The organism is Microbacterium sp. NPDC055599 (genome assembly GCF_053618975.1).
Genome location: NZ_JBSHIM010000010.1, coordinates 114,052 through 166,017 on the forward strand (window position 1 = coordinate 114,052; position 51,966 = coordinate 166,017).

Annotated in this window: 56 protein-coding genes and 1 pseudogene (1 of these 57 only partly in view); 39 read left to right on the forward strand and 18 right to left on the reverse strand. The window is 71.3% G+C overall.

What is annotated here, in order from left to right; translation table 11 throughout:
* Positions 1–910, forward strand: partial view of a nucleotide disphospho-sugar-binding domain-containing protein gene (locus ACWGQ1_RS11645; protein ID WP_452313016.1) — the 3' portion only. Its footprint begins 404 nt before the window's first position; the window shows 910 of its 1,314 coding nt (coding positions 405–1,314); the start codon falls outside the window, past its left edge; its stop codon occupies positions 908–910.
* A gap of 216 nt (positions 911–1,126) precedes the next feature.
* Here the strand turns inward: ACWGQ1_RS11645 and ACWGQ1_RS11650 are convergent, their stop codons facing one another.
* Both ACWGQ1_RS11650 and ACWGQ1_RS11655 read right to left on the reverse strand, forming a co-directional pair.
* Positions 1,127–2,236 (reverse strand): hypothetical protein, encoded by a 1,110-nt coding sequence (locus ACWGQ1_RS11650; RefSeq protein ID WP_136044608.1) that lies wholly within the window; start codon positions 2,234–2,236, stop codon positions 1,127–1,129.
* Positions 2,233–3,204 carry a hypothetical protein gene (locus ACWGQ1_RS11655; protein ID WP_136044607.1) on the reverse strand — a complete coding sequence of 324 codons (972 nt, stop codon included), beginning with the start codon at positions 3,202–3,204 and terminating at the stop codon, positions 2,233–2,235. Before ACWGQ1_RS11655 ends, ACWGQ1_RS11650 begins: the two co-directional genes overlap by 4 nt.
* 78 nt (positions 3,205–3,282) lie before the next feature.
* Between ACWGQ1_RS11655 and ACWGQ1_RS11660 the strand changes: the two genes are divergently transcribed.
* The 3 genes from ACWGQ1_RS11660 (at position 3,283) to ACWGQ1_RS11670 (ending at position 4,326) form a co-directional block, all read left to right on the forward strand.
* On the forward strand, positions 3,283–3,642 hold the full coding sequence (locus ACWGQ1_RS11660) for a hypothetical protein (RefSeq protein WP_452313017.1): 360 nt from the start codon (positions 3,283–3,285) through the stop codon (positions 3,640–3,642).
* 54 nt (positions 3,643–3,696) lie between these two features.
* The gene (locus ACWGQ1_RS11665; RefSeq protein ID WP_452313018.1) at positions 3,697–4,068 is read left to right on the forward strand and encodes a hypothetical protein; all 372 of its coding nucleotides are present in this window, start codon (positions 3,697–3,699) and stop codon (positions 4,066–4,068) included.
* Positions 4,069–4,167: 99 nt separating this feature from the next.
* On the forward strand, positions 4,168–4,326 hold the full coding sequence (locus tag ACWGQ1_RS11670; protein WP_168387164.1) for a hypothetical protein: 159 nt from the start codon (positions 4,168–4,170) through the stop codon (positions 4,324–4,326).
* A gap of 7 nt (positions 4,327–4,333) precedes the next feature.
* Here ACWGQ1_RS11670 and ACWGQ1_RS11675 read toward each other — a convergent pair whose 3' ends face one another.
* A complete protein-coding gene (locus ACWGQ1_RS11675) occupies positions 4,334–4,921 on the reverse strand; it encodes an Lrp/AsnC family transcriptional regulator (protein WP_206252186.1) in 588 nt (195 codons plus the stop codon).
* Between the two features lie 152 nt (positions 4,922–5,073).
* Here ACWGQ1_RS11675 and ACWGQ1_RS11680 point away from each other — a divergent pair, with 152 nt between their 5' ends.
* Genes ACWGQ1_RS11680 through ACWGQ1_RS11700 form a run of 5 tightly spaced genes read left to right on the forward strand, consistent with a single transcriptional unit; the run spans position 5,074 to position 10,312 of the window.
* A complete protein-coding gene (locus ACWGQ1_RS11680; protein WP_136033859.1) occupies positions 5,074–6,660 on the forward strand; it encodes an ABC transporter substrate-binding protein in 1,587 nt (528 codons plus the stop codon).
* A gap of 11 nt (positions 6,661–6,671) precedes the next feature.
* The gene (locus tag ACWGQ1_RS11685; RefSeq protein WP_452313019.1) at positions 6,672–7,733 is read left to right on the forward strand and encodes an ABC transporter permease subunit; all 1,062 of its coding nucleotides are present in this window, start codon (positions 6,672–6,674) and stop codon (positions 7,731–7,733) included.
* Positions 7,730–8,641 carry an ABC transporter permease gene (locus ACWGQ1_RS11690; protein ID WP_136033863.1) on the forward strand — a complete coding sequence of 304 codons (912 nt, stop codon included), beginning with the start codon at positions 7,730–7,732 and terminating at the stop codon, positions 8,639–8,641. The genes ACWGQ1_RS11685 and ACWGQ1_RS11690 overlap by 4 nt, the downstream gene beginning before the upstream one ends.
* Positions 8,638–9,480 carry an ABC transporter ATP-binding protein gene (locus tag ACWGQ1_RS11695; protein WP_206252188.1) on the forward strand — a complete coding sequence of 281 codons (843 nt, stop codon included), beginning with the start codon at positions 8,638–8,640 and terminating at the stop codon, positions 9,478–9,480. The genes ACWGQ1_RS11690 and ACWGQ1_RS11695 overlap by 4 nt, the downstream gene beginning before the upstream one ends.
* Positions 9,473–10,312, forward strand: coding sequence for an ABC transporter ATP-binding protein (locus ACWGQ1_RS11700; protein WP_136044605.1), 840 nt, complete (start codon positions 9,473–9,475; stop codon positions 10,310–10,312). Before ACWGQ1_RS11695 ends, ACWGQ1_RS11700 begins: the two co-directional genes overlap by 8 nt.
* 60 nt (positions 10,313–10,372) lie before the next feature.
* Here ACWGQ1_RS11700 and ACWGQ1_RS11705 read toward each other — a convergent pair whose 3' ends face one another.
* Positions 10,373–11,077, reverse strand: coding sequence for a hypothetical protein (locus tag ACWGQ1_RS11705; protein WP_452313020.1), 705 nt, complete (start codon positions 11,075–11,077; stop codon positions 10,373–10,375).
* Positions 11,078–11,302: 225 nt separating this feature from the next.
* On the opposite strand from ACWGQ1_RS11705, the gene rpsF reads away from it, so the two are divergent.
* The 5 genes from rpsF (at position 11,303) to ACWGQ1_RS11730 (ending at position 13,816) form a co-directional block, all read left to right on the forward strand.
* Positions 11,303–11,671 (forward strand): 30S ribosomal protein S6, encoded by a 369-nt coding sequence (gene rpsF / locus ACWGQ1_RS11710; RefSeq protein ID WP_021201450.1) that lies wholly within the window; start codon positions 11,303–11,305, stop codon positions 11,669–11,671.
* Positions 11,672–11,676: 5 nt separating this feature from the next.
* Positions 11,677–12,177, forward strand: a complete 501-nt coding sequence (locus ACWGQ1_RS11715) for a single-stranded DNA-binding protein (RefSeq protein WP_136033869.1) — start codon at positions 11,677–11,679, stop codon at positions 12,175–12,177.
* Between the two features lie 59 nt (positions 12,178–12,236).
* On the forward strand, positions 12,237–12,491 hold the full coding sequence (rpsR, locus tag ACWGQ1_RS11720; protein ID WP_017203799.1) for a 30S ribosomal protein S18: 255 nt from the start codon (positions 12,237–12,239) through the stop codon (positions 12,489–12,491).
* A gap of 11 nt (positions 12,492–12,502) precedes the next feature.
* The gene (gene rplI, locus ACWGQ1_RS11725; protein WP_136033871.1) at positions 12,503–12,955 is read left to right on the forward strand and encodes a 50S ribosomal protein L9; all 453 of its coding nucleotides are present in this window, start codon (positions 12,503–12,505) and stop codon (positions 12,953–12,955) included.
* Positions 12,956–13,084: 129 nt separating this feature from the next.
* Complete coding sequence (locus tag ACWGQ1_RS11730; protein WP_452313021.1) at positions 13,085–13,816, forward strand: FCD domain-containing protein; 732 nt, start codon at positions 13,085–13,087, stop codon at positions 13,814–13,816.
* 69 nt (positions 13,817–13,885) lie between these two features.
* Here ACWGQ1_RS11730 and kynU read toward each other — a convergent pair whose 3' ends face one another.
* The 9 genes from kynU to ACWGQ1_RS11775 are packed head-to-tail and all read right to left on the reverse strand — an operon-like array spanning position 13,886 to position 22,279.
* A complete protein-coding gene (gene kynU, locus ACWGQ1_RS11735) occupies positions 13,886–15,175 on the reverse strand; it encodes a kynureninase (RefSeq protein WP_452313022.1) in 1,290 nt (429 codons plus the stop codon).
* A gap of 26 nt (positions 15,176–15,201) precedes the next feature.
* Complete coding sequence (locus tag ACWGQ1_RS11740) at positions 15,202–16,194, reverse strand: amidohydrolase family protein (RefSeq protein ID WP_247638011.1); 993 nt, start codon at positions 16,192–16,194, stop codon at positions 15,202–15,204.
* A 7-nt stretch (positions 16,195–16,201) separates the two neighbouring features.
* Positions 16,202–16,726, reverse strand: coding sequence for a 3-hydroxyanthranilate 3,4-dioxygenase (locus tag ACWGQ1_RS11745; protein ID WP_136033880.1), 525 nt, complete (start codon positions 16,724–16,726; stop codon positions 16,202–16,204).
* Positions 16,723–17,175: a RidA family protein gene (locus ACWGQ1_RS11750; RefSeq protein WP_136033882.1), complete on the reverse strand. Its 453-nt coding sequence runs from the start codon at positions 17,173–17,175 to the stop codon at positions 16,723–16,725. The genes ACWGQ1_RS11745 and ACWGQ1_RS11750 overlap by 4 nt, the downstream gene beginning before the upstream one ends.
* A complete protein-coding gene (locus tag ACWGQ1_RS11755) occupies positions 17,172–17,978 on the reverse strand; it encodes a 2-keto-4-pentenoate hydratase (RefSeq protein WP_136035832.1) in 807 nt (268 codons plus the stop codon). Before ACWGQ1_RS11755 ends, ACWGQ1_RS11750 begins: the two co-directional genes overlap by 4 nt.
* Complete coding sequence (gene dmpG / locus ACWGQ1_RS11760; RefSeq protein ID WP_136035833.1) at positions 17,975–19,012, reverse strand: 4-hydroxy-2-oxovalerate aldolase; 1,038 nt, start codon at positions 19,010–19,012, stop codon at positions 17,975–17,977. Before dmpG ends, ACWGQ1_RS11755 begins: the two co-directional genes overlap by 4 nt.
* Positions 19,009–19,947, reverse strand: coding sequence for an acetaldehyde dehydrogenase (acetylating) (locus ACWGQ1_RS11765; RefSeq protein WP_136035834.1), 939 nt, complete (start codon positions 19,945–19,947; stop codon positions 19,009–19,011). Before ACWGQ1_RS11765 ends, dmpG begins: the two co-directional genes overlap by 4 nt.
* Positions 19,944–20,774, reverse strand: coding sequence for a 2-keto-4-pentenoate hydratase (locus ACWGQ1_RS11770; RefSeq protein WP_205814323.1), 831 nt, complete (start codon positions 20,772–20,774; stop codon positions 19,944–19,946). The genes ACWGQ1_RS11765 and ACWGQ1_RS11770 overlap by 4 nt, the downstream gene beginning before the upstream one ends.
* Complete coding sequence (locus tag ACWGQ1_RS11775; protein ID WP_240744646.1) at positions 20,771–22,279, reverse strand: 2-hydroxymuconic semialdehyde dehydrogenase; 1,509 nt, start codon at positions 22,277–22,279, stop codon at positions 20,771–20,773. The genes ACWGQ1_RS11770 and ACWGQ1_RS11775 overlap by 4 nt, the downstream gene beginning before the upstream one ends.
* An 83-nt stretch (positions 22,280–22,362) precedes the next feature.
* On the opposite strand from ACWGQ1_RS11775, the gene ACWGQ1_RS11780 reads away from it, so the two are divergent.
* From ACWGQ1_RS11780 to ACWGQ1_RS11835, 12 genes are all read left to right on the forward strand, one after another.
* The gene (locus tag ACWGQ1_RS11780; protein ID WP_136033891.1) at positions 22,363–23,331 is read left to right on the forward strand and encodes a LysR substrate-binding domain-containing protein; all 969 of its coding nucleotides are present in this window, start codon (positions 22,363–22,365) and stop codon (positions 23,329–23,331) included.
* Positions 23,332–23,454: 123 nt separating this feature from the next.
* Positions 23,455–25,068 carry an LVIVD repeat-containing protein gene (locus ACWGQ1_RS11785; protein WP_136035836.1) on the forward strand — a complete coding sequence of 538 codons (1,614 nt, stop codon included), beginning with the start codon at positions 23,455–23,457 and terminating at the stop codon, positions 25,066–25,068.
* 100 nt (positions 25,069–25,168) lie between these two features.
* On the forward strand, positions 25,169–26,659 hold the full coding sequence (locus ACWGQ1_RS11790) for a DHA2 family efflux MFS transporter permease subunit (RefSeq protein WP_136035837.1): 1,491 nt from the start codon (positions 25,169–25,171) through the stop codon (positions 26,657–26,659).
* 56 nt (positions 26,660–26,715) lie between these two features.
* Complete coding sequence (locus ACWGQ1_RS11795) at positions 26,716–27,840, forward strand: ABC transporter ATP-binding protein (RefSeq protein WP_168442878.1); 1,125 nt, start codon at positions 26,716–26,718, stop codon at positions 27,838–27,840.
* A gap of 57 nt (positions 27,841–27,897) precedes the next feature.
* On the forward strand, positions 27,898–29,058 hold the full coding sequence (locus tag ACWGQ1_RS11800) for an ABC transporter substrate-binding protein (RefSeq protein ID WP_136035839.1): 1,161 nt from the start codon (positions 27,898–27,900) through the stop codon (positions 29,056–29,058).
* A 2-nt stretch (positions 29,059–29,060) separates the two neighbouring features.
* On the forward strand, positions 29,061–30,929 hold the full coding sequence (locus ACWGQ1_RS11805) for an ABC transporter permease (protein WP_136044413.1): 1,869 nt from the start codon (positions 29,061–29,063) through the stop codon (positions 30,927–30,929).
* A gap of 111 nt (positions 30,930–31,040) precedes the next feature.
* On the forward strand, positions 31,041–32,033 hold the full coding sequence (locus tag ACWGQ1_RS11810) for a TIGR03557 family F420-dependent LLM class oxidoreductase (protein ID WP_452313023.1): 993 nt from the start codon (positions 31,041–31,043) through the stop codon (positions 32,031–32,033).
* On the forward strand, positions 32,030–32,830 hold the full coding sequence (gene cofE, locus ACWGQ1_RS11815) for a coenzyme F420-0:L-glutamate ligase (RefSeq protein WP_452313024.1): 801 nt from the start codon (positions 32,030–32,032) through the stop codon (positions 32,828–32,830). The genes ACWGQ1_RS11810 and cofE overlap by 4 nt, the downstream gene beginning before the upstream one ends.
* Positions 32,827–33,840, forward strand: a complete 1,014-nt coding sequence (fgd, locus tag ACWGQ1_RS11820) for a glucose-6-phosphate dehydrogenase (coenzyme-F420) (protein ID WP_136035288.1) — start codon at positions 32,827–32,829, stop codon at positions 33,838–33,840. Before cofE ends, fgd begins: the two co-directional genes overlap by 4 nt.
* 10 nt (positions 33,841–33,850) lie before the next feature.
* Positions 33,851–34,519 (forward strand): 2-phospho-L-lactate guanylyltransferase, encoded by a 669-nt coding sequence (gene cofC / locus ACWGQ1_RS11825; RefSeq protein WP_206252205.1) that lies wholly within the window; start codon positions 33,851–33,853, stop codon positions 34,517–34,519.
* Positions 34,516–35,691 carry a 2-phospho-L-lactate transferase gene (gene cofD, locus ACWGQ1_RS11830; protein WP_452313025.1) on the forward strand — a complete coding sequence of 392 codons (1,176 nt, stop codon included), beginning with the start codon at positions 34,516–34,518 and terminating at the stop codon, positions 35,689–35,691. Before cofC ends, cofD begins: the two co-directional genes overlap by 4 nt.
* A gap of 36 nt (positions 35,692–35,727) precedes the next feature.
* A complete protein-coding gene (locus ACWGQ1_RS11835) occupies positions 35,728–36,198 on the forward strand; it encodes an aromatic ring-opening dioxygenase LigA (protein ID WP_136033914.1) in 471 nt (156 codons plus the stop codon).
* Between the two features lie 18 nt (positions 36,199–36,216).
* On the opposite strand, the gene ACWGQ1_RS11840 is transcribed toward ACWGQ1_RS11835, so the two are convergent.
* The 3 genes from ACWGQ1_RS11840 to ACWGQ1_RS11850 form a co-directional block, all read right to left on the reverse strand.
* Positions 36,217–37,023 (reverse strand): ATP-binding cassette domain-containing protein, encoded by an 807-nt coding sequence (locus tag ACWGQ1_RS11840; RefSeq protein WP_452313026.1) that lies wholly within the window; start codon positions 37,021–37,023, stop codon positions 36,217–36,219.
* A 79-nt stretch (positions 37,024–37,102) separates the two neighbouring features.
* A complete protein-coding gene (locus ACWGQ1_RS11845) occupies positions 37,103–38,173 on the reverse strand; it encodes a putative F420-0 ABC transporter permease subunit (protein ID WP_452313027.1) in 1,071 nt (356 codons plus the stop codon).
* Positions 38,170–39,153, reverse strand: a complete 984-nt coding sequence (locus ACWGQ1_RS11850; protein ID WP_136036803.1) for a putative F420-0 ABC transporter substrate-binding protein — start codon at positions 39,151–39,153, stop codon at positions 38,170–38,172. Before ACWGQ1_RS11850 ends, ACWGQ1_RS11845 begins: the two co-directional genes overlap by 4 nt.
* A gap of 228 nt (positions 39,154–39,381) precedes the next feature.
* Between ACWGQ1_RS11850 and ACWGQ1_RS11855 the strand changes: the two genes are divergently transcribed.
* From ACWGQ1_RS11855 to ACWGQ1_RS11890, 8 genes are all read left to right on the forward strand, one after another.
* A complete protein-coding gene (locus ACWGQ1_RS11855; RefSeq protein ID WP_136035178.1) occupies positions 39,382–40,347 on the forward strand; it encodes an alpha/beta hydrolase in 966 nt (321 codons plus the stop codon).
* The gene (locus tag ACWGQ1_RS11860) at positions 40,344–41,750 is read left to right on the forward strand and encodes a dihydroorotase (RefSeq protein ID WP_136036801.1); all 1,407 of its coding nucleotides are present in this window, start codon (positions 40,344–40,346) and stop codon (positions 41,748–41,750) included. Before ACWGQ1_RS11855 ends, ACWGQ1_RS11860 begins: the two co-directional genes overlap by 4 nt.
* A gap of 1 nt (position 41,751) precedes the next feature.
* Entirely contained in the window at positions 41,752–42,726 is a 975-nt protein-coding gene (locus ACWGQ1_RS11865; RefSeq protein ID WP_136035176.1) for an LLM class flavin-dependent oxidoreductase, read from the forward strand.
* Between the two features lie 40 nt (positions 42,727–42,766).
* Positions 42,767–43,594, forward strand: a complete 828-nt coding sequence (locus tag ACWGQ1_RS11870; protein WP_452313028.1) for an ATP-binding cassette domain-containing protein — start codon at positions 42,767–42,769, stop codon at positions 43,592–43,594.
* Positions 43,591–44,424 (forward strand): ABC transporter permease, encoded by an 834-nt coding sequence (locus ACWGQ1_RS11875; protein ID WP_136044370.1) that lies wholly within the window; start codon positions 43,591–43,593, stop codon positions 44,422–44,424. Before ACWGQ1_RS11870 ends, ACWGQ1_RS11875 begins: the two co-directional genes overlap by 4 nt.
* Positions 44,421–45,254: an ABC transporter permease gene (locus tag ACWGQ1_RS11880; protein WP_136044371.1), complete on the forward strand. Its 834-nt coding sequence runs from the start codon at positions 44,421–44,423 to the stop codon at positions 45,252–45,254. Before ACWGQ1_RS11875 ends, ACWGQ1_RS11880 begins: the two co-directional genes overlap by 4 nt.
* Positions 45,255–45,360: 106 nt before the next feature.
* Complete coding sequence (locus ACWGQ1_RS11885) at positions 45,361–45,612, forward strand: type II toxin-antitoxin system Phd/YefM family antitoxin (RefSeq protein WP_136035172.1); 252 nt, start codon at positions 45,361–45,363, stop codon at positions 45,610–45,612.
* Positions 45,609–45,869, forward strand: a complete 261-nt coding sequence (locus ACWGQ1_RS11890; RefSeq protein ID WP_247637995.1) for a Txe/YoeB family addiction module toxin — start codon at positions 45,609–45,611, stop codon at positions 45,867–45,869. Before ACWGQ1_RS11885 ends, ACWGQ1_RS11890 begins: the two co-directional genes overlap by 4 nt.
* A 65-nt stretch (positions 45,870–45,934) precedes the next feature.
* On the opposite strand, the gene ACWGQ1_RS11895 is transcribed toward ACWGQ1_RS11890, so the two are convergent.
* Positions 45,935–47,011, reverse strand: a complete 1,077-nt coding sequence (locus tag ACWGQ1_RS11895) for an ABC transporter substrate-binding protein (protein ID WP_136035170.1) — start codon at positions 47,009–47,011, stop codon at positions 45,935–45,937.
* A 189-nt stretch (positions 47,012–47,200) separates the two neighbouring features.
* Here ACWGQ1_RS11895 and ACWGQ1_RS11900 point away from each other — a divergent pair, with 189 nt between their 5' ends.
* The 5 genes from ACWGQ1_RS11900 to ACWGQ1_RS11920 are packed head-to-tail and all read left to right on the forward strand — an operon-like array spanning position 47,201 to position 51,482.
* Positions 47,201–48,205 (forward strand): alcohol dehydrogenase catalytic domain-containing protein, encoded by a 1,005-nt coding sequence (locus tag ACWGQ1_RS11900; protein ID WP_378803842.1) that lies wholly within the window; start codon positions 47,201–47,203, stop codon positions 48,203–48,205.
* Positions 48,206–48,232: 27 nt separating this feature from the next.
* Complete coding sequence (locus ACWGQ1_RS11905; RefSeq protein WP_452313029.1) at positions 48,233–49,411, forward strand: CoA transferase; 1,179 nt, start codon at positions 48,233–48,235, stop codon at positions 49,409–49,411.
* Positions 49,411–50,274, forward strand: a complete 864-nt coding sequence (locus ACWGQ1_RS11910) for an amidohydrolase family protein (protein WP_247982437.1) — start codon at positions 49,411–49,413, stop codon at positions 50,272–50,274. The genes ACWGQ1_RS11905 and ACWGQ1_RS11910 overlap by 1 nt, the downstream gene beginning before the upstream one ends.
* 21 nt (positions 50,275–50,295) lie before the next feature.
* Complete coding sequence (locus ACWGQ1_RS11915; protein WP_136044496.1) at positions 50,296–51,138, forward strand: DODA-type extradiol aromatic ring-opening family dioxygenase; 843 nt, start codon at positions 50,296–50,298, stop codon at positions 51,136–51,138.
* A complete protein-coding gene (locus ACWGQ1_RS11920; RefSeq protein ID WP_136035165.1) occupies positions 51,135–51,482 on the forward strand; it encodes a hypothetical protein in 348 nt (115 codons plus the stop codon). The genes ACWGQ1_RS11915 and ACWGQ1_RS11920 overlap by 4 nt, the downstream gene beginning before the upstream one ends.
* A 204-nt stretch (positions 51,483–51,686) precedes the next feature.
* On the opposite strand, the pseudogene ACWGQ1_RS11925 reads toward ACWGQ1_RS11920, so the two are convergent.
* Positions 51,687–51,966, reverse strand: a pseudogene (locus ACWGQ1_RS11925) (hypothetical protein); the annotation flags it as partial.

Below are 51,966 nucleotides of genomic sequence, written 5' to 3' on the forward strand. Positions count from 1 at the left end.
GATCGCGCTCGGGATCTTCCCCCTCGGAGCCCGCAGCGTCGACACCGCGCCGTTCGGGCTGGGCGTCACCCCGATGCGCGGGCCGCTGGGGCGCCTGCGCAACGCGGCCCTGCGGCTCGTCGCCGAGCGCGCGATCTTCGGCGGGGTGCAGCGGGAGGCCGACGACATGGCGCGGCAGACCGTCGGCCGCGACCTCGGCGGCTTCGTGCTGGACTGGGCGGGACGCACCGACGCCTACGTGCAGTTCACGGTGCCCGAGTTCGAGTATCCCCGCGGCGACCTGCCCGACACGGTGCACTTCGCCGGACCGCTGCCCACGACCGCGTCCGACGCCCCGCTGCCGGACTGGTGGGACGACCTCGACGGCGACCGCCCGGTCGTGCACGTCACCCAGGGCACCATCGCCAACTCCGACTTCACCCAGCTCGTGCTGCCCGCGGTGCGCGGGCTCGCGCCGTCCGACCTGCTCGTGGTGGTGACGACGGGCGGGCGCCCGAGGAACAGCCTTCCCGGCGACCTGCCGGAGAACGTGCGGGTGGCGGAGTACCTGCCGTACGACCGGCTGCTGCCGAAGATCGACGTGCTGGTCACCAACGGCGGGTACGGCGGTGTGCAGCAGGCCCTCGCCCACGGGGTGCCGATCGTCGTCGCCGGCCAGACGGAGGACAAGGTGGAGGTCTCGGCGCGCGTGGGCTGGTCGGGCGCCGGCGTGAACCTCCGCACCAACACCCCGGCGTCCGCCCAGATCGCCGCGGCCGTGCACCGCGTGCTGGCGCAGCCCTCGTTCCGCGTGGCGGCGGAGCGCATCGGCACGTCGATGCGGTCGGCCGATGCGTGGTCGACCCTGGATGGGGTGCTCGACCGGGTGACGCGGTCGTGGCCGGCGCGGGAGCCCGTCGCGGAGAGCTGAGCGAGCGGTCCATTCCGGCGCATGGACGCAACAGGACGCAACGTCGACCGGTATACCATCCTGGGCAGGCGCCTCCCGGTGTCAGTCCCCAGCTGACCTGGCGGGCGCGACGGCATCGCCGTCATGCGGAGGGAACGTCGGAATTCCTTTCGATCCCGAGGGGGGATGGGGTGGGAGTCGATCCCCAGACGACACCCACCCCCACTTCGGACGCGGTCAGTTCCAGCGCGTCAGCAACCAGAACGCCGCGAAGCCGATCACCACGATCAGGGGAAGCCACGTCCCGGTGCGCTTGAGGCGTCGTCCCTGCGGCGCGACGCCCGGCGGCGGAGTCAGCAGGCCGACCGGCGGAGCGAACGGCAGTGCGTGCCCGCCGGAGGATCCCGCCGTGACGGGCGGCGTCCGCTGCGCAGCCAGCCGATCGTCGCGCCATCGCGCCCACTGGTCGAACTTCGTCAGCAGCGCGCCGACCGCGCCGAACAGCCACGCCCACGTCGCCGGATCCAGCGTCGACGCCTTGCGCTGCGTGTACAGGAACAGCCAGTCGTCGACGATCTCCACGTCGAGCTGCGCGGCGTTGTCGATGAACCGCGCCATGATGTCGGGCGTGAAGAGGTAGAGCGCATCCTGCTCGTAGCCCTCGGGGCAGTACAGGGTGAAGTGCCGGTCGAAGTCGCCCTCGAGCGACAGCCGCTGCGCCCGCTGGAACGACGCCGGCAGGTTGGAGCCGAAGCCGTTGTTGCCCGTCGCGTCGAGCACGATGTTGGGCAGCGGCACGTCGAGCTTCACGGCCACGTAGCCCCAGCGGTAGGTCGTGGAGTTCTTCCCCGACTGCACCGTGTACTGGTAGTTGCCGAACTCCACGAACCGCGGGTGGCTGCCGCGCACCAGGTCCGTGGCGAGGCGCGACCGGCCCAGCTGGAAGATCATGCCGGGCAGCGGCGGGTCGTCCACGCGCGGCTCGTACGTCATGCCGTTGGCCTGGGCGAAGCGGTGCAGCCGGTAGCGGGTGGCCTGACCGTTGCGCACGGCCATCCAGATGAGCACGCCGACCGCGGCCGCGAGCAGCACGATCAGCACGAGCGGGATCGCGGCCGCGCCGGGGGATCCGGTGGATGCGGCCAGGCTCAGCACCACCGTGAACAGGATCGGCAGCATCACCAGCCCGGCGATCGACACGGCGACGATCGCGATGATGGAGGACACCGCCATGCCCGATGTGCGCCGCGACCGCAGCTCGGCGGCGAAGGCGCGCACGGCGGCCGGGTCGACCGGTTCCGTGAGGGGACGGGCGTCGAAGCTCGGCGCTGGAGCGGGCGCCGTCACCGGTTCACCTCGTCGGCGTCCCACGTGAGGTCGGCGCCCTCGCGCAGGGCCAGCGCCTCCAGCCGCTCGTCCGTGCAGATCGCGCGGACGAGCTCGGGCGAGCCCGCGACGATCGTCGAGTCGAAGTCGATCTCCGAGACCATGACCCAGGCGCGGTCGTCGGGCCACAGCAGGCTCGGACTCTGCGCCGACGGCGGGAACCCGTGCTCCTCGGCGGCGAGGTCGCGCCACGGCGCCCGCAGGACCCAGTCCGGATCGGCGAACTCCGATGCTCCGGCGGTGAACGGCACGTGGTCGCGCTGGGGGAGCCGCAACCGGGGCCCCTCCGAGATCTCGCGTGACAGGATGCCCTCCTGCCAGGTGGGCTTGCGGAAGCCGTTGTTGAACGGATCGTGGGTGCTGCGCTCCAGCATCGCCCGGTGGTGGGGGTCGTCGTCGAACCCGAGGAACGCGCGCGACGGCGTCTGTCCGAAGAAGCCGACCAGCCCGCCCCATCCCTCCCACAGCGCCGCGACCCCCGCGTCGGGTGTCGCGGTGTGCGCGGCGAGGTGGCCCGCCAGCACGGACAGCAGGTCGGGGTCGAGCTCCCCCTCCGCAGGGGCGTTGTACTCGCGCCCGTCCGGGCCGATCCGGGTGCGCCAGTCGCCGTCGACCGGGGTGCGCACGATCCGCTGCCACTGTGCCAGTGCGTGCATCGTGGTGCCGAAGACCGCGGCGGTGTCGGCCCAGGTCACGCGCTCGCCGGAGAACTGCGCGTCGAGCCGGCGGCGCTCGGGTTCCGGCAGGCGCTCCCACTCGTCGGGGGTGGGGTACGGGCGGTCGGGCAGGGAGCGCACGACCCCCGGATGGAACACGCGCGCGTAGGCGGGGAACCCGCGCGGCACCACGCCGTGCATGCTCGCGGTCACGTCGTCGTCGAGGCGGTCGCGCAGCCAGGCGCCGGGGCTCGGGTCGGCCATCCACTCCATGCGACCCACGGTACCGGCCGGGCCCGGGCGCCCGGCCTCCCGCGCGGCGGTGTCTGCGGCATCCTCCATAATCGAGGGGTGACTGCGACTGCGACCCTTCCCTCCCTCGACGGCCGACGCTTCCGCATGGTGTCGTCCACCACCTCCGCCGTCGACCCCGACGCCCCCAGCATCTTCGAGTACTTCGAGCGCGACGGCGCCATCTGGGGCGGGTACGAGGGCGACACGGTCACGTTCGGCAAGTTCGTCGGAACCCGCACGGCCGACACCATCTGGGTGTCGTTCGTGCACGTGCTCAAGACCGACGGCACCGTCGTCACCGGCGACGGCGAGAGCGAGCTCGAGCTCACCGACGACGGCCGCATCCGCCTCGTCGAGCACTACGAGATGCACGGCCTGCCGCAGCTGAGCGTGGTCGAGGAGATCCCCGCCGTCTGACCCCGGGTCAGCGGGGCAGCCTCGTAAGCGCCGATGTCAGGTAGCGTGTTACACGTGACGAACAAGAGCAAGCAGCTCGGGATTTGCCAGGTGGCGAGTGGCGGAGGCGGAGGAACGTGCACGATCGCGAACTCGTACACCGTGAGCACTCACATTGATGCATCATTCGGTCTCTCAACCGCGACGGTAGCCGCGGGCATCGGTATCAGCGAAGACAAGACGGTCACGAGTTCCATTCAATTGACGTCGCCGGTTGCACCCGCGGGAGCCTCCTATAAAGCTTGGGCTGTCGGCACCCGAGTGACCTATCAGATCCAGAAGTGGAAGCTGACCAAGGCGCACGGGAGGTCCGCGCAGACGCTTCTATCGACGAGTCGTGTGCTGACGGCTTTCAGCCCCGTCCCGGGCTTCACGGTTGGTCAGTGACTCGTGGCAAGGAAATCGAGGAGGTTCGCGCGGCTCGGCGCCTGGGTGCTTGCCGTCGCCACACTGTCGATGGGGATCTTCTTCACCGTTTCGAGAACCGTGAGCGTAGCCTCACCGGTGCCCGGGGCGACGGAGTCCTTCGAGATCCATCCGGTCGACGTGACCGGGGTCGGGCTCGCTCTTCTCGTGGTGGGTCTCGTGATCCTCGCTGCGCTGCTCATCCTCGAGGGATACGGCCGGAGCGACACCGAGCGCTGACCCCGGGTCAGCGGGGCGGGAGGGTGTCGCGGCCGGGGGAGGCGGGCGTCCAGCGGGTCATGCCGAGCGGCACCTCGGTGTCGCGCTCCGGGAGGTCGGCGGGCAGCAGGTAGGGGCGGCGGACCACCTCGTCGAGCACCACGACGCTGACCACGGTGCGCACCTCGGGCAGCTGCGCGATCACCCCGGTGGAGAACTCGTGCACCCCGCTGACGTCGACCGCGCGGATCAGCAGCATCGCGTCGTGCTCGCCCGTGGTGATGGCGCACCACTCCACGTCGGGCATCTCGATGATGCGCTCCCGGAACGAGGCCCAGGCCTGAGGCATGACCGTGACGAACACGAGCGCGCCGATCGAGAGTCCGGCCTTGGCGTGATCGACGCGGGCGCTGAAGCCGGTGATGACGCCGTCGTGCACCAGGGACTCGACCCGGGTGTACGCGCTGGCGCGGGAGATGCCGACCTTCTCGGCCAGTGCGGCGATCGAGACGCGACCGTTATCACGCAGCACATCGAGGATTCTGTACGCCGTCTCATCCAGTGGGGCGGCACTTCGTCCAGAAAGCTTCGACGGATCCGCATCCTTGCTGGACATATTGCTCCTGACATCCGAGGTTCTGGACAAAGCGTGCCGATGTGACCCGCACTTGCTGGACACATCGTCGCATATGATGCGAATCTGATCACCGGTCGTCCACATCGGACATCACCGGAACCCGAATGTACTCCTCGCCCTTGGAGGCCCTCATGTCGTCACGCCGTTTCACGCCGGTCATCGCGCTCGGAGCCGTCGCGCTCCTGGCGCTCGCGGGTTGCTCGGGAGGGAACTCGGCGAACAACTCCGACTCGTCCCAGGGCTCCGACTCGCTCGTCATCGACACCGCGTTCTCGATCGAGACCGCCGACCCCGGTCACACCTACGACCCGACCGGCAACATGATCGCGAAGGCCCTGTACGAGACCCTCGTCGACTTCGAGGGCTCCGACGTCTCCACGCCGGTCCCCGGTCTCGCCTCGTGGGAGCAGAACGATGCCGCGACCGAGTTCACCTTCACGCTCGAGGGCGACCGCGTGTTCTCCGACGGCTCGCCCGTCGAGGCGAAGGACGTCGTGTTCTCGCTGCAGCGCATCCAGGGCATGGAAGACGCCAAGCCCAACTTCCTGCTCGGCGGCCTCACCATCACCGAGGTCGACGACAAGACCATCCGGTTCACGTCCGAGACCCCGCTGCTGCAGCTCCCGGCCATCCTCGCGAACCCGGCCCTCGGCATCGTGAACTCCGACGTGGTGATCGAGAACGGCGGCGCGATCGACGGCACCGACTCGGCGCAGGAGTTCCTCGACGGCGAGTCCGCGGGCTCCGGGCCGTTCGTGCTCGACACGCTCGACCTCAGCTCGCAGGTGGTCCTGAAGAGCAACGACGAGTACAACGGCGACGAGAAGTCGGCCTACAGCCGCGTGGTCGTGCGCAACGTGTCGGAGAGCGCCACGCAGCTCGCCAACCTCAAGGGCGGCGACTCGATGGTCGCGATGGACCTCAACGGCGACCAGGTCGCGGGCCTCGGCGACGACATCACGGTCGACTCGGTCCCGTCGGGCCAGACCATCTTCCTGCTGCTGAACCAGTCGCCCGCCGTGGCCGGCGAGCTGGCCAACGTGAAGATCGCCGAGGCGATCCGCTACGCGCTCGACTACGACGCGCTGCTCGAGCTCGCCGGTGCGGGCGCCGTGCAGGCGACGGGCGTGATCCCGCCCGGATTCGAGGGAGCACTCGACGGCGGCGTGGAGCAGGACCTCGACAAGGCGAAGGCCGCGCTCGCCGAGGCCGGCTACACCGGACAGACGCTGAAGCTGCAGTTCCCGAACGACTACCCGGTCGGCGGCGTGGAGTTCACCCCGCTCGCGGAGCGCGTGCAGGCGCAGCTCGAAGACGCCGGCATCACGGTCGAGCTCGCCCCGGCCCCGTTCGCGACCGAGCTCGACGCGTACGTCAACGGCACCGAGGGCTTCGGCCTGTGGTTCTGGGGTCCGGACTACGCCGACTCGGCGAACTTCCTCCCCTTCGCTCCCGGTCTGAAGGTCGGCCTGCGCGCCGGCTGGGCGGCCGAGGCCAACCCGGAGATCGCGGGCATCGCGGCGGGTGCCGCGAGCGCCACCGACCCCGCGCAGCGCGAGGCCGCGTTCACCGAGTTCGCCGAGGCGATGCAGGAGCAGGGTCCGTTCGTGCCGCTCATCGTCCCCGGCCGCAACATCTCCTCCGCGAGCGACGTGACCGGTGCCGTGTACAACTCCGTGTGGGAGATGGACATCGCCGAGATCGCCCCGGCCGGCTGAACGGACCTTCCATGACGACAGTGGCCGTGCAGAGGCAGGCGCAGCGGCGCCGTTCGCCTCTCGTCGGATACCTGCTGCGGCGGGCCGGGACCTCCCTGCTCCTGTTGGTGGGCGTGACGATCGTCACGTTCGCGCTCACCAACCTCGTGCCGGGAGACCCGGTCTCGGCCGCCCTCGGTGAGGGCGCGTCGCAGAACCCGGCGACGCGCGAGGCGTTCATCAAGGCGAACGGACTCGACCAGCCACTGTTCGTGCAGTACTTCATCTACATGGGGAACCTGCTCCGCGGGGACCTCGGCACGTCGCTGGTGGCCGGACGCCCGGTCACCAGCGACCCCGCCACCGCGGTGCCCGCGACGATCGAGATCGCGATCGGGGCGATCATCGTCAGCCTCGCGGTCAGCATCGTGCTCGGCACGCTCGCCGCCTACCGCCGGGGCCTCGTCACCGACCAGGTCATCCGCGTGGTCACCCTCGTCGGCCTCAGCGTCCCCACCTTCTGGCTCGCGCTGGTCAGCTTCTACGTCTTCTTCCTGGAGCTGCGCATCGCGCCGGGCTCGGGGCGCATCTCGCCGTCGATCACCCCGCCGCCGCGCGTGACCGGGCTCTACACGGTCGACTACCTGCTCAACGGCGACGGCGTCGGCTTCTTCGACGCGCTCGCCCACCTCGCCCTTCCCGTCATGGTGCTCTCGCTCGTGACCATCGGCCTGCTCACCCGGTTCATCCGCACGTCGGTGCTGGAGGTGCTGGGCAGCGACTACGTGCGGGCCGCCCGCGCCAAGGGCCTCCCGGCCATGCGCGTCATCCTCGACTACGTGCTCCGCGGAGCCTCGCTGCCGATCCTCACCGTGGTGGGCGTCGCATTCGGGGCCCTGCTGTCGGGCACCGTGCTCGTGGAGTCGGTGTTCGCGTGGCCGGGCCTGGGCACGTACGCCTACAACTCCGCCGCGAACCTCGACCTGCCCGGCATCATGGGCGTCGGTCTGGTCGTCGGCGTCATCTACCTCCTCATCAACTTCATCGTCGACCTGCTCTACGGCGTGCTCGACCCGAGAGTGAGGATCGCATGAGCCGCATCGACGCCGCCGCCGGCCCCTGGCGCTTCCGCTTCCGCTGGCCCCGCGCCTGGCGCACCCCGCTCGGCATCATCGGCACCGTGATCGCGGCGGCCTGGATCGTCATCGCCTTCACGGCGCAGTGGTGGGTGCCGTACCCGCCGAACGCGCAGGTGCTGCCGCGACTGCAGGAGCCGGGCATCGACACGATCCTCGGCACCGACGGCAACGGCCGCGACATCTTCTCGCGACTGATGACCGGAGCGACGGTGAGCCTGCCGCTCGCGCTCATGCTCGTGATCGCGGCGATGATCATCGGCACGCTGATCGGCGCCGTCGCGGGCTACTTCGGCCGCGCGGTCGACGAGACGCTGATGCGCATCACCGACCTCTTCATGGCGTTCCCGACCGTGATCCTCGCGATGGTGGTCGCCGCGTCGCTCGGCCCGTCGCTGTTCAACGCGGTGATCGCGGCGATCGTGGTGTCGTGGCCGCAGTACGCCCGCGTCACCCGCAGCATCGTGCTCGGCCTGCGCGGACAGAACTACGTGATCGCCGGACGCCTGCTCGGCCACTCGCCGCTGCGGACCCTGTTCGTCGACATCCTCCCCAACATCGCCGGGCCCGTGCTCGTGCTCGCCACGCTCGACATCGGCGCCGCGATCCTGCTGCTCTCCGGCCTCTCCTTCCTCGGCCTCGGCGCGCAGCCGCCCACCGCCGAGTGGGGGTCGATGATCTCGGGGGCCATGCAGAACTTCGACGCCTGGTGGCTCGGGGTGTTCCCCGGTCTCGCGATCCTCACGGTCGTGCTGGCGTTCAACTTCCTCGGCGATGCGATGCGCGACGTGCTCGACCCCACCGCCGAGGTCACGCACGAGAAGGAGGCCGACCACCAGGCCTCCGCGACGGGGGTGCCCGCATGACCGCCGCGCTGAGCATCCGCGATCTCACGGTCGACATCGGCCGTCCGCTCGTGAAGGGCGTGTCGCTCGAGCTCGAGGCCGGGCGCATCCACGGCCTCGCGGGCGAGTCGGGCTCCGGCAAGACCCTCACCTCGCTCGCGGTGCTCGGGCTGCTGCCGCGGCAGGCTCGCACGGGCGGCTCGATCACCCTCGCGGGGGAGGAGCTGCTCGGCCTGAAGCGCCGCGGCCTCAACCGCATCCGCGGGAAGCGCATCGCGATGGTGTTCCAGGACCCGTCGGCGTCGCTGCACCCGCAGCTCCCGGTCGGCCGCCAGCTCACCGACCACATGCGCGTGCACCTCGGCCTCACGGGCGCCGCGGCGCGCGAGCGGGCGGTGGAGCTGCTGCAGACCGTGCAGGTGCCGAACCCGGCGGAGGCGCTGAAGCGCTACCCGCACCAGTTCTCGGGCGGGCAGCGGCAGCGCATCGCGATCGCGTGCGCCCTGGCGTGCGACCCCGAGGTGCTGCTGGCGGACGAGCCCACCACGGCGCTCGACGTCACGGTGCAGGCCGGCATCCTGCAGCTGCTGCGCGACCTCGCCATCGAACGGAACCTCGCCGTGCTGCTCGTGACGCACGACCTCGGCGTGATGAGCGCGATCGCCGACACCGTCGCGGTCATGAAGGACGGCCGCATCGTGGAGCTCGCCGACCGCGAGACCCTGTTCCTGCACCCGCAGCACGAGTACACGCGGATGCTGCTCGCGGCCCTCCCCGGCTCGCGCATCGAGGCGCCCGCGGTCGACGCGACGGACCAGGTCGATGCGGTCGACCCGATCGAGGAGGATGCGCATGAGTGAGGTCAGCGTCCTCGACGCGCGCGACGTGGTCGTGCGCTACCCGGGCAACCCGCCGGTGATCGCCGTGAACGGGGTGTCGGTCCGCGTGACCGCGGGGGAGACCGTCGCGCTGGTCGGCGAGTCGGGCAGCGGCAAGTCGAGCCTCGCCCGCGCCGTCGTCGGCATCGAGAAGACCGCCGCCGGCACGGTCGAGTTCCGCGGGGCCCCGGTCACGCCGCTCGGCATCCGCCGCCGGTCGACCGCCCTGACCGGGATCCAGATGGTGTTCCAGGACCCGTCGACCTCGCTGAACCCTCGCCGACGCATCGGCGACCAGATCTCCGACGGCATCGCCACCGCCCGAGCGCGCGGTGCCGCCGGATCCACCGTGGAGGAGTGGCTCGAACGCGTCGGGCTGCCCGCGAACGTCCGCACCCGCTTCCCGCACCAGTTCTCGGGCGGGCAGAAGCAGCGCATCGCGATCGCCAGGGCCCTGGCCGCGCGGCCCTCGCTGCTCGTGGCGGACGAGCCCATCTCGGCGCTCGACGCCTCGACGCAGACGAGCGTGGCCGGACTGATGCGCGACCTGGTGGCCGAGTCCGGCGCCGGCATGCTCTTCATCTCGCACGACCTCGCCGTGGTGCGCCGCATCGCCGATCGCACCCTGGTCATGTTCGCGGGACGGGTGCTCGAGTCGGGCCCCACGGAGCAGCTGTGGTCCGCGCCGCAGCACCCCTACACGCAGGCCCTGCTCGCGGCCATCCCCGAGCCGGACGGCGCCGGCCGCATCCCCGACGCCCCCTCCACGGACGACCGCGCCGTGTGGGCCGAGGTCCCGCCCGTCGCCTACTGACGCGGGGCCGGACGACGAAGGGCCGGGGCGCATGCCCCGGCCCTTCGTGTCATCCCCGGATCACACCGGGGCGACGATGTCCTGCTTCACGTCCCACTCGGTGATCTCCATCGCGATCTCCAGCGACTGGCCCTCGACGGACGCGGTGCTCTTCGATGCGAGGTTGACGTAGTCGGCGGTGACCTCGAACGCCACGTCGACCGTCGTGCCCTGCTGGTCGACCGAACCGGTGATCAGGAACACCTTCTGGCCGAGGCGCTCGCCGGTGCCGCTCACGGTGAAGTCGCCCGCGAGGGCCTCGGCCGCGGCGGCGGGGTCCATGGCGGCGACGTCGGCCGCGCTCGTGCTGAGGCCCGCGATGATCGGGTCGCTGGAGTCCGGGTCGGCCGGCTGCCAGTCGCTCGACGGCGACTTGACCCACACGTCGTCGCCGATCGCGACGATCGAGCCCATCGGCGAGATCGACTCGAGGGCGTTCTCGGAGGGGTTCACGCGGGCGGTGCTCTCCATGCCCAGCACGCTCGTCTTGGCGGCGTAGCCCGCGGAGTCGGCCATCGCGTCGGCGATGCACGTGCCGAGCGCCGTGCCGTCGACGGTCGCGCCCTCGGCCAGCTCGGGGCAGTCCGTGGCCGGTGCGTCGGCCTCCTGCGATGCGGCCGTGCTCGGCTTCGCGTCGGCCGGCTTGTCCGGTCCGCCCGCCGAGCATCCGGTGAGCATGACGGCGGCGGCGAGAACGACGCCGACCCCCCACTTGTTGACGCGCATGGCGCCCCCCTCCAGTCATGTGCCCGATGACGGTCATCGGGCACGCCCTCCAGCATGCCAAGCCGCGGGCCGATCGGTGGGAGGCGGCTCGGAGGAATGTCCGCTAGACTGTCGAGGTTGTCTGCCTTCCGGCACCCACTCGGGTTCCACGGGCGGGCACGTGCACACACCCTCCTGCTCCCGGGAAAGTCCCGAGAGCCGTTCTAGTCCGAAGGAGGTGGGTAAGTGACGCACCAGTACGAACTCATGGTCATTCTGACCCCCGAGATCGACGAGCGCCAGGTCGCCCCGACGCTCGACAAGTTCCTGAAGGTCATCACCAACGATGGTGGCTCGATCGAGAACGTCGACATCTGGGGCAAGCGCCGTCTGGCCTACGAGATCCAGAAGAAGACCGAGGGCATCTATGCCGTCGTCAACTTCACCGCGACCAGCGCCGCCACGCAGGAGCTCGACCGTCAGCTCAAGCTGAACGAGCAGATCATGCGCACCAAGGTCCTGCGCGCGGAAGAGGCTCAGGCGATGATCGCGTCCGAGGCCAAGCGCTCCGAAGAGAAGGCTGCCCGCAAGGCCGCCAAGGCTGCGAAGGCCTAAGTCTCATGGCCGGCGAAACCGTCATCACCGTGGTGGGAAACCTCACGGCCGACCCCGAGCTGCGGTACACGCAGAACGGGCTGCCGGTGGCGAACTTCACCATCGCATCGACGCCGCGCAACTTCGACCGTGCCGCGAACGAGTGGAAGGACGGCGAAGCGCTGTTCCTCCGCGCGTCGGTCTGGCGCGAGTTCGCGGAGCACGTGGCGGGCTCGCTGACCAAGGGCATGCGCGTGATCGCGCAGGGCCGTCTGCGTCAGCGTTCCTACCAGGACCGCGAGGGCAACCAGCGCACCGCGATCGAGCTGGAGGTCGACGAGATCGGCCCCTCGCTGCGGTACGCGACCGCGCAGGTCACCCGTGCGGCCTCGAGCGGTGGCGGTGGCGGGCAGTCCCGTCCGCAGCAGCAGCAGGTGTCGGAGGAGCCGTGGTCCACGCCCGGCTCGTCGACCAGCGCCGACGCCTGGAGCACTCCGGGCAGCTTCGGCGACGACACCCCGTTCTGATCAATTCTCCGGATGCGCGCGAGCGCGCAGCGTCCGATCATCATCACTAAGGAAGAGCAATGGCTGGAAAGTCGAGCGGCGACCGCCGCAAGCCGCGGAAGGGCGCGAAGAACGCCGCCCCCGCGAAGTCCATCCGGGTCGGTGTCATCGATTACAAGGATGTCGCCACCCTCCGCAAGTTCGTCTCGGAGCGCGGCAAGATCCGCGCCCGTCGCATCACCGGTGTGTCGGTGCAGGAGCAGCGTCTGATCGCCACGGCGATCAAGAACGCCCGCGAGATGGCGCTCCTGCCCTACGCTGGCGCCGGCCGGTAAGGGGTACTGAGATGGCAAAGCTGATTCTCACGAACGAGGTCGCCGGGCTGGGTAGCGCCGGTGACGTGGTCGAGGTCAAGAACGGGTACGCCCGCAACTACCTCATCCCGCAGGGTTTCGCGACCGCGTGGACGCGCGGTGGCGAGAAGCAGGTCGCGTCGATCCAGGCCGCACGCCAGGCGCGTGCGATCCACGACCGCGACGAGGCCGTGGCCCTGAAGAACTCGCTGGAGGCCGCCAAGGTGCGCCTCGCGGTCAAGGCCGGCAAGGAGGGTCGTCTCTTCGGCTCGGTCAAGACCGCCGACGTGGCCGACGCGGTCGAGGCCGCCGGTCTCGGTGCGATCGACAAGCGCAAGGTGCACATCACGTCGCCCATCAAGGCGACCGGTGAGCACGAGGCGACCGTGCGTCTGCACGAGGACGTCACCGCGGTCATCACGCTGCAGGTCGTCGCCGCCAAGTAAGGCACGTCTGTCGAACGCCCTCCGTCCTCCGGGACGGGGGGCGTTCGTCGTTCTCCGGCCGCGACGCGTTCGGTGATCTTGGATCCAGAATGCAGAGTTTGAGGGCTTCTATCCGATAGCCTCTGACCCATGGTGAAGTCAGGGGACGCGGCCGCGTCTGCGAAGGATCGCGCCGATGCGCTGCAGAAGCTCGCCCAGCGACACGGGGCCGGGTATCGGTCGGTCGGCGCGATGGCGTACGACATCATCCGCGACGCGATCCTCGATGGCACGCTCCCGCCCGGCATGAAACTGCGCCAGGAGACCCTCGCCGAATCGATCGGCATCTCCCGCCTCCCGATCCGCTCCGCCCTCATCCAGCTCGAGGCCGACGGGCTCGTGGTGTTCCACGCCCGCCGCGGCGCGATGGTGCGGGCGCTGTCCACGGAGGAGGCCGGGGAGGTCTACCACCTGCGCATGCTGCTCGAGAAGGAGGCGCTGCGCCTGGCGATGGCGGAGATCACGCCCGACCGGGTCGAGCGCCTGCGGGAGCTCGCGAAGACCGCCGACGACATCTCCGAGGGCGGCGAGTTCGTCGAGGCGCGCACCGAGTTCTACGCCACCCTGTACGACGCGCAGGCCCGCCCGCTGCTGTGGGAGATGATCGAGCAGCTGCGGCTCAAGCTCGGGCGCTACGTGCTGGGGTGGCGGCTGGGGCCCGCGGGCTCGCACGATCACTCGCACACCGAGCTCGTCGACGTGGTCGCGGCCGGCGACGCGAAGAAGGCGCTGGGCGTGCTGGAGGCCCACCTGACCCAGGTGCGCGACGGCGTGATCGCCCTGCTCGACGACGCGGCCGCGGAGGGCGCGGACAACTCCTGACGCGGCGCACGACTCGCGGCGGGCGAGTCCGCGCACACACCGCTCCGCAGGCGCAGGACAGCCCGGGGCTCAGGTGACGGTGCCGCGGCGCGCGAAGCGGGGCTCGCGCCACACCTCGGTCTCCAGCACGTCGTGCAGCACGTCGACCGCATCCCACACGTCGGCGTAGGAGGTGTAGAGCGGGGTGAACCCGAAGCGGATGAGGTCGGGCGCCCGGAAGTCGCCGATCACCCCGCGCTCGATGAGGGCCTGCATCACCGCATAGCCGTCGTCGTGGCGCAGCGACACCTGGCTGCCGCGGCGGGACGACTCGCGCGGTGTGACCGACACGATGCCCCAGCGCTCTGCGAGCCGCGCGTCCACGAGCGACAGGAACAGCTCGGTCAGCCGCAGGCTCTTCTCGCGCAGCAGCTCCAGGTCGACGTCGTCCCAGATGTCGAGGCTCGCCTCCAGTCCCGCGACCGACAGCAGCTGCGGTGTGCCGACGCGGAACCGCTCGATGCCGGGCGCCGGGGCGTAGTCCACCGTGAAGTCGAACGGACGGGCGTGGCCGTGCCAGCCGGTGAGCGCGGGCCGGGCGGCGGCGTGATGGCGGGACGCGGCCCACAGGAACGAGGGTGACCCCGGGCCGCCGTTGAGGTACTTGTAGGTGCAGCCCACCGCGAAGTCGGCCCCGGCGGCGTTCAGGTCGATCGGCAGCGCCCCGGCGCTGTGGCACAGGTCCCACACCACCAGCGCCCCGGCGGCCTGCACGCGGCGCGTGACCTCGGCCAGATCGTGCAGCCGCCCGGTGCGGTAGTCGACCTGGGTGAGCACGACCACCGCCACGTGGTCGTCGAGCACGTCGTCGAGCGTGGGGCCGTCGTCGGCGATCAGCCGCCGTTCCAGGGGTTCGCCGCCGCCGAGCAGCTCCTGCACGGCCTCCAGCATGTACAGATCGGTGGGGAAGTTGCCGCGCTCGGCGACGATCACGCGCCGCCCCGGCCGCATGCGCACCGCCGCGACCACGGCCTGGAAGAGGCTCGCCGACGTGGAGTCGCCGAGCACGACCTCGCCCTCCGCGGCGCCGATCAGCGGGGCGATCCGGTCGCCGACCGTACGCGGCTTCGCGAACCAGCCCGCGTCGTTCCAGCTGCGGATGAGCCCGGTGCCCCACTCCTCGGTGATCACGCGCTGCACGTGCGCCGGGGTGTGCCGGGGGAGCGCGCCGAGGGAGTTGCCGTCGAGGTAGATCACGCCCTCCGGCAGCACGAAGCGGTCGCGGAACGACCCGAGCGGATCGGAGGCGTCGAGCGCCTGGCAGGTGGCGCGGTCGAGGGCGGTGCGGGTCGTGGCGCTGGGCGGGGTCGTGGTGCTCATGGGGCGGGTCCGTTCGGGTCGTGCGGTCAGCGGCCGAGGAAGCGCAGGGCGTTGTCGCGGAGGATGGCGGTCTTCTCGGCGTCGTCGAGGAAGGCGGAGCGGTGGACGACGTCGCCGACCGGTCGCTCGCCCAGGGGATACGGGTAGTCGCTGCCGACCATCACCTGCGAGGCGCCGAGCGTGTCGACGAGCAGGCGCAGCGCGGCCGGGTCGAACACGACGCTGTCGACACTGAACCGGTCGAGGTAGGCGGAGGGCGGCTGTGCGCTCACGCCGATCACGTCGGGCCGCTGCCGCCACGCGTTCTCGAAGCGGCCGAGCCAGAACGCGAACGAGCCGCCACCGTGCGCGAACGCGAGCCGCAGCGACGGTGGAACGCGGTCGAACACTCCGCCGAGGATCAGCGCGATGATCGACAGGTGCGTCTCGGCGGGCATGCCCGTGAGCCAGCGGGCCATCCAGCGATCGAGTCGCGGCGAGCCGGCCATGTCCCACGGATGCACGAACACGGGGATCCCGCGCTCGGCGCAGTGCTGGAGGAACGTGACGATGCCGGCGTCGTCGAGGTCGCGGTCACCGACGTGGTTGCCGATCTCGACGCCGGCGTGACCGGAGGCGATCGCGCGGTCGGCCTCGACGCACGCGGCATCCGGATCCTGCAGCGGCACCTGCGCGAACGGGATGAGCCGATCGGGTGCGGGGGCGCAGATCTCCAGCGCCAGGTCGTTGAAGAGGCGCGCGACCTTCACCGCCTCGTCTCCCGACTTGTCATAGGAGAAGAACAGCGGGGTGGGGGAGACCACCTGCATCTCCACCCCGTCGGCGTCCATGTCGGCCAGGCGCACCTCGGCATCCCAGCAGTCGTCGCCGATGCGACGGAACTCGGACTCGCCGAGCATGATCATCGCCTCGCGCTCGGAGTCCACGCGCAGGGTCGGCCAGAGCCCCGGCCCGACCTGCGTGGACAGGTCGGGCCAGGCGCTCGGCACGAAGTGCGTGTGGACGTCGATCGTGCCCAACGCCGCGTCAGCCCTTGCCGGGATGGACGGTGCCGCACTCGGGGCAGGTGCGCCCCTCCTCGCTGTCGTAGAACTCGCGGAACACCGGCGGCAGGTCCTCCACGATGTCGCGCACCTGCAGCTCGACCTCGTGCACCTTGGTGTTGCAGTTCGGGCAGAACCACGCGAACTTCTCCAGCGTGCCCTCCTCGCGGATGCGCTCGATCACGATGCCGATCGACCCCTCCTCGGGGCGCTGCGGGGAGTGGAACACGTTGCCGGGCAGCAGCCACATCTCGCCCTCGCGGATGTCGATGCGCTGCGGGCCGTCCTCCGTCTGGATGTTCACGTGCATGTTGCCGCGGTACTGGTAGAACCACTCCTCGTACGGATCGAAGTGGAAGTCGGTGCGCTGGTTGGGGCCGCCGACGACCTGCACGATGAAGTCGCCCATCGGCGTCCAGGCGGCCTTGTTGTTGACCGGCGGCTTCAGGAGGTGCTCGTTCTCCGTGATCCAGGCGGCGAAGTCGATGACGGGTGGGATGGTGCTCATTTCTCCTCCTCGAGAGTGGCAGGGGTGGTGCGGTCGGGGCGCCTCGCGATCGCCTGGATCTCGAGGCGCAGGTGCGGATGCGGCAGGGCGTGCACGGCGACCGTGGTGCGGGCCGGGCCCTGCTCGTCGAAGTACTCGGCCCAGACGGCGTTGTAGGGGGCGAAGTCGTTCATGTCGACCAGGAACGTCGTGGCCTGCACGAGGTCGTCGAGGTCGCAGCCCGCGGCGGCCAGCACCGCGCGGATGTTCTCGATCACGGCGCGGGTCTGCACCGCGACGTCGAGCCGGGTCGCCCCGAACTCGTCGACCTCGGCGCCCGCGATCGTGTTGTCGGGGCGGCGGCTGGAGGTGCCCGACACGAACACGAGGTCGCCGCTGAGCTTGGCGTGCGGGAAGCGTCCGCGCGGGGTGGCCTTGCCCTCCACGAGGATGCCGCGGGACTCGGTCATGATGCTCCCTTCGGGCCGGACGACGCGGAACCGTCGTCCGTGCGGATCGTGACGCCGCCCAGACCGGTGACCGTCGCCTCGACCACACCGCGGTCGGGCAGGGGAACAGCGGCGGTCGCGGCCCCGGCGAGGAGCACCATGCCCGCCCGCAGCACGAAGCCGTGGCGGGCGCCGAGTCGAGCGGCCGCGAGGACGGCGCGACCGGGGTCGCCGAGGATCGCGGCGGTCGAGCCCGTCGCGGCGATGCGGCCGTCGACCTCGAACCGCACGGCCCGGTTGTCGATGGCGCCCGCGCGGTCGAGCGGCGTCCAGGGGCCGATCGCGTAGGCCGCGGCGGAGGCGTTGTCGGCCACCACGTCGGCGAGGCTGAAGCGGAAGTCGCGGTACCGGGAGTCGATGATCTCCAGGGCGGGGGCGACCGCGGCCACCAGTTCCGACAGCGGCCGGTCGACCGCGGATGCGTCGAGGTCGGCGCGAAGGAGGTAGGCGACCTCGGGCTCGATGCGCGGGTGGATGGCGGACCGCCGCGCGAACACGCCGTCGTCGTCCAGGCGCATGGCATCGGTCAGGGTGCCCAGGATCACGTCGTGCACACCCATCTGCTGCGCCTTGGCCTGACTCGTGAACCCGAGCTTGACCCCGGTGATGTGCTCGCCGCGGGCGACCCGTCGGGCGATGAGGGCGTGCTGCGTGGCGTAGGCCGTGGCGAGGTCGACCTCCTCCGTGGGCGACAGCTGGTTGATGGGCGCGGCCGTGCGCTGGGCGGTGTCGAGGGCGGCGGCGTAGACCGCGTCGGTGCTCATGAGGCCGCCCCCGCGGAACGCGCGGCGACCAGGTCGAGCGCGACATCGACGATCATGTCCTCCTGGCCGCCCACCATGCGCCGTCGTCCGAGCTCGACCAGGATGTCCCGCGCGTCGAGGTCATGCGCCGCGGCCGCGCGCTCGGCGTGCAGCAGGAAGCTGGAGTACACGCCCGCGTAGCCGAGGGTGAGCGTCTCGCGGTCGACGCGCACCGGACGGCGCTGCAGCGGACGCACGAGCTGCTCCGCCGCGTCCTGCAGCGCGAACAGGTCGCACCCGTGCTCCCATCCGAGCAGATCCGCGACGGCGACGAACGCTTCGACGGGGCAGTTGCCCGCTCCGGCGCCCTGGCCCGCGAGCGAGGCATCGACGCGGTATGCGCCGTGCTCGACGGCGGTCACGCTGTTGGCGACGCTCAGCGAGAGGTTCTCGTGCGCGTGGATGCCGATCTGCGTCGCGGGGTCGAGCGCGTCGCGGTAGGCGTCCACGCGCGCGGCGACGTCGGCCATCGTGAGGCGTCCGCCCGAATCGGTCACGTACACGCAGTGGGCGCCCGCCTGCTCCATGATCCGCGCCTGCTCGGCGAGCCCGCGCGGATCGTTCAGGTGGCTCATCATCAGGAACCCCGACACGTCCATGCCGTGCTCGCGCGCCCACGTGATGTGCTGGATCGCGACGTCGGCCTCGGTGCAGTGCGTCGCGACCCGCACGCTCGCGACACCGAGGTCGCGGGCGCGGGCGAGGTCGTCGATCGTGCCGATGCCGGGCAGGATCAGGGTCGTCAGCACCGCCCGGTCCAGGACCTCGGCGGCCGCCGCGATCCACTGCCAATCGGTGTGGGCGCCGTGCCCGTAGGCGACGCTGGATCCGCCGAGGCCGTCGCCGTGCGCGACCTCGATCGCATCCACGCCCGCCGCCTCCAGGGCCCGGGCGATGTCGCGAACCTGGTCGGTCGTGTAACCGTGGCCGATGGCGTGCATGCCGTCGCGCAGCGTCACGTCCTGCACGTACACGCGCGGAGTCGAGCCGGTCATGCGGGAACCCCCGTCCGTCGGGCGACGAGTCGCTCGGCGGTGCGCAGGGCGGCCGAGGTCATGATGTCGAGATTGCCCGCGTACTCCGGAAGGTAGTGCCCGGCGCCGGTCACCTCCAGCAGCACGGTCACGCGCGTGCCGCGGAGCGCCCGGTCGAGCGCGGGGACGTACCCCTCGTCGACCGCGTCGAACTGCACGTCCTGCGCGAGCCGGTAGCCGCCCACGTACCCCTGCACCGCGGCGACCATGTCGGTCACCGAGGTGCGGACGGCGTCGCGGTCGAGCGTGGCGGGGTCGCCCTCGACCAGGCAGTACACGGTGTCGCGCATGATGAGCGGGGGGTCGGCGGGGTTCAGCACGATGATGGCCTTGCCGCGCTCGGCGCCCCCGATCACCTCCAGCGCGCGGGCCGTGGTCTCGGTGAACTCGTCGATGTTCGCGCGGGTGCCGGGTCCTGCGGACTTCGAGGCGATCGAGGCGACGATCTCGGCGTATGCGACCGGGGCCACGCGCGACACGGCGGCCACCATGGGCACGGTCGCCTGCCCGCCGCACGTGACCATGTTCACGTTGGTGGCGCCCGCGTGCGCGTCGAGGTTCACCACGGGCACCACGTAGGGGCCGATCGCGGCGGGGGTGAGGTCGACCATGAGCCGTCCGGCGTTGCGCACGAGGGCGTCGTTGCGGGAGTGCGCGCCGGCCGAGGTCGCGTCGAACACCAGCTCGACATCGGCGAACTCGGGCAGGGCGAGCAGCCCGTCCACCCCCTCGTGCGTGGTGGCGACACCCAGGCGGCGGGCGCGCGCGAGGCCGTCCGAGTGCTCGTCGATCCCGGCCATCGCCACCACGTGCAGCGTGGTCGACAGCCGCTTCACCTTGATGAGCAGGTCCGTGCCGATGTTGCCGGAGCCGATGATGGCGATTCCCGTGGTCATGCCGCCGCCCCTTCCGTCGCCGTGCCGGAGGCCGTGCCGTGGAAGTCGGCGCGCACCTCTCCGAGTCCGTCGAGCCGGGCGCGGAACACGCCGGCCGTCGCGTCGACCATGGGCCCGAGCGCCCCGGACAGGATCACCTCGCCCGCGCGCAGCGGCTGTCCGCGCCGGGCGACCTCGCGCGCCAGCCAGGCCACCGCGATCACGGGGCTGCCCAGGCACGCGGCGCCGCTGCCGGTCGAGACGGGGCGCCCGTCGCGGTCGAGCGTCATGCCGAGCGCGGTCAGATCCAAGCCGTCGAGCCGGCGGGGGGTCGTGCCCAGCACGACCGCGCCGCTGGAGGCGTTGTCGGCGATGGTGTCGGTGAGGCGGATGTCCCATCCCGCCACCCGGGAGTCCACGACCTCGATCGCGGGCAGCACGAACTCCGTCGCCCGCAGCACGTCGGCGACGGTCGTGGTGGGGGAGTCGAGGTCGCGCCCGAGCACGAACGCCACCTCGGCCTCGGCGCGCGGCTGCAGGAAGCGCCCGAGGTCGAGCGGCTCCCGGTCGGCGTGGATCATGTCGTCGAGCAGCACGCCGTAGTCGGGGCTGTCCACGCCGAGCTGCGCCTGCACGACCGGCGAGGTGAGGCCGATCTTGCGCCCCACGATGCGCCGGCCCCCGTCCACGCGACGGGCGATGCCGAGCGACTGCACGGCGTACGCGGCGTCCTGGTCGGTGTCGCCGAGCAGGTCGCGCACCGGAGCGCACGGGCGACCGGTCTCGGCCGCCCGGCGCAGCCGCTCGTCTGCGGTCCGCACGGCCTCGGTGTCGAGGAGCTCGGTCACAGCTGCACGCACACGTTCGTCGGCTCGGTGTAGAACTCGAGCGAGTGGTGGCCGCCCTCGCGACCGATGCCGGAGAGCCCCACGCCGCCGAACGGGCTGCGCAGGTCGCGCAGGTACCAGGTGTTGACCCACGACATGCCGGTGCGCATCTGCTGGGCGACGCGGTGACCGCGGGTGAGATCGGTGGTCCAGGTGACGGCGGCGAGCCCGTAGTCGGTGTCGTTCGCGAGCCGGATCGCCTCCTCCTCGCTGTCGAACGGGATGAGGGCGGCGACCGGGCCGAACACCTCCTCGCGCACGGTGCGGTGGCTGTTGTCGAGCCCGGTCCACAGCGTCGGCTCGATCCAGGAGCCGCCGTCGAGTCCGTCGCCGAGGGTCGGCACCCCGCCACCCGCGAGCACCGTGGCGCCCTCCGACACCGCGAGGTCGAAGTACGACTGCACCTTCTGCCGGTGCGCCTGCGAGATCAGCGGGCCCGTGGTGGTCGCGGGGTCCTCCGGCCGACCGAGGCGCAGCCGCCCCGCGTGCTCGGCGAGCCCGGCCGCCACGTCGTCGAACACCGACCGCTCGACGTAGATGCGCTCGGTGCACAGGCACACCTGGCCCGTGTTGAGGTAGGTGCTGCGGGCGAGTCCGGCCACCGCGGCGTCGAGGTCGGCATCGGCGAACACGAGCGCGGCGTTCTTGCCCCCGAGCTCGAACGACACCGGACGCACGCGTGGTGCGACGGCCCGCATGATCGCGGAGCCCGTGGACGATTCGCCCGTGAAGGTCACACCGTCGATGCCGGGGTGCTTCGTGAGGGCCTCGCCCGCGGAACCCGCGCCGAAGCCGTGCACCACGTTCACCACCCCGGCCGGCACCCCCGCCTCCGCGAGGATCTCGGCGAGCAGCGTGGCCGACGACGGCGTCTCCTCGGACGGCTTGATCACCACGGTGTTGCCGGTGGCGAGGGCCGGCGCGAGCTTCCACGTGAGCAGCAGCAGCGGCAGGTTCCACGGCACGATCACCGCGACCACGCCGAGGGGCTTGCGCACCGCGTAGTTGAGGGCGCGGCGGCCGTCGGGCAGTTCGGTGAGGAAGGAGTCGAGCCCGGTGGCGGAGACCGTGTCGGCGAAGGAGCGGAAGTTCGCGGCGGCCCTGGCCACGTCGAGGTCGCGGGCGAGGGACTCGGGCTTGCCGGTGTCGCCGACCTCTGCGGCCACGAGCTCGTCGGCGCGGCGGTCGATCGCGTCGGCGACGCCCCGCAGCAGGCGGGCGCGCTCGGCCACCGTCATGCGACCCCACGGTCCGTCGAACGCGGCGCGGGCGGCAGCCACCGCACGGTCGACCTGCTCGGCCCCGGCCTCGTGCACCTCGGCGATCAGCGTGCCGTCGATCGGGCTGATCTTGGCGAAGGAGCCGATGCCCTCGACGCGCTCGCCGGCGATCAGGTTGTGGATCGCGCGGGGCGCCCGGCCCTGCTCGGCGGCAGGGCGGGGAGGCGTCATCGTCTCGGAAGGCATGCGCTCAGGCTAGGAACGTCGAAGGGATGCCGACAAATACTCTCTTGATGCACTGCCATGCCCCCACGGCTATAGTCCCGCTCATGGTCACCGATCGACTGCTCGACGGCCGGGTCAAGATCCGGCACCTCGTCCTCATCACCGCGATCGCCGACGAGGGCACGCTCGTGCGCGCGGCCGAGTCGCTGCACATCACCCAGCCCGTCGTCACGCGCGGTCTGCGCGAGGTGGAGGAGGTGCTCGGGGTCGCACTGTTCGAGCGCCTGCCGCGCGGGGTCAGACCGACGCCGTACGGGCACGCGTTCATCGAGCGGGCCCGGTCCGTGCTCGCCGAGCTGCGGGCGGCGGGGGAGGAGGTGCGGCTGCTGCAGTCCGGGCAGCTGGGCACGGTCACGGTCGGCACGCACCTGGCGGGGTCGAACCTGCTGCTGCCGCGGGCGATCGCGGGGCTGAAGGCCGAGCATCCCCGGCTCACGGTGGTGGTGCGCGAGGGCACGCCCGACACCCTGCAGCAGCTGCTGCTCGCGGGCGACCTCGACCTCACGGTGGGGCGGCTGTCGCCCACGGTGCCGGTGCGACTGGAGCAGGAGCGGCTGCACCTCGAGCCGATCCGCCTGGTCGCGCGGGCCGGGCACCCGGTGCTCGGTGGTGCCAAGGCGCATTCGCTCGCGGAGCTCATCTCCTACCCGTGGATCTTCCCCGTCGCCCAGACCGCCCTGCGCGCGGAGCTGGAGGCGGTGTTCTTCCACGAGGGGCTGCCCCTGCCGCCCGACCGCGTGGAGTGCACGTCGATGCTGACGCTGCGCACGCTGCTGATCTCGACCGACGTGATCGCGGCGCTGCCGATGTTCATCGCGGTCGACGACCGCGAGCTGCGGATCCTGCCCACGCCGCTCAGCTCGATCCGGCGTTCGGTCGGCGTCACGCTGCCCAAGGACCGGGCGCCCTCGCCCGCCGCGACCGCCCTGCTGACGCACCTGCGCGAGGAGGGCGCGCGGCTCGCGGCCCTGGAAAGCGAGTACACGGAGGGGGAGCCGCGACCCCTCGGCTGATATGCCCGGATGGTCATGGCTCTGACCCGTATGGATATTGGACAGCATCGCGGCACCGGGTGAATCTGAGGGGGACGACACGACGTCGTGACGATCCCACCCGATTCAGCCAATGGAGGCGACATGGCCGGCTCTCCCTACGTGCCCGATGCGAAGAAGTACCGTCCGGAGGACTTCGAGCGCGTCGCCGGAGAACCGGCCGATCCCGACCCCTCCACGTGGGGCATGCAGCCCGACGGCACGTTCCTGCCGCCCGCGCACACCCCCTCCGTCCCGCGCGACGTGTTCGTCGACTGGCCCGGTCAGCTCGACTACCGCGACCCGGAGACCTACACGCTCAACGCGAAGGCCGAGGCGTTCTATCCGATCGTGGTGAACACGAGCCATTCGTGGCAGTGCATCTACGACTGGGACGGGCGGCGGCTGATGCTGCACTACGGCGGCGGCAACCACTGGAAGCTGTACGACATCACCGACCCGCGCCACCTCACGATCGTCGACGAGGAGCAGTGGGGCTGGGGCGACCCCCGCCCGCAGTTCGGCGCGACCACCGTGCAGTGGAACCAGGAGCTCGGCGCGTACATCGCGATCCAGGCGAGCGAGACCCCGCGGTACTTCCTCCAGGGGCGCGTCGCCAACAAGTGGCTCGACGACACGGTCGAGGGGCAGCTGAAGGAGTGGGAGGGCCTGCGGGGCTTCCGCACCTGGCGGATGGACGGCCCGAGCCCGCGCGAGTGGACGCTGCTCACCGAGGTGTCGACCGACCCGAACCACTCGCCCGGCGAGATCCAGGAGGGCAACGGCGTGCTCGACCTCCCGGTGTACTACGGCGACAAGTACCTGTTCGTGGCCACCGCGCCCGACAACACCTTCACCAACCAGCCGTACCGCACCACGCTGTGGACCGCGGGCCACGCGGCCTACGACGTGTCCGACCCCGCGAAGCCCGAGCTGCTGTCGACCTGGTGGGTGCCCGGCTCGCGGGCCGGCGAGGAGGACGACTCCCCGTACCTGGCCGACAACGACCGCTGGAACAACAAGACCTCCTGGTTCGGCTCGCGCATGGGCGTGTTCCTGCCCCGCTCGGTCGAGTCGGGCTGGACGTACGGCTACGCGGCGCAGGGCGGCCAGGGCTTCTTCGTGCTCGACGTCTCCGACCCGACCGACATCCACCACGTGGGCTGGTGCCCGCTGCCGACGAGCGTCGCCGGCACCGAGGGCGACAACGTCGACACCACCCAGGTCGAGGAGACCGGGTACGTCTACGTCTCCGGCTACCCGATGAACACCGACTGCTACGAGCCCGCCAAGGAGATCTACCAGATCGACGTGAGCGACCCGACGAACCCGCGGGTCGTGCGCACGCTGCCCCGGCCCACGCCGCCCGCGGAGGCGGCCTTCACCGACTGGGCGCAGCGCCGCGGCTCGTTCGGCCCCAAGCGCTCCGGCTACTTCACCAACACCGGCACGCCGCACGGCGGGGTCATCCCGTATGCGTTCTACGCCGCCGGTCTGCAGATCTTCGACGTGCGCGACCCCGAGGACCCCAAGGTGGGCGCCTACTTCGTGCCGCCGATGGGACTGAAGGACGACGACGATCTCGCCGCACCCGTGCACGGCGTCTTCGTCGAGTGGGACCGCAACCTCATCTGGCTGTTCGCGAACCACGGCATCTACGCCGTGTCGACGCCGCTGCTGGGGGAGCCCGTCACCGGGATCCCCTCCGCCGACGGCTGACCCCGGCCCCCGGAACTCCGGCGTCCGTCCTGCACTCGGGGGCGAACAGGACGGACCCCGGACCACCCGCCCCCCGTGACGCCCCACCCGAAAGCAGCTCATGACGCAGACAGTCCGGCCGTGGCCCGCCCTGTGGGCCCTGTGCATCGGCTTCTTCATGATCCTCGTGGACACGACGATCGTGGCGATCGCCAACCCGGTCATCCTCGCGGCGTTCGACGCCGACCTCACGACGGTGATCTGGGTGACCAGCGCGTACCTGCTCGCCTACGCGGTGCCGCTGCTGATCACGGGCCGCCTCGGCGATCGGTTCGGCCCCAAGCGGGTGTACCTCACGGGACTCGTGCTGTTCACCCTCGCCTCCCTCGCGTGCGGCCTGTCCGGCAGCATCGAGATGCTGATCGCGGCGCGGGCCGTGCAGGGCTTCGGCGCCGCGCTGATGACGCCGCAGACCATGGCGATCATCGCCCGCGTCTTCCCGCCGCGCGGCCGGGGCCAGGCGATGGGGGCGTGGGGTGCCGTGGGCGGCCTCGCGACCCTCGTCGGGCCGATCCTGGGCGGCGTGCTCACCGACACGGTCGGCTGGGAGTGGATCTTCTTCGTGAACGTCCCGGTCGGCGTGGTGGCGTTCGTCGTCGCGTGGCGGCTGGTGCCGGATCTGGACGGCCACCCCCATCGGTTCGACCTGCTCGGCGTGATCCTCTCGGGTGCCGGGCTCTTCCTCCTGGTCTTCGGACTCCAGGAGGGGGAGGTGTACGACTGGGGTGTGATCGCCGGTCCGGTCACGGTGTGGGGGCTGATCGCCGCGGGCGTCGTGCTGCTGGTGCTGTTCGTGGTGTGGCAGCGCGTCAGCCGCTCCGAGCCGCTGATGCCGCTGGCCCTGTTCCGCGACCGCAACTTCTCCGTCGCGAACGCCACGATCTTCCTGGTGGGGGTCGGCATCACCGCGATGCCCGTGCCGCTCGCCTTCTACTTCCAGGTCGCCCGGGGCCTCGACCCCACGCTCGCGGCCCTCATGCTCGCGCCGATGGCGGTGGTGTCCGGAGTGCTCGGGCCGTTCGTCGGAAAGCTCAGCGACCGGGTCGGACCGCGCTGGGTGACCTTCGCCGCGTTCACGATCTCGGCGGTCGCGATGGCCTGGTACGCCGCGACCATGACGCTCGATGCGCCGTTCTGGCTGCTGCTGCTGCCGTCGGCGCTGCTCGGGGTCGGGGTGTCCGGCATGTTCGGGCCGCTGGCCTCGACCGCCACGCGCAACCTGCCGCACACGCAGGCCGGGGCGGGCTCCGGGGTCTACTCGACGACGCGGCAGATGGGCTCCGTCATCGGTTCCGCCCTGCTGGCCGTGCTGATGAACGTGACCCTGGCGGCGCAGATCCGCGGGTTCGTGCCCGGTGCGATCCACCCCGGCAGTGTGCTGTCTGACGAGGACGGCGCGGGGCTGGCGCGGGCGATGTCGCAGTCGCTGCTGCTGTCGGCCGTGGCCTTCGGGGTGTGCGCGCTCGTGGTGCTGTTCTTCGTGAGGCCGCGGCCGTGGGGTGCACCCGCCGCCCCGCAGCCGGTGGCGGCGACGACGGGAGAGGGACGATGATGGCAGCGATGATTGTGGATCCAGAATCCAGAACAGAGGCTCGGGAGAGGACGCCGATGACCGCGAACGCCGGGGGCGGACGACTCGTCGTCGACGCCCTGAAGAAGGACTACGAGCTCGACGGCGCCGCCGTCCCCGTCGTGAAAGACGTCACGTTCACGATCGAGCCCGGCACGTTCTACTCCCTGCTCGGGCCGTCGGGCTGCGGCAAGACCACGACGCTGCGGTGCGTCGCCGGGCTCGAGCGCAGCAACGGCGGAGTCATCTCGCTCGACGGGGGCGTGCTGTCCACCGGCACCCAGCACGTGTCGCCCGACAAGCGCGACATCGGCATGGTCTTCCAGAACTACGCCATCTGGCCGCACATGACCGTGTTCGCCAACGCGATCTTCCCCCTCCAGGTCGCCGGCTCCCGGCTGCCGAAGCAGGAGGCGAAGAAGCGCGCGATGGAGGCACTGGAGCTCGTGCAGCTCGACCACCTCGCGCAGCGCCCCGCCACCGCGCTGTCGGGCGGGCAGCAGCAGCGACTCGCCCTCGCCCGCGCGCTCGCACACCGTCCGCGGCTGCTGCTGCTGGACGAGCCGCTGTCCAACCTCGACGCGAAGCTGCGCGACACCATGCGCAACGAGCTGCGCAGCCTGCAGCGCAGCCTCGGCATCAGCGCCCTCTACGTCACCCACGACCAGTCCGAGGCGTTGTCGATGTCCGACCGGGTGGCCGTGATGAACGGCGGCCGCATCGTGCAGGAGGCCGCCCCGCGCGAGCTCTACGACCAGCCGGCCGACCGCTTCGTGGCGGACTTCGTGGGCCGCGTGAACATGGTGCCCGCCCGTGTGGTCGACCGCGACGGCAGCGATGACGCGGTGGTCGAGGCACTCGGCACCCGGCTGCACACGCCCGTCCCCGACGGGGTCACGGCGGGCGACGAGGTCACGCTGACGCTGCGGCCCGAGGCCGTGCGCTGGCACGAGACCGCGGTCGAGCGCCCCAACGTCGTCCCCGTGCGCATCGTGCGGGTGGAGTTCCTCGGCGAGATCGTCGAGTACGAGGCCGAGGTGCTCGCCGGTGGCGAGACGGTCGGCACGATCGTCGGCCGCGGAGCTCCGCTGGCGACACCCCCCGAGGGCGGCAGGGTCTTCCTCGAACTGGTCCCGCACGCCTGCCGCGTGCTGGCCGCATGACGCAACCCGCACCACACCCGAGATCACGCACCTGATGTCAGAGAGGACATTCGGATCATGAAGAGAACACTGGGAGCCGTCGCCGGAGCGGCGGTCGTCGCACTCGCCCTGAGCGGCTGCGGCACGCAGGCCGAGGCGGGCGACGGCGAGAGCTCGCTGAAGGGCGACGCCGCCGCGGCCACGTGCGACGCGGTCGACGTCGGAGCCATCACGCGCTGCGAGAACTTCTACGACGACTACTGGCCCGAGATCGACAAGCAGCTCGACGCCCTCTACGAGCAGGCGAAGGAGGAGGACGGCGGCACCCTGGTCATCTGGGACTGGTACGAGCTGTCGCCCGACGTGATCGCCCAGTTCAACGAGCGCTTCCCCGACATCAAGGTCGAGACGCGGGGCCTCACCTACAACCTGTCGTCGGCGATCATCTCGGCCAAGGCCACCGGGTCGCGCAACACCGACGTCGTCTCCGGATCGATCACCTCGATGGCCGCGATGTACGACGAGGGCTTCTGGGAGAAGGTCGACTGGCAGAGCTTCGGCGTGCCGGAGGAGTACCTCACCCTCGGTGCCCCCGAGCTCATGCCCGACAGCATCAACGGGTCGCTGCTGCAGTACAACACCGACAAGATCGCGGAGGTCCCGGCGTCGCTCGACGGCCTGCTCGCCCCCGAGTACACCGGCAAGGTGTCGGTCGCCGGCTACAACGCGGTGGTCTTCGCGGGCTACGGCATGGCCGAGGGTGAAGACGCGATGCTCGACCTGATCGACGAGCTGATGTCGTCCGGCACCATGAAGCTGCTCGAAGACCAGGGTGCCCCGCTGTCGAGCGGAGACGTGCCGGTCGCGCTCAACCAGACCCTGTTCAATCCGAACCCGTCGCTGCAGGTGGCGCCGTTCGAGCACTCCGGGGTGTGGGCGCAGTTCTCGGGCGTCAACTCCGACGCGAAGAACAAGCCGGGCGCCGCGCTGTGGACCCTCTGGAACGCGTTCGACCCCGACTGGATCCACCTGCGCATGACCGACGAGCGTTTCGCCAGCACGCAGGTGCCGTTCGCCGGGCTCCCCGCCGCGACCTTCGGAGAGGCCACGGGCCTCATGAAGACGAACGCCGATGCGCTGCTGCTCGGCCTCGACAGCGGTGCCGAGACCGAGACGCAGGACACCCGCGACGACTGGCAGGCCATGATCAACGCGGCCGACAAGGCGCTGAACGGATAACCATGTTCCAGGCACGACGGACCACGGGACGCCGGCGTCCCACCTCGATGACGATCGCGATGGTCGTCTCCGGGATCGTCATCTTCCTCCTGCTCGCGGTGCCGCTGATCGTTCAGGTGATCACCGCGTTCCGTGGTCCGTTCCTGCCCTTCGGGGTCTCGTCCGCCCAGTGGGGCGTCGAGAACTTCGTCACCCTGTGGCAGCTGCGCGAGGACTTCTGGGGCGTGCTCGGCGCGACCGGGGCTTTCGTCGGCGGCTCGACCCTGCTCACGCTGCTGATGGCGTTCGGCCTGGCCTGGGTCACCGTCCGCACCGACGCCCCGTGGCGCCGGCTCATCTCGGTGCTCGTGATCGTGCCGTACATCATCCCGCCGATCGTGAAGGCGCAGGCGTATCTGCTGATGCTGTCGCCCGAGTCGGGTGTGCTGAACCAGCTGCTGCGGCTGCTGCCGTTCGCGAGCGACGTGCCGATCGACCCGTATGCGTTCCCGACGATGATCGTCATCCAGGCGCTCACCAACGTGACCTTCCCGTACCTGATGATCGTGCCGATCCTGACGAACATGGACGGGTCGCTCGAGGAGTCGGCGCGGGTGTCGGGCGCGTCATGGCCGCAGACCCTGCGGCGGGTGACGCTGCCGATGCTGTGGCCGGGGCTGCTCGGGGTGACGGTGCTGACGTTCATCCTCGGCCTCGGCAGCCTGGAGGTGCCGCTGCTGTTCGGCCAGGAGTCGGGGCGCAGCATCTTCGCCCTGAAGCTGTGGACGCTGATCAGCTCGAACGCGGGGGAGCTGCCGCAGTACGGCCTCGCCGCCGCGTGGGGCCTGGTGTTCCTGGTGATCACCACGATCGCGTTCGCGGTGTACCTGAGGGCGACCAGGAACGCGGAGCGCCGCGCCTCCGTGTCGGGCAAGGGCTTCCGGCCGTCGACCATGCGGATGGGGCCGTGGAAGATCCCGGTCATGGTGCTGGTGGCCGTGTTCGTGCTGCTGACCGCGGTGCTGCCGCTGCTCGCGCTGCTGTGGGCGGCGATCACCCCGTACCCGGTGGCGTTCTCGATCGACGCGATGCTGAGCCGCACCGACTTCGGGGCGTTCGGGGTGGTGCTCGCCGACTCAGAGTTCTGGGTGTCGCTCGGGCGCACGGTGCTCATCGCGGGCGGGAGCGCCACGATCGCGGTGGTCTTCGCGACCGTGCTCGCGTACGGCATCGCCCGCAGCAAGAAGACCGGGTGGGTGAAGGCGCTCGACCTGTTCGCGTCGTCGTCGGTCGCGATCCCCGCGACCATCGCCGGCTTCGCGATGTTCCTCACCTTCATGGTGCTGAACCCCTACATCCCGCTCGCCGGGACGCTGTTCGCGCTCGTGATCGCCTACTCGTACCGGGTGTCGATCGCGTACCGCTCGTCGTACAGCGCGACGCTGCAGATCAGGCCCGAGCTGGAGGAGGCGGCGCTCACGAGCGGGGCCAGCAGGTTCCAGGGGTTCCGCCGCATCATCGCGCCGCTGCTGATGCCGACCGTGATGGCCGTGTGGATCCAGATGTTCATCCTCGGCACGAACGAGTTCACGCTGCCGGCGTTCCTGGCGACGCCGTCGTCTCGTCCGCTGTCGATGTACATCTACGCCATGATCAACCCGCGGTCCGCGCAGCTCTACGCACCCGATCAGGGTGCCGCGATGGCGCTGATCTTCACCCTCATGGTGTTCGCGATCGGCTACGGCCTGCAGTGGGCGCTGTCCCGCCGCGCCATCGGCCGCACGCGCAAGACCGTCGCCGCCGGTCTCCCCGACCTCGCCGCCGCCGCACCCGCCCCCGCCGATTCCGCCACCGTGACCCTCGCCGTGCAGCGCCGCCGCGGGAGGGGGTGAGGGGCGGAAGCCGAGCCAGGCCCGCGCCCGGAGAGGCCTGCCGACACGGCTCTTGACTTTTGGATCCAGTATCCATTCAATGGAGACAGCGACGACGCGAGAGGAGGGGCCATGCACATCGGGTACGCCGCGATGCTGGAGCAGGTCCAGCCCTCCGCCGTCATCGAGAACTGCATCGCCGCCGAGGCCCACGGGTTCCGCGGCATCATGGCCACGGACCACTTCCAGCCGTGGCTCCCGCGACACCGGGCCTCCGCGCACGTGTGGACCATGCTCGGCGCGATCGGCGCGCACACCACGGGCGACCTGGGTCCCGGCGTCACGACCCCCGGGTTCCGCACGCACCCGGCCGTGGTCGCGCAGGCCGCCGCCACGCTGGCCACCCTGTACCCCGGCCGCGCGTGGCTCGGGGTCGGCTCCGGCGACGCGCTGAACGAGCACATCACGGGCGGCTACTGGCCCGAGCCCGCCGAGCGCATCGACCGCATGTTCGAGGCCGTCGACATCATCCGCAAGCTCTTCACCGCCTCGCTCGCGGGCCGCGACACCCGCCACCGCGGCGAGCACTTCCGCATGGAGTCCACCCGGCTGTGGACCATGCCCCCGGCCGCGCCCCCGGTGTTCGTCGCCACCGCGGGCCCCGTCACCGCGCGCCGCGCCGGCCGCAACGCCGACGGCCTCATCACGGTCGCGGCCGAGGTCGAGCGCCTCGCCCCGCTGCTGGCACGCTTCGCGGAGGGCGCGAGGGAGGCCGGGCGCGACGCCGACACTCTGCCGCGCGTGCTCCAGCTGCCGCTGTCGTGGGCGCCGACCGAGGAGCAGGCGCTCGCCCAGGCCCACGCCGAATGGCCCATCGCGGCACTGCGCATGCGGCGAGGCGACGTGCGCTCGCCCTACGACTTCGAGCAGCTCGTGCGCGGCATGACTCCCGACGACATGCGCGCGTCGATGCTGATCTCCGCCGACCCCGACGTGCATCGCGCGCAGATCCAGCGCTACGCCGACCTCGGCTTCACCCGCATCTACCTGCACAACGTGGGGCCGAACCAGCGGGAGTGGCTCGAGGTCTTCGGACGCGACGTGCTGCCGAAGGTGCGCGCATGACCGCCCCCGGCCTGCACGTGTTCGCCCTCCCCGGCATGGGCGAGGTGCGCCCGGGCGACGACCTGGTCGCGCTCATCCTCGCCACGGGCGTGGAACTGCTGCACGGCGACATCCTCGTCGTCACGTCGAAGATCGTGTCCAAGGCGGAGGGACGCTACGTGCAGGCCGCCGACCGGGAGGCCGCGATCACCGCGGAGACCGTGCGCCTCGTCGCCTCCCGCACCCACGACGGGCACACCATGCGCATCGTCGAGAACCGCCTCGGCATGGTCGCCGCAGCCGCGGGCGTCGACGCCAGCAACACCCCCGACGGCTGGGTGCTGCTGCTGCCCGAAGACCCCGACCGCTCCGCCCGTGCGCTCGCCGCGGGGCTCCGCGCCGCGACCGGCGCCGAGGTCGGTGTGCTCCTCAGCGACACCCTCGGGCGGCCCTGGCGCGAAGGACAGACCGACGTCGCGATCGGCGGCGGCGGCGTGCACATGGTCGCCGACCTCCGCGGCACCACCGACCAGGCGGGCAAGGTGCTCAGCGTCACGACCCTGTGCGTCGCAGATGAGCTCGCCGCCGCCGCCGACCTCGTCAAGGGCAAGGCCAGCGGGAACCCGGTCGCCGTCGTGCGCGGCCGCGGCGACCTCGTGGGTCCGCTCGACCTGCCCGGCGCGTCGAGCATCGTGCGCGGCGCCGACCGCGACCTCTTCTGGCTGGGCACCGCCGAGGCGCTCGACCAGGGCTACCGCGACGGCTATGCGGCCGCGCGCGCCGAACTCTCCCCACCCGAACAGAAGGATGCGACATGACACTGACCCTCGGATACAAGGCCAGCGCCGAGCAGTTCGACCCGCGTGAGCTGGTCGAGATCTCGGTCGCGGCCGAGGCGCACGGCATGCAGTCCGTGTTCGCGAGCGACCACTTCCAGCCGTGGCGGCACACCGGCGGTCACGCGCCGTTCTCGCTCACCTGGATGGCGGCTGTCGGCGAGCGCACGTCGAGCATCCGCATCGGCACCTCCGTGCTCACCCCCACCTTCCGCTACAACCCGGCGGTGCTCGCCCAGGCGTTCGCGAGCCTCGGCTGCCTGTACCCCGACCGGGTGATCCTGGGGGTCGGCTCCGGCGAGGCGCTCAACGAGATCGCCACCGGGTTCCGCGGCGCCGGGGAGCAGGACTGGCCCGAGTTCAAGGAGCGCTACGCCCGCCTGCGCGAGTCGGTGCGGCTCATGCGGGCGCTGTGGTCGGGCGACCGCGTGAGCTTCGACGGCGAGTACTACTCCACGCACGACGCCTCCATCTACGACCGGCCCGAGGGCGGCATCCCCATCTACATCGCCGCGGGCGGCCCGATGGTCGCCCGCTACGCCGGCCGCGCGGGCGACGGCTTCATCTGCACGTCGGGCAAGGGCCAGGAGCTCTACGTCGACCAGCTGCTGCCCGCCGTGAAGCAGGGCCTGGAGCAGTCCGAGCGCTCCTTCGACACGTACGACCGCATGATCGAGATCAAGCTGTCGTACGAGGAGACCACGGAGGCGGCGCTGGAGAACACCCGGTTCTGGTCGCCGCTGTCGCTGTCGAAGGAGCAGAAGCACGACATCACCGACCCCGTCGAGATGGAGAAGGCCGCCGACGCGCTGCCCCTGGAGACCATCGCCAAGCGGTGGATCGTCGGCAACGACCCCGACGCGGTCGCCGCCGAGATCCAGCAGTACATCGACTGGGGCTTCAACCACCTCGTCTTCCACGCGCCCGGTCACGACCAGCGCCGGTTCCTGCAGCTGTTCGAGCGCGACATCGCGCCGCGGCTGCGCGGGTGAGGGCGCGGCCATGACGGGCGGTCTGCGTGCCGGGGCGTCACCGCACGCCCCGGCGCGGGAGTGGGTGGTCGTGATCCCGGTGAAGCGGGCGGAGTTCGGGAAGACGCGACTGCGGCTCCCGGGCGTCGACCGCGAGCCGCTCGCCAGGGCGATCGCGCTCGACACAGTCGAGGCCGCCGCGCTGTGCCCGCGGGTCGCGGAGGTCGTGGTGGTCACGAGCGACGAGGTCACCGCGGCCGCCCTGCTCCCGGTGCCCCGCGTGCGGATCGTGCGCGACCGCGTCGAGGGACTGACCGCGGCGATCGCGCAGGGGGTGTCTGCGGCGTCGACGCGGCTCCCGCGGGCCGTGCTGCTCGGCGACCTCCCGGCCCTGCTGCCCGACGAGCTCACCCGGGCGCTCGACTACGCCGCGGCCCACCCGCGGGCCTTCGTGCCCGACGCGGAGGGCACCGGCACCGTGCTCGCGACCGCCCGCGCCGACGTACCGCTGCGGCCCTGCTTCGGCGACGACTCGGCCGCCGCGCACCGCGCTGCCGGGTTCGCCGAGGTGGGGTTCCCCGTGCTGAGCGGGCTGCGCCGCGACCTCGACCACGCCGATCACCTCCGAGCCGCCCGACGGTGCGGTCTCGGTCCGCGCACGGCGGCGCTCCTCGCCCCACGTCTCGTGCTGGCATCATGACCGGGCCGGAGGACCCCGGCCCGTCCGGCGTCGGTGTCGGGCGGGCTGAGCCCGTCTCGTCCGCGACCCCGTCGGCGCGCGTGGCCACGCTCGCCGGAGCGGCCGCCTCGACCGACGTCGAACCCGGGCCCGAGGCCGCCCCGCGGATCGTCGTGCTCGCCGGGGGCGTCGGCGGCGCGAAGTTCACGGTGGGGGTGCGCGAGGCCGCACGGCGATGCTGGCCGGACGGCGACGGGGGCACGCGCGCCCGGATCACCGTGATCGCGAACACCGGCGACGACCTGTGGCTGAGCGGCCTGCGACTCCAGCCCGACGTCGACTCGATGGTCTACGCGCTCGCCGGGGTCAACGACACCGCGCGGGGCTGGGGCCGGGCGGGCGAATCCGAACGCACCGCCGCCGAGCTGCACGCCTGGGGTGCCGGGTGGCCGTGGTTCACGCTCGGCGACCTCGACCTCGGCACGCACATCGCCCGCACCGGGTGGCTGCACGAGGGCGCGACCGTGACCGAGGTCGTCGCGCGGCTCGCGTCGCGCTGGCCGCTCGGGGTCGCGCTGCTGCCGATGACCGATACCGAGGTCGACACGCACGTGGACACGACCCTCGGGCGCATGCACTTCCAGGAGTGGTGGACGCGCCACCGGGCGACCGTCCCCGCGCAGCGCTTCGACAACCCGCGGATCGAGCGCGCGACCCCGGCGCCGGGCGTGGTCGAGGCCATCGCCGCGGCCGACGCCGTGCTCTTCGCCCCGTCGAACCCCGTGGTGTCGCTCGGGCCCATCCTGGCCGTGCCCGGGCTCGCCGCGGCCGTGCGGGCGGCCTCCGGTCGGGTGGTGGGGGTGTCGCCGATCATCGCGGGATCCCCCGTGCGGGGCATGGCCGATGCGTGCCTGGCCGCGGTCGGCCTTCCCCCCACGGCCGATGCGGTCGGACGGCACTACGGCCCCCGCGCCACGGGCGGCCTGCTCGACGCGTGGCTGATCGCCGAGGAAGACGCCCCTCTCGCGCCCGACCTCGAGGCGCAGGGGCTGCCCGCGCCCGTGCACCCGCTGTGGATGCGCGACCTCGACACCGCCGCCGCCCTCGCCGCGGCCGCTCTCGGGGAGGCACTCGGGGAATCACCCGGCTTATTTCCGGCCGTGCCGCGAGAGGCGCAGCGGCCCCGGCCCTAGCCTGGAGGCGCAGTCCCCGAGGCGAGGAGAGCGGCCATGAGCGAAGCGACCGAGACCACCGAAGTCCGTCACCCCGACGACGGCAGGAGACGGATCGTGAAGGTCGTCGGCGTGCTGGGCATCGTCGGCGGCATCGTGCTGATCGTCGCCGGCATCGTCGTCTGGATCATGGTGTCGTCGCAGCTGCGGGCGGAGAACATCACGATCCCCGACGACGCGATGGCCTTCCAGGGGCAGACGGTCGCCGGACCGCTCACCGCCTACGTGCAGGCCGACATCATCCAGCACCACGCGCTCGAGGCGTCCGACGGCAAGACCTACGCGGAGCTCGCGATGGACGACCCGGTGCGGGCCACCCTGATGAACGCCTCGTTCCTGCGGGCGTCCCTGTTCACCTCCGTGGTGTCGTTCGGCGTCGCGGCGTTCGCGATGGGCATCGGCGTGCTGTCGATCCTGTTCGGCTGGGCCCTGCGCTCGCTGGCGGTCCTCCGCCCGCGCTCCGCCTGAGCACACGCACGCGCGGGGTCACCGCAGCACGGCGGGCTCGGGGTCGAACACGATCAGAGGGCGGCCGCTGCCCGCGCGGGACAGCACCTGCGCGTCGACCTGCCAGACGCGGGCGATGAGCTCCCGCGTCAGCACGTCGCCCGGGGTTCCCGCGGCCTGAACCCGTCCGTCCGCGATCACCACGATGCGGTCGGCGAAGGCGGCGGCGTGGTTGAGGTCGTGCAGTGCGGCGAGCACGGTCATGCCGTCGTCGGCGAGGTGACGGAGCAGTGCGAGCGCGTCGAGCTGGGCGCGGATGTCGAGGTGATTGGTCGGCTCGTCGCACAGCAGCAGCGACGGGCGCTGGGCGAGCGCCCTGGCGAGGTTCACGCGCTGGCGCTCGCCGCCGGAGAGCGTCGCGGCGTCGCGGTCGGCGACGGCGAGGGCCCCCGCGCGGACGAGGGCGTCGTGCACGGCCGCGGCGTCGCCCTCCTCGCCGTCGAAGGACAGCCATCCGCGGTGGGGCAGCAGCCCGAGCGCCACGATGTCGCGTCCGGTCAGCCCCTCGGCCGCCGACCACTCCTGCTCGACCAGGGCCACGCGTTGCGCACGGGCGCGGCGGCGCAGGTCGGGCAGCGACACCCCGTCGAGCGCGAGAGCCTCCACCTCGCCGCGGAGGGTGCCGGCGATCAGGCGCAGCAGCGTGCTCTTGCCGGAGCCGTTGGGGCCGAGAAGCGCCGTGATCGCACCGCCGGGCGCCGTGAGGGACAGGTCGTCGAGGATCGCCCGGTCGCCGTGGCCGAACCGGAGCCGCCGCGCGTCGAGGCCGTCGGTCGCCGGGCTCACGAGCGTGCCGTCCGTGGGCGCTGACGCGGAGCGGATGCGGGTCCGGCGCTCGGCGCGCTCAGCCCACCAGTCGCCCCGCTCATGCCCTGGCCTTCCGCATGCGCAGCATCAGGGCGGCGAACACGGGCCCGCCGATCAGCGCCGTGACGATGCCGACCGGCAGTTCGCGCGGATCGAACACGGTGCGGGCGATCGTGTCGGCCCAGATGAGGAACACGGCCCCCGCCAGGAACGACACCGGCAGCAGCACCCGGTGCCGTGAGCCGACGACCGCGCGCACCGCGTGGGGCAGGATCAGCCCGACGAAGCCGATCGATCCGCTCACGGCGACCAGGGCCCCGGTGAGCAGTGCCGTGCAGACGAACAGCAGCACGCGCAGCCGGGTCACGGGCAGGCCGAGCGCCTCGGCGGCGGTGTCGCCGAGCACCAGGCTGTCGAGCGGGCGGGCGGCCGCCAGCAGCGGCACGGCGCACAGGAGTGCGGCGGTCCCGGCCAGCGCGACCGAGGACCAGTCGGCGCCGCCGAGGGAGCCGAGCAGCCAGCTGAGGATCTCGCGGTAGCTGTCGGTCGTCGCGCTCCAGAAGATCACGAGGCTGGTGAGCGCGCCGAGCACCGCCGACACGGCGAGTCCGGCCAGCACCACCGCGGTCGCGGACGAGGCGCCGGCGGCCCTGGCCAGCCCGAGGGTGAGCGCCAGGGCGAGCAGTGCCCCGGCGAACGCCGCGAACGGCAGGGCCACGGCGGCGCCGAGCACGATCACGATCACGGCGCCGGTGGACGCTCCCGACGACAAGCCGAGCAGGTACGGGTCGGCGAGGGGGTTGCGGGTGAGGGCCTGCATGACCGCGCCGCACAGCGCGAGGCCGCCACCGACCGCCGCGGCCGTGAGCACGCGGGGCACCCGTCCCTCCCACACGATCGCGTCGCGGATCGGACTCAGCCCGCTCGCGGCCCCGGTCAGGTGCGACCACGCGCTCGCCAGCAGCTCGGACGGCGTGATGTCGGCGGGACCGATGGCGACCGCCGCCACGACCGACCCCGCGAGCGCGAGCAGCAGCACCGCGGTCGCCGAGGCCGCGCGCCCCCGTCGCCGTGCCGGGCGGACGACCGCGGCCAGGGCCGCCGTGCGCAGCGGCGCCGCGACGCTCACAGCTCTCCGAGCCGCGCGACGATCGCGGCCACCGCGTCGACGTCGCGGATCCCGGCCTCCGTCGCCGGGAAGTCCACGACCACGTACCGCTCGTTCCGCACGGCGTCGAGCTGGGCGGTCACCGGGTTCGACGCCAGCAGCTCCTGCTTCGACGCGGCGGTGTTCCACGCGGCGTCCACCAGCACGATCACGTCGGGGTCGGCCTCCGCGATCAGCTCCCACGAGGTCGAGGTCCAGGTGTCGTGCACCTCGGCGAACACGTTCTCCAGCCCCGCGGCCGCCATGATCATCTGCGGGGCGCCGATGCCCGCGCCGACGAAGGGCTGGTCGCTGCCCGACGAGTACCAGACGGCGGAGAGCCCGCGGTCGTCGGGGGCGATCGCGTCGAGGGCGGTCCGCTGTTCCGCGACGAGGGCCGCCGCGGCCTTCTGCTCGCCGAGCAGCTCGCCCGCCTCCGCGAAACCGTCGAACACGTCGTCGAACGTGAGCGGGTCGGGCATGTAGCCGGGCGCCTTGCACGCCGCCGGGGCGACGTAGGTGGCGATGCCCAGCTGCTGCAGGTCGTCCCGTTCGCCGGCGCCGTCGACCGAGAAGTTCGACTCCCATCCGGCGAACACCAGGTCGGGTTCGAGATCGAGCACGGCCTCCTTCGAGGGCACCTTGTCCGACACGGTGGGGATGCCGTCGGCCTCCGCCGCGAGCGCCTCGGGGAGCGGGCCGTCGGTGAAGGCGGAGCCGATGATGCGGTCGCCCGCGCCGAGGGCCAGGGCGAGTTCGAGGGTGGAGGACTTGACCGTGAGGATGCGCTGCGGCGGTCCGTCGAGGGTCACCTCGGTGCCGCAGTTGTCGAGGGTCGCACGGGGCCGGTCGGCGTCGGCGGCTGCGGGGGAGGCGGGGCCGCTCGCGCAGCCGCTGAGGCCCGCGGCGAGGAGGAGGGCGAGGACGGGGGCGGCGCCGAGCGCGCGGGCGGTGGGGGTCATGGTTCTCCGGAGGACGTGGGCGGGGAGGCGCGGGTGTGTGCGCGGTCGCAGTCCAGGTCGGGACCACCGGCGCCGGCCAATCGGGTCGGCGCGATGCGGTCATGCTAGCTCGGATTTTGGATCCAATCAATACTGGATTCTGGATCCAAAATGGGTCATGATGAAGAAGCCCCACCGCCGCGGCGCACATCGCCCGATCGCGACGCCGCGTTCAGCCGAGAGGAATCCATGCAGACCACACCCGTCTCGTTCTTCAGCGAGGGCTCCCGCATCTCCGCGATCTGGCGCACCCCCGACCATGACGGCCCGTACCGCGCGATCGTGCAGGGGCCCGGCTGGCTCGGCCTCAAGGACGCCAAGCTCTACGTCCGCTACCACGAGGCCCTCGTCGCGGCCGGCTTCGCGGTGCTCGTGATCGACTACCGCGGCTTCGGCGACTCCGACGGCGACCGCGGCTACCTCTCGCCCGCCTGGCAGCTGCAGGACCTCGTCAACGCCGTCACCTACCTCACCACGCGCGACGACGTGATCGCCGACGCCATCGGGGTGTTCGGCACCGGGGGCACCGGCGGTGGCAACGCGGTGCTGCTCGCCGACGTCGATCCGCGCGTCAAGGCCGCTGTCAGCCAGGTTCCCGTGGCCGACGGCGAGGACTGGCTGCACCGCATGCGCAGCGAGTACGAGTGGCTCGACTTCCAGAAGTCGCTCGACGACGACCGCCGCCGGCGCGTCACCACGGGGGAGGGCCGCATCGTGCACCCCCGCGAGGAGATCATGATCCCCACGGCCGAGCGTCGCGCCACCACCATCAAGGCCGACGTCGACGACCGCATCCCCTCCGCCGTGCCGCTCGCGTGCGCCGAGGGCATCATCGCCTACCGCCCCATCGACGCCGCGGCCCGCCTGACCACGCCGCTGCTCGTGATCGGCGTCGAGGGCGATGCGACCACGCCGACCGATCACGCCGAGGCGCTGTACGAGGCGGCGCGCGGCCCCAAGCAGCTCATCATGCAGCGGCACACCACGCACTACGCCGCCTACGACACGTACTGGGAGCAGACCACCCCGGTGATCGTCGGCTGGTTCGACACGCACGTGCGCCCCGCGCATCTCATCCACCGGACCACGCCGTCGCCCGCGATCGGCGAGTCCATCCAGACAGAATCCGTTCAGGAACAGGAGGTCGCGCGATGAGCGTCGATCTGAAGATCACCGGCGGCACCGTCGTCACCCCCGCAGGACCGGTCGTCGCCGACCTGCTCGTCGCGGACGGCCGGGTCGCCGGCATCGTCGCGGCCGACACCGACATCGACGCCGCGCGCACGATCGACGCCACCGGCAAGCTCGTGCTGCCCGGCATGGTCGACGTGCACGTGCACACCCGCGAGCCCGGCTACGAGCACAAGGACGACATCTACACGACCAGCCTCCAGGCCGCGGCCGGCGGTGTCACGACGATGTTCGGCATGCCCAACCTCAAGCCGCCCACGACCGACGTCGCCACCCTCACCGACGTGTTCCGGCGCTACGAGGAGTCGTCGATCGTCGACTGGAACCACAACCCCGCCCCGACGAAGTTCGACGAGATCGCGGGCATGAGCGACCTCGGCATCCGCGCCTACAAGATCTACATGGTCGTCGACACGGGCCGCGACTACCCGCACCCCTCCGGAACCGGCATCCACGACCACGGGCACCTGCTCGAGATCATGGACCACATCGCCCAGACCGGGAAGCGCTTCATCGTGCACCCGCACGACCAGGCGCTCATGGACTACATCGAGGGCGCCTACCTCGCCCGCGGCGAGAACACCCCGCAGGGCTACGCCTCCGCCTACGCCGCGCGCGAGGGCGTGATCTGGGACACCGCGATCGACGTGGTGCTGCGGCTCGCCGAGGCCTCCGGCTGCCCCGTGCACATCGCGCACATCCAGACCCGGCGCTCGATCGAGGCCGTGCGCCGCGCCAAGCAGAACGGCATCGACGTCACGTGCGAGGTCAACCACTGGGCACCGTTCCTGTCCACATGGGACGACGTGGAGACCCTCGGTCCCTACGCCCTGAGCTACTGGGTGCCCGACGACAACCGCACCGCCGTGTGGGAGGGCATGCGGGACGGCACGATCGACATCGCCGCCAGCGACCACGCCCCGCACACCCGCGAGGAGAAGGAGGTCGGCTGGACCAAGATGTGGAGCTCTCACACGGGCACCCCGGGCATCCAGTATTACTACGAGCTCATGCTCGACGCCGTGAACAAGGGCGAGCTCGACCTGCAGCGTGCGATCGACATGGTCGCCCACATCCCCGCCGCGAAGTTCGGCCTGGAGGGCGTCAAGGGCTCCCTCACGATCGGCGCCGACGCCGACATCGTGATCGCCGACCTGGCCGACGAGTGGACCATCACGAACGACGACGTGCTGTCGAAGATCGGCTGGACCCCGTACGACGGGCGCACCATCAGCGCCCGCATCCAGCGCACGCTCGTGCGCGGAGAAGACGTGTACGTCGACCGCGAGGTCGTCGGCGACCCCGCCTTCGGAAAGCTCGCCGCCTCGGCGGAAGACAGGGCGGCACTGGCCGCAGAGAGGAACTGACATGAAATTCGGACTGCTGCTGCCGCACTTCGGCGAGGAGGCGAGCAAGGAGAAGCTCCTGGAGGGGTCGAAGCTCGCCGAGAGCTTCGGATTCGACTCCGTGTGGGTGCGCGACCACCTCGTGTTCGAGCCGCACGGCGAGATGGAGAAGCCCAACCGCACGTTCTACGACGCGCTCACCACGCTCACCGCCATCGGCGCGGTGACCGAGAAGATCGAGCTCGGCACCGGGTCGCTCATCCCGTTCCGGCACCCGCTCGTGACCGCGCTGATGGCCGGCACCATGACCCAGCTGCTCGGCCCGCGCCTGATCCTCGGCTTCGGCGCCGGCACGTTCGACCACGAGTTCGAGGCGATCGGCTGGGGCGACCTGGACCGCGTGGAGATGGTGCGCTCGAACGCCGAGATCCTGCGCCGCGTGTTCACCGAGAACGACGTCACCTACGACGACGGCATCTTCTCGTTCGAGAACGTCACCATCGAGCCCAAGCCCGTCGGCGGTCGCATCCCGTTCTGGTACTGCGGCGCGACCCCGCGGTCGGCCCGCCTCGCGGCGGAGTTCGCCGACGGCTGGATGCCCGGCCGCACGGGTCTGGCCACGATGGAGAAGCGCATCCAGACCATGCGCGAGATGACCGACGAGAACGGCCGGCCGATGCCGACCATCGCCGTGATCCCGCCCACCTCCATCGAGGACACCCGCGAGGAGGCGCTCAAGCACGTGAACATCCCCGGCCTGCTGGCGTGGGCGAACAAGGCGAAGTTCGCGGTGAAGCCGCCGTCCGGCAGCTTCGAGACCGTGGAAGACCTGGAGGGTCAGCTCATCGTCGGCAGCCCCGACGAGGCGGTCGATCAGATCCGCCGGTTCGAGGAGATCGGCACCGAGCACCTGGTGTTCGACTTCCGGTTCAAGTTCGATCGGTTCTTCGAGCAGATCGAGCTCCTCGGCACCGAGGTGCTTCCTAAGCTGCGATAAGCCGCGCACCCGAGCGCGGCGACAAGACGAGAGGTCGACGATGACTGACGTGAAAGACACCGCACCCTCCGCCACGGACCCGTTGATCTCGGTCACCGGACTCTCCGTGAGCTACGACGTGGCGCGCACGGGGAAGAAGCTGATCGCGATCGAGAACGTCGATCTCGACGTGCTCGAGGGCGAGTTCATCACGGTGCTCGGCCCGTCGGGGTGCGGCAAGACGACGTTCATGAACGTCATCGCCGGCCTCGTCGCGCCGAGCACCGGGTCCGTCCTGGTGGATGGCACGGAGGTCGACGGCCCGGGACCCGACCGGGCCGTCGTCTTCCAGGACTACGCGCTGCTGCCCTGGCGCACGGTGTTCGACAACGTGAAGTTCGGGCTCGAGATGCAGAAGGGCCTCCGCACGGCCGACTGGCGCGAGCGCGTGCAGGAGGCCATCGACATGGTCGGCCTCAAGGGCTTCGAGTCGTCGTACCCGCGGGAGCTGTCCGGCGGCATGCAGCAGCGGGTGGGTCTCGCCCGGGCGTTCGTCGCCGAGCCGCGCATCCTGCTGATGGATGAGCCGCTGGGCGCCGTCGACGCCCTCACCCGCGAGGTGATGCGCGACGAGATCGAGAAGCTGATCGAGAAGACCGGCAAGACCGTCCTGTTCATCACGCACTCGATCGAGGAGGCGATCCTCCTGGGCGACCGCATCGTGGTGTTCAAGAGCCACCCCGGCGCGATCAAGGAGATCATCACCACGGGGATCGAGCGGCCGCGCTCCGAGCGGTCGGTGCAGCACGATCCCCGCTTCCTCGAACTCCGCGACCACCTCTGGGAGGCGCTGGAGGGCGAGGCCACGGCGGCAGCGGTGTCGAAATGAGCGCGCTGCTCGCCACGGGACCGAACCTCGGACGCGGCGGGGTCGCCGCCTGGCTCGCGGGGCTGAGCACGCGCGGCAAGGCCGCGGTCATCGCGGTCGAGGTCGTCGTGCTCCTGCTGCTGTGGCAGCTCGTGGTCGGAGTCCTCGGCTGGATCAACCCGGTCTTCCTGCCGCCCCCGCTGTCGATCGCGCAGGGCTTCGGGGAGATCATCGCGAACGGGTCGCTCGCCGCGAACGCCGGGATCTCGGCGCAGGCGTGGCTGACCGGCTTCGCGCTCGCCGTGGTCGTGGGCATCCCGGTCGGCCTGCTGATGGGCTCGTCCCTCCCGGTCGACCGCGTGGTCGGTCCGATCGCCTGGACCATCTACGCCACCCCGTCGATCGCATACCAGCCGCTCGCGAAGGCCTGGTTCGGCTTCGGCATCGGACCGGTGATCTTCCTCGTCACGATCAGCGCGATCTTCCCGATCCTGCTGAACGTCGCCGCGGGCATGCGCACCACGAACCCGTCGATCATCCGCGCTGCCCGCGTGTACGGCGCGGGCCGCCTGCGGCTGTACCGCTCGGTGTACCTGCCGTCGACGATCCCGTTCCTGTTCGCCGGTCTCCGCCAGGCGGTCGTGCTCGCCACGATCGGCATGGTCGTGGCCGAGCTCGCCGGGTCGTCGAGCGGCATGGGCGCGCTCATCATCCGCGCCTCCAACACGTATCAGACGGATCAGGCGTTCGCGGCGATCGCGATCGTCGTGGTGTGGAGCGTGGGCATGACCCAGGTGGTCACCGCGATCGAGCGCGGCGTCGCGCCGTGGACGAGGAAGGGCAGGCGATGAGCGTCGTCTCGGCAACCGGCACCGTGCGGATCGTGCGGCCCCGGCGCGTGGTGCGTGCGGGCGAGGGCAGGTGGACGCTGCTGCTGATCGCGGTCGTTGCCGCCGTGCTGCTCGTGTGGGAGGCGGCGGTCACCTGGTTCCAGTGGGTGCCCGAGGCGTTCCTGCCCGCCCCCAGCGCGATCGCCGTGGCCTTCGGGCGGCTCATGGTCGACCCGGAGTTCTGGGGCGCATTCGGCTTCAGCGTCACGAACCTGCTCATCGGCCTCGCCATCGCGATCGTCGTGGGTGTGGTCGTGGGGCTCGCGGTCGGCTGGTCCCCGGTGCTGCGCTTCATGGTGGCCCCGTTCCTGTGGGTGCTGTACTCCACGCCCAAGGTCGCGCTCGCTCCGCTGTTCATCCTGGGCCTCGGGCTCGGCAGCGAGTCGAAGATCGCCCTCGTGATCCTGCTCGCGGTGTTCCCGATCCTGCTGAACACGATGGAGGGCGCGGTCACCGTGAACCCGTCGCTCGTGAACGCGGCACGAGTGTACGGCGCGAAGGGCATCGGGCTGGGGTGGAAGGTCATCTTCCCGGCGACGCTGCCCTACAGCCTGTCCGGCATCCAGCGCGGTGCAGCCCTCGGCTTCACGGGCGAGGTGCTCGGCGAGTTCCTCGGCGGGACCGGGGGCCTCGGTCACCTGCTGGAGTTCGCGGCGTATCAGTTCCGCATGGACGAGGCGATCGCGATGGTCGTGGTGATGGTGATCATCGCGAACCTGACGCTGTTCCTCATCTCGGTGCTGCGCCGCAGGCTGGCGCCCTGGTACGACGAGCGCAAGATCGTCGGCTGACGCCGCCCCCGACTCCCGGCCCCCGTCTCATGCGCGACGGGGGTCGGGTCCGCCTTCTCGCCTCGCCGAGTGGTACGCTTTTCTGTACCACTCAGGAGGTGACGAGATGACGGCGATCTCCGCAACCGAGGCGCGGAAGAGTCTCTTCGGTCTCATCCAGCAGGTGAACGACGACCATGCTCCGGTCGAGGTCGTGTCCCGCCGCGGCAACGCCGTGCTCATGTCGAAGGACGACTACGACGCGCTCACGGAGACGGCCTACCTGCTGCGCAACCCCGTCGGCGCGGAGCGGCTCCTCTCGGCACTCGAGCGCGCCCGCCGAGGTGAGTCCGAGCAGCACGACCTGATCGACGAGTGAGCAGGCGGCTCGCTTTCGACCCGCACGGGTGGGAGGACTACACCGACTGGCAGGGCCAGGACCGGAAGACGCTGCGACGGATCAATCAGTTGATCGCCGATGTCCTCCGTGACCCGTTCGAGGGCATCGGCAAGCCGGAGCCCCTGAAGCACGTGCTCTCCGGCGCCTGGTCCCGCCGCATCGACCAGACCCACCGCCTCGTGTACTACGTGAGCGACGAGCAGATCGTGATCCTCCAGGCCCGCGATCACTACTGACCCGCGGACGCGACGAGGCCCCACCGCCATGCGCAACGGTGGGGCCTCGTCCGGGGTCGTGCGGCTCAGGGGTAGGGGAGCGTCGCCGGTCCCTCGTTGTCGAGCCCGAGCAGCTCCTGCGCCTTGAACAGGTGCGCGAGCTGCGCGTCGTCGAACTCCAGCGGCTCGAGCTTCTGCGTCTCGATCGTGGTGTCCCAGGCGTCCGCGTCGAAGTACAGGTTCGGGCAGGCGAGGTGGCCGTCGAGGATCCAGACGCTGTCGGAGTCGCGGAGCTCCTGCACGTCGAAGTCGTTGGCCTCGTAGATGTCCAGCGCCTCCTCCGCGTTCTCCGGGAACTCGCCCGGTGCCGGGGCGGTCATGAAGTCGGTGGCCTTGAGTGTGGCGCGCAGGAACCGCACGAGCGAGTTCGGGTTCTCCTTCACCCAGGCCGTGCCGGCGATCTGCACGTCGTTGGCCCAGTTGCGCAGCGACTCCACGACGATGTTCGCGCCGTGCTCCTCGAGCGCCGCACGGTCGTCGGCGTAGAAGGGCTGCAGCGAGATGCGGTCGTTCACGAAGAACTCGGTCCACGATTCGGAGCCGGGTCCGGGGTAGACGACCTCGGCGTTGATGCTCTCGAGGTCCCAGCCCTCTTCCGCGAGCACCTGTGCCCGCTGGAACTCGGCCGGGTCGCCGGGGGTTCCGGCGAGGACGATCGAGGTGCCGTCGAGGTCTTCGACGCTCTCCACGTCGGACTGGGCCGCGAAGTCGAAGTTCTGGCGGCAGTAGTGGCCCGACACCAGGTCGATCTCCACGCCGCCGCGGATGGCGTCGATCACGGTGCCGGTGGACTCCACGCCGATGTCGGCGCTGCCGCTCGCGACCGCGGCGGTGACGTTGTCGGCGGTGATGACCTCGACGGTGAGGCCCTCCTCCTCGTAGTAGCCGAGGTCGGTGCCGAGGACGAACATCGAGTACATCGTGACGTCGGGGAAGGGGATGGCCACCGTGATGCTGGTGTCTTCGGCGGCGCCGGGTTCCCCGTCACCGAGGTCGACCGGGCCTTCGGGTGCGGGTGTCGGCGAGGTGCAGCCGGCGAGCAGCGTCAGTGCTGCTGCGCCTCCGGCCACGGCGAGGCCGAGCCTGGTTCTTGTCGTGCGCATGACTCTCCATTCGGGCAGTGCGTGCGCCCCTTCGTGAGGGGGGCGTCTCACGCGGATTTTGGGATACGGTATCCAATTTGGTATCGGCTGTCCATGCTTCGGCCGATATCGTGCTGACAACGGGGTCTGGACGACCACGATGAAAATTGGATACAGTATCCGAAACAGTCCCACGATGAAGAGGTGACCATGCGTGCCGCCGTGCTGAGCAGCCACGACCTGGACGGCCTGACCGTCACGGAGTCGGCGGTGCCGTCGGCCGCTCCGGGCGAAGTGCTGATCCGCGTCGAGACCGTGGGCATCAACCAGCTCGACCTCAACGTCATCGCCGGCGTCGGCCCCGGAGCGCACGCCCGGCTCCCGCGCATCCTCGGCATCGACCCGGCGGGGCAGATCGTCGCCGTCGGCTCCGGCGTCGACCCCGCGCGCCTCGGCCAGGCCGTGGTCGTCAAGCCCAACATCGCCTGCGGCACGTGCCCCCGCTGCCGCGAGGGAGACGAGGCCGACTGCCCATCGCAGACCGTCGTCGGCGTGCACCGCGACGGCGGCGCCGCCGAGTTCGTCGCGGTGCCCGCGCGCAACGCGATCGACCGCCACGGCCTGACCGCCGCCGACGCCACGGCCGTGGTGCACAGCGCCCCCATCGTGCTCAACGCCCTGCGGATCGCCGCGCTCGCCGCCGACGAGCGGATCCTCGTCACCGGTGCGGGCGGAACGCTCGGTCGCGCGGCCGTCGCGATCGCGCTCGCCCGGGGAGCCCGCGTGGTCGCCGCCTCCCGCCGGCCCCTGACGCCGGTCGGCGACGAGCGGCTCCTGCACGCGCCCGATCCTGCCGCCCTCACGGCCGCCCTCGCCGCGGAGGACGGCTTCGACGTGGTGCTCGACGTCTCCGGCCACGGCCCCACGCTGAGCGCCGGGGTCGCTGCGCTCGGCTGGGGTGGACGGGCCGTGTTCTGCTCGGCCTCGGTCGACCCCGACCTGCGGATCGATGCGCGCGACTTCTACCTGCGCCGCAAGCGCCTCGCGGGTGCCGCGAGCGCCCGGTACGACGACGTGGCGGAGGCCCTCGCCCTCGCCGCCGCCGGAGTGCTGCCGCCGCTCGCGGGCGCCCGGTACGCGCTCGACGACATCGCCACGGCCTACCGCGACTTCCCCCGCGCCGGCGACGGGAAGGTGATCGTGGATGTGCGCTGACCACGGGTATCGAAGAGGAGACCAGACGTGACGAGTACTGCACTGCCGGGCGCCGGGGCGCTCGCCGGGATCCGGGTGGTCGAGCTGGGCCAGTACATCTCCGGCCCTTTCGCGGCGAAGCTCCTGGCCGACCTCGGTGCCGAGGTGATCAAGGTCGAGTCGCCGGAGGGCGACCCGATGCGGCGGTGGGAGGGTCGAGCGACCATGAGCCCGCAGTTCGCCGCGTACAACCGGGGCAAGCGCGGGGTGGTGCTCGACCTGAAGAGTCCGCAGGGGCTGGCGGCGCTGTTCGCCCTGGTCGCCGACGCCGACATCGTGCTCGACAACTTCCGACCGGGCGTCGCCGAGCGGCTCGGTTTCGGTCCGGAGGCCCTGCACGCGCACAACCCGCGCGTCATCACCTGTTCCATCACCGGCTTCGGCCCCACGGGACCCTCGGCGAAGCGTCCCGCCTACGACACGGTGATCTCCGCGACCGGCGGCATGTACAGCCAGGTCGTCCCCGCCGACACGATCCGCCCGCTCGGCCCGGCGTTCTCCGATCTGCTGTCCGGGATGTCGGCCGTGCAGGCGGTGCTCGCGGCCCTCCACGCCCGCGACGTGAGCGGGGAGGGCGAGCACGTCGAGGTGTCAATGGTGGGTGCGCTGCTCGACTTCCTCACCGAGTCCGCCTCGGCGTTCCTGGAGACAGGGCAGGTATCGTCGCCGGACTCGCGTCCGCGTCGCGCCCAGGCGTACGCGTGCCGTGGCTCCGACGGCAAGGCGTTCGTGATCCACATGTCGGTGCCGGAGAAGTTCTGGACCGGGCTGCTCGACGTGCTGGAGCGGCCCGACCTCGCCGACGACCCCCGGTTCGCGACGCGGGAGGGGCGCGTGCGGAACTACGACGAGCTCGACGCGGTGCTCAAGGAGATCGCCGCCACCCGTCCGCGCGCCGAGTGGCTGGAGCGCCTGGCCGCGCACGACATCCCGCACGGCCCGCTCAACACGATGGGCGACCTGTTCGACGACCCGCAGATCGCGAGCATGGGCCTGGTCGAGGAGATCGCGGGACCGGGCGGCGCGGTGCGCGTGCCGGTGCCGAGCACCCGGTTCCACCGCAGCGGCCGGCCCGAGCTGGTCTATGCGCCCGCGCTCGGGGCCGACACCGAGGAGCTGACCGGTCTGCGCACCGCGGCCGGAACCCTGAACGAAGGAGCGGCCTGATGCCCGGCATCGACGACCTGGTGGCGATCGACGTGCACACCCACCCGCAGACCGAGGAGTTCATCGCGGCGATGGGTGCGCGGCACACGCAGATGGCCGCGCACTTCGGACGGGAGCGGCCGGTCGTGTCGTTCGCCGAGCAGGCCGACCAGTACCGCGACCGCAGGATGATGGCCGTGATCGTCAACTCCGACTCGGAGACGACCAGCGGGATCAAGGGCGCCCCCAACGACCTGCTGGGCCGGGCGCAGCGAGACCACCCCGACGTGTTCCTGGCCTTCGCGGGCATCGACCCGTGGAAGGGCGAGGCGGCGATCGCCGAGATCCGCCGCATGCACGACGAGTACGGCATCAAGGGCGTGGGCGAGCTGAACCCGTCGCGGCAGAGGTTCCTGGCGAACGACCGTCGGTTCTGGCCGATCTGGGAGACCTGCGCCGAGCTCGGGCTGGTGGTCATGTTCCACTCCGGGTTCCCCGGTGCGGGCGCCGGCACCCCGGGCGGGGGAGGGTACCGGCTGGAGAACGCCCGCCCCGTGCCCTACATCGACGACGTCGCGGCCGAGTTCCCCGAGCTGAACATCATCAGCGCGCACCCGGCGTGGCCGTGGCACCTGGAGAACCTGGCGATGGTGTGGCACAAGTCGAACGTGTACCTCGACCTCTCCGGCTGGGCTCCGAAGTACCTGCCGCCCGAGGTGGTGCGCTACGCGGACTCGCTCATCTCCGAGCGGGTGCTGTTCGGCTCGGACTGGCCCGTGATGACCGCGGACCGGTGGATGGCGGAGTTCGACGAGCTCGGCTTCAAGGAGGAGTCGCGCCGCAAGATCCTGATCGACAACGCGCGGAAGCTGTTCCGGCTGTGACCGCGGAGAAGGGAGCCGACCGTGGCTGAACTGGTGCTGGCGGCGGCGACCCCGCACAACCCGCTGCTGTGGCGCGCGATGCGGGAGCCGTATCCGCCCGACCTGGTCGCGGTGGAGGCGAACTTCCGGCGCATCCGTGAGGCGATCGCCGAGGCCGAGGTCGACGTGCTGATCGTGCTCGGCACCGACCACGTGCGGCAGTTCTTCGCCGACAACTCGCCCGCGTTCATCGTCGGCAAAGCCGCGTCGTACCACGGCACGTACGAGAACGAGGTGCGCACGTTCGGCATGGAGTACGCCGAGCTCACCGGGCATCCCGAGCTCGCGGCGCAGATCGCCGGACGCGAGGTGCTGCCCGAGGCGATCGACTTCTCGGTGTCGCACGAGTGGCGGCTCGACCACAGCTTCGTGCTCCCGCTGCAGTACGTGCGGCCCGAGCTCGACCTGCCGATCGTGCCCATCCACGCGAATGCCATCCTGCCGCCGCTGCCCTCGGCCGCGCGGTTCGCCGCCCTCGGACATCACCTGCGCGCCGCGGTCGAGTCGTGGGACGGCGGGGCCAGGGTGGCGCTGCTCACCTCGGGCCACATGGCCACCGACGTCGGAGGGCCGCGCACGTTCAACGGCTCGCCCGACCCCGCGTTCGACGCCGAGGCGGTCGGGTGGATGCGCGACGGCGACCTCGACGCCGCGATCGCCGGCTGCCGGTTCGACCGCATCATGGCGGCCGGCAACGTCACCTACCAGTACGTGAACATCGTCACGGCCCTCGCCGCGATGCAGGGCCGCCCGGCCGAGCTGGCGGAGGCCACCACGTCGCGTTTCGCCTCGAGCCCGTTCTTCCTGTGGAGGTCTGCATCGTGAGCAGGTACATGATCGGCAAGTTCATGAGGGCGGTCGAGATGAGCACGGCCAACGTGAACGCGTACGTCGCCGATACCGAGGGCTTCGTCGACCGGTGGCTGGCGGGCGGCGCCGGGCCGGATGCGGTCGCCGACGACCGGGAGCTGACGCCGCAGGAGCGGGCGGCCTTCATCGCGCGCGACTACGGGGCGCTGTACGGGCTCGGGGCGCATCCGTACCTGCTGTGGCACTTCACGGAGGCGGTGTACGAGCACGAGTACACGGAGGGCTTCGGCTGGCGCGAGCTCGTGGAGCGCTACCGCGCGGCGATCATCCCGCACGGCGAGGTCGACGACATCCTCTGAGTCAGCCGATACCCGCGCTGACGAGCTGAGCGCAGGCGTGAACGGATGCCCCGTGGCGGTTCGCCACGGGGCATCCGCGTGTCGCGCGGCCGTCGCGCTCGGCAGAGGAGGTGCGGGGGACGCACCGCACGAGCGGACGCTGCCGCGCACCGGCGGAGCCGTGTCTCCTCCCCCGAGGACACCGGCGCCGCCGGGGCTCAGCGCCTACGCCGTGCGACGGCGCAGCAGGCCCGCACCTCCCAGAAGCAGCAGGGCGGCGATCGCCCACAGCGCGGGCGACGGTGCACCGCCGGTCATGGCGAGACCGGTGGCCTCACCGGAGACGGCTGCGCCCGACGCCCAGGCCATCCCGGACGTGCCCGGAGTGGTGCCGGGGTTCGTTCCGGGGGTGGTGCCGGGGTCCGTGCCCGGGTCGGTTCCGGGGTCGGTTCCCGGGTCCGTACCGGGGTCCGTACCGGGGTCCGTGCCCGGGTCGGTTCCGGGG

Bases quoted from the DNA above. Each gene is read 5' to 3' on its own strand.
- ACWGQ1_RS11655 (WP_136044607.1), bottom strand. From the start codon at position 3,204: ATGGAGTGGATGGCCGACCCGAGCCCCGGCGCCTGGCTGCGCGACCGC.
- ACWGQ1_RS11675 (WP_206252186.1), bottom strand. From the start codon at position 4,921: ATGTCCAGCAAGGATGCGGATCCGTCGAAGCTTTCTGGACGAAGTGCC.
- ACWGQ1_RS11680 (WP_136033859.1), top strand. From the start codon at position 5,074: ATGTCGTCACGCCGTTTCACGCCGGTCATCGCGCTCGGAGCCGTCGCG.
- ACWGQ1_RS11685 (WP_452313019.1), top strand. From the start codon at position 6,672: ATGACGACAGTGGCCGTGCAGAGGCAGGCGCAGCGGCGCCGTTCGCCT.
- ACWGQ1_RS11690 (WP_136033863.1), top strand. From the start codon at position 7,730: ATGAGCCGCATCGACGCCGCCGCCGGCCCCTGGCGCTTCCGCTTCCGC.
- ACWGQ1_RS11695 (WP_206252188.1), top strand. From the start codon at position 8,638: ATGACCGCCGCGCTGAGCATCCGCGATCTCACGGTCGACATCGGCCGT.
- ACWGQ1_RS11700 (WP_136044605.1), top strand. From the start codon at position 9,473: ATGAGTGAGGTCAGCGTCCTCGACGCGCGCGACGTGGTCGTGCGCTAC.
- ACWGQ1_RS11705 (WP_452313020.1), bottom strand. From the start codon at position 11,077: ATGCGCGTCAACAAGTGGGGGGTCGGCGTCGTTCTCGCCGCCGCCGTC.
- ACWGQ1_RS11715 (WP_136033869.1), top strand. From the start codon at position 11,677: ATGGCCGGCGAAACCGTCATCACCGTGGTGGGAAACCTCACGGCCGAC.
- rpsR (WP_017203799.1), top strand. From the start codon at position 12,237: ATGGCTGGAAAGTCGAGCGGCGACCGCCGCAAGCCGCGGAAGGGCGCG.
- rplI (WP_136033871.1), top strand. From the start codon at position 12,503: ATGGCAAAGCTGATTCTCACGAACGAGGTCGCCGGGCTGGGTAGCGCC.
- ACWGQ1_RS11730 (WP_452313021.1), top strand. From the start codon at position 13,085: ATGGTGAAGTCAGGGGACGCGGCCGCGTCTGCGAAGGATCGCGCCGAT.
- kynU (WP_452313022.1), bottom strand. From the start codon at position 15,175: ATGAGCACCACGACCCCGCCCAGCGCCACGACCCGCACCGCCCTCGAC.
- ACWGQ1_RS11745 (WP_136033880.1), bottom strand. From the start codon at position 16,726: ATGAGCACCATCCCACCCGTCATCGACTTCGCCGCCTGGATCACGGAG.
- ACWGQ1_RS11750 (WP_136033882.1), bottom strand. From the start codon at position 17,175: ATGACCGAGTCCCGCGGCATCCTCGTGGAGGGCAAGGCCACCCCGCGC.
- ACWGQ1_RS11755 (WP_136035832.1), bottom strand. From the start codon at position 17,978: ATGAGCACCGACGCGGTCTACGCCGCCGCCCTCGACACCGCCCAGCGC.
- dmpG (WP_136035833.1), bottom strand. From the start codon at position 19,012: ATGACCGGCTCGACTCCGCGCGTGTACGTGCAGGACGTGACGCTGCGC.
- ACWGQ1_RS11765 (WP_136035834.1), bottom strand. From the start codon at position 19,947: ATGACCACGGGAATCGCCATCATCGGCTCCGGCAACATCGGCACGGAC.
- ACWGQ1_RS11775 (WP_240744646.1), bottom strand. From the start codon at position 22,279: ATGCCTTCCGAGACGATGACGCCTCCCCGCCCTGCCGCCGAGCAGGGC.
- ACWGQ1_RS11780 (WP_136033891.1), top strand. From the start codon at position 22,363: ATGGTCACCGATCGACTGCTCGACGGCCGGGTCAAGATCCGGCACCTC.
- ACWGQ1_RS11785 (WP_136035836.1), top strand. From the start codon at position 23,455: ATGGCCGGCTCTCCCTACGTGCCCGATGCGAAGAAGTACCGTCCGGAG.
- ACWGQ1_RS11790 (WP_136035837.1), top strand. From the start codon at position 25,169: ATGACGCAGACAGTCCGGCCGTGGCCCGCCCTGTGGGCCCTGTGCATC.
- ACWGQ1_RS11795 (WP_168442878.1), top strand. From the start codon at position 26,716: ATGACCGCGAACGCCGGGGGCGGACGACTCGTCGTCGACGCCCTGAAG.
- ACWGQ1_RS11800 (WP_136035839.1), top strand. From the start codon at position 27,898: ATGAAGAGAACACTGGGAGCCGTCGCCGGAGCGGCGGTCGTCGCACTC.
- ACWGQ1_RS11805 (WP_136044413.1), top strand. From the start codon at position 29,061: ATGTTCCAGGCACGACGGACCACGGGACGCCGGCGTCCCACCTCGATG.
- ACWGQ1_RS11810 (WP_452313023.1), top strand. From the start codon at position 31,041: ATGCACATCGGGTACGCCGCGATGCTGGAGCAGGTCCAGCCCTCCGCC.
- cofE (WP_452313024.1), top strand. From the start codon at position 32,030: ATGACCGCCCCCGGCCTGCACGTGTTCGCCCTCCCCGGCATGGGCGAG.
- fgd (WP_136035288.1), top strand. From the start codon at position 32,827: ATGACACTGACCCTCGGATACAAGGCCAGCGCCGAGCAGTTCGACCCG.
- cofC (WP_206252205.1), top strand. From the start codon at position 33,851: ATGACGGGCGGTCTGCGTGCCGGGGCGTCACCGCACGCCCCGGCGCGG.
- cofD (WP_452313025.1), top strand. From the start codon at position 34,516: ATGACCGGGCCGGAGGACCCCGGCCCGTCCGGCGTCGGTGTCGGGCGG.
- ACWGQ1_RS11835 (WP_136033914.1), top strand. From the start codon at position 35,728: ATGAGCGAAGCGACCGAGACCACCGAAGTCCGTCACCCCGACGACGGC.
- ACWGQ1_RS11850 (WP_136036803.1), bottom strand. From the start codon at position 39,153: ATGACCCCCACCGCCCGCGCGCTCGGCGCCGCCCCCGTCCTCGCCCTC.
- ACWGQ1_RS11855 (WP_136035178.1), top strand. From the start codon at position 39,382: ATGCAGACCACACCCGTCTCGTTCTTCAGCGAGGGCTCCCGCATCTCC.
- ACWGQ1_RS11860 (WP_136036801.1), top strand. From the start codon at position 40,344: ATGAGCGTCGATCTGAAGATCACCGGCGGCACCGTCGTCACCCCCGCA.
- ACWGQ1_RS11865 (WP_136035176.1), top strand. From the start codon at position 41,752: ATGAAATTCGGACTGCTGCTGCCGCACTTCGGCGAGGAGGCGAGCAAG.
- ACWGQ1_RS11870 (WP_452313028.1), top strand. From the start codon at position 42,767: ATGACTGACGTGAAAGACACCGCACCCTCCGCCACGGACCCGTTGATC.
- ACWGQ1_RS11875 (WP_136044370.1), top strand. From the start codon at position 43,591: ATGAGCGCGCTGCTCGCCACGGGACCGAACCTCGGACGCGGCGGGGTC.
- ACWGQ1_RS11880 (WP_136044371.1), top strand. From the start codon at position 44,421: ATGAGCGTCGTCTCGGCAACCGGCACCGTGCGGATCGTGCGGCCCCGG.
- ACWGQ1_RS11885 (WP_136035172.1), top strand. From the start codon at position 45,361: ATGACGGCGATCTCCGCAACCGAGGCGCGGAAGAGTCTCTTCGGTCTC.
- ACWGQ1_RS11895 (WP_136035170.1), bottom strand. From the start codon at position 47,011: ATGCGCACGACAAGAACCAGGCTCGGCCTCGCCGTGGCCGGAGGCGCA.
- ACWGQ1_RS11900 (WP_378803842.1), top strand. From the start codon at position 47,201: ATGCGTGCCGCCGTGCTGAGCAGCCACGACCTGGACGGCCTGACCGTC.
- ACWGQ1_RS11910 (WP_247982437.1), top strand. From the start codon at position 49,411: ATGCCCGGCATCGACGACCTGGTGGCGATCGACGTGCACACCCACCCG.